This window comes from Paenibacillus sp. OK060 (assembly GCF_900101205.1).
Lineage (GTDB): Bacteria > Bacillota > Bacilli > Paenibacillales > Paenibacillaceae > Paenibacillus > Paenibacillus marchantiae.
In genome coordinates, this window is the sequence record NZ_FNFR01000002.1 from 749,728 (window position 1) to 807,398 (window position 57,671).

Sequence of the window (57,671 nt, forward strand, 5' to 3'; positions counted from 1 at the left end):
GTCACAAATTCATCTTGAAAGGCAGCAACAATGTTGTCATGCAGATTATCAAAATAAGTTACATCTTCCGCTTTCCCTAACACCTCAGCCGCCTTCCGTGTTAGAGAAACAGAATAGGCGTAGAATGCAGTTGCTACGAAATCCTTATCTGTAGCCCCAATATAGCTGTCCGGCTTGGAATCCAGCCCGAGCCAATCCCCGAAGTGGAAGCCAGTATTCCACAAGTAAGGATTCTCTCCTTGAGCATGAATGTAATTAATCCAGCGCTTCATGCTGTCATATTGCTCGGCCAACAGCCTGACATCACCGTACATCTCGTAGATCGTCCATGGACAGATCACCGCGGCATCCCCCCAGGCAGCGGAAGAATGATTCGTATCCCCCCATCCGTCTGACGTGGAACTTCTCAAATCAGGAACGTAGAAAGGAATGCCTCCATCCTCCCCCTGATCCGCCTGCAGATCCCTCAGCCATTTGGTGAAAAAAGGCGCCGTATTCATCAGGTATGAGGATGTTCGTATAAACATCTGCGCGTCTCCCGTCCAGCCCAGCCGCTCATCACGCTGCGGACAATCTGTCGGAACGTCAACGAAATTCCCTTTTTGCCCCCACAATATATTGTGATGAAGCTGATTCACGAGTGAACTGGAGCTTTTGAAATCACCGGTTCGTTCCATATTGGAATGCATAACTACACCTGTGAAATCCTCGAGCCGAATCTCGTCTGGGAATCCAATCAACTTCACATAACGGAATCCCTGAAATGTGAAACGTGGCTCGTACGTCTCCACTCCACCGCCTTTTAGGGTATAACGAATGCACTGCGTTGCCCCACGCAGGTTTTCAGTGTAGAAATTACCCTGATGATCCAATATCTCGGCATGTAGCAACTCAACCGTATGACCCGTTTCACCCTGAATTCTGAATCTCACCCAACCGACCATATTCTGTCCCATATCCAGCACACGTTCCCCCAGTGGAGTTGTAAGCAAAGCGATAGGTTTAATTTGCTCTATTGGCGTTACGGGAACGTTCTCTTGTGCAATAATAATCTCCTTCGAGTAATCCAGCACACGTACTGGCGACCATTGGACTGAGGATGAATCTTGCCATTCGGATTCCATACGTGCATCATACGTTTCCCCCATATAAATGTCCGAACTGCGAATAGCGCTGGGGGAACTCTTCCAGTTTCGATCCGAAATAATACGTTCTTCTGAACCATCGGTATAATGAATATGAAGTTCCAGCAGCAAACCTGCATTCGTTCCGTATATCTTCTGCTTTTTCTCCCATCCCAAATGTCCTTTGTACCAGCCATCTCCCAGATAAGCACCGAGTATATTCTGTCCATTCTGAAGCCGATCGGTAACATCATAAACCTGATATTGCAACCGCTTACTATAACTGGTCCAGCCCGGGGTGAAGTACGCTTCGCCCACTCGCTGATTATTCAGATGAAGTTCGTACAATCCAAGTGCAGTCACATATATTCTTGCCGAAGCTACAGGCTTTTTCAGTTCAAACAAGGTACGCAGCCGTGGGCAAGACTCATCCTGCTGAGAGGAAGGATCGACTGTGATCCACTCCGCCTGCCAGGCATCTTCACTACCCATGAATCCCGTCTCGAAATACGCTATATCCGACCAGTCCGATTCATCTCCTGCACGATCCCAGGCACGAATGCGATAATAGTAGCGGGTTCGTGCTTCAGGCACCCAGTAGTCCAGTTCAACATGAATGGATTGATCAGAGCTCTTTTTGCCGGAATCCCATTCAAACTGAGCAAAATCTTCCGTCCGTGACAACTGAATTTGATAATCTGACTGTACACAATTTCTGTGATCGGATTGCAAATGCCAGCTTAATCTGGGTGACGTGATATCTAGTCCAATCGGATTTATTCTATACTCACAACGCAGATGACTTACGGTCAACATCAGAGAAACATCCCTTTCCATCGTGGTTTCCAATTCAAGGTTACGATATAATTATATCGATTCTGTGATCGGAAATACCCGGCAATGAGGACAGTTTAACCCGGTAATCTGGTCATTCCAACTAAGGAGGCTATTCCGTGAATCCAACCGTACAACTGTTTAAGAGCGAATCCTTTTTCCAGAATAATCTGAAGCTGTTCGTGAACCGATGTTCCGAGGATTTTGTGGTTCCTTTTCACGCACACGAGTTTGTTGAGTATAGTTATGTGGCAGAAGGAAAAGGCTTTCATCACATTGGTGACGATATTATTCCGGTACACAAAGGGATGTTATTTGTCATTCCAGTCGGCGTTCCTCACGTATTCCGCCCAGCTACTGCGAATGTATCAGAGCATCCACTCATTATCTATAACTGTCTGTTCAACTCCGAACTGATCCACACCCTGTCCATTATTATTCAGGAGCAGGAGATTCGAAACCATCTGACAGACCTGGAAAAGAATCGGGTTCCTTATGTATCCATCACAGATTACAGCCAACGGATGGAAGAATTAATGGTAAAACTGTACCGCGAATCTGCCGTTCCGGGAATCGGCTCTTCCACGATCCTGTATACGCTTGTTAGCCAACTCGTCGTGACGACTTACAGACAGATCCATCAAGCTACCTGCAAAGAGAAGGAAAATGCGACTGATATGGAACATATCCTTCATTACCTGGACCAACATGTGAACGAACGAATCCGTCTAAGCGAACTGGTGAGTATTTCTGGTTGGAGCGAAAGACATATTGGGCGCATGTTCGTGACCCATACCGGGCGGACATTTGGTGCTTATCTACAACATTTGCGCATACAAAAAAGCTGTGAATTGCTGAAGAATTCACAACATAAAGTCAGTTTAATTGCTGAACTTGTAGGTTACCGGGATGTAGATTCATTTTACGCTGTCTTTAAACGAATTACGGGAGAAACCCCGCAGAGCTATCGCAGGAACTTCAGAACTGAACCATTGAATTAAGTGTTCCTGCCTTCCGTTCCTTTTCCAGGAATCATCTCTGTAGCGAATCAAGCTTGCTATCTGCATGTTCTGTTTCAAGCAGACGATCTACATAAGCCTTTGCACCTTTCCAAGAGGTCATTAACGGAAACTGATGCTGCTCCCGTTCGTTTATATTCCAAGGATGAGGGATACAGATGACTTTTTTTCCGTCATTCATCGCGGGTATCAGATTATGTGCTCCATCATCAATTAACAGATCGAAGTTAATCAAGTTTTTCCGTTTACAGGTTATAAACTGTTCTGGAGATATGTATGGCATGTGCTTCTGAAGCCAATTCCACTTCTCCACAACCGTTTTGGGCTCAGCCGCCGTTAGGATTAGCAGATCATAGGCTTGATGGAGCTTTTCCACCTCTTCTACTACATATTCATCGTAAATCTCCAGTTCCTCAAACAGCCCTGGCCGACCGTAAAATACATCATGTGTACATTCCGGATGGCGCATATGGGATGTGTCCCAATGTATCATATCCTCATATCGCAGCGGATGGGTTGGGAAGTTGATGTTGTTATGATAGATGGCTCGCTTGACCAGATGACATATGGTGTCATCCATATCTACAGCAATAATAGGTTTCTTCATCTTTATCCCCTCCAATAGGATCACAGTATATCATCATCGTTGTAACAGCGCTATCCTTTTTGAGCTCAAAATAAAAAGCGGCCCCTGCGCCGCAATAACTGCTGCGCAAGGACTGCCCCCGAAATCAACCCAAATCTTCGCCATTCGTAGCGATGACGTTCTGATACCAACCAAAGCTCTTTTTCTTATAGCGATTCAATGTGCCTTGTCCGTTGTCGTCCTGATCGACGTAGATTACGCCATAACGCTTGGACATTTCCGAAGTGGACGCACTGATGATATCAATCGCACCCCAGTTGGTATAACCCATAAGGTCTACCCCATCCATGACTGCTTCTTTCATTTGTGTAATATGTTTTCTCAGATAATCAATCCGATAATCATCATTAATGGAACCATCGGCCTCTACGGTATCCTTGGCCCCAAGTCCGTTTTCCACGACAAACAATGGCAATTGATAACGATCATACAGCTCTTTTAGCGCCACACGAAGTCCGATCGGATCAAGCTGCCAGCCCCATTCTGTACGCTCCAGGTTCGGGTTCTTAATCGTGCTGTACAGGTTGCCTCCAGTTACCCCATATTCCTCCGGATTTACTGCGGATACCAGCGATGTGTAATAGCTGAACGAGATGAAATCAACCGTATGCTCTTTCATGATCGCTTCGTCTCCTGCTTCCATCGCAATGGAAATGTCATGTTCAGCCCAATAACGAGCCATAAAGGTTGGATAACTTCCTCGCACTTGTACATCAGTATGCAGCAGGTTCAGCTGATTATCGATCTGAGCTTGCAATACATCCTCCGGCTTCGACGTTGCCGGGTAGTGAATCATGCGCGCAAGCATACAGCCAATTTGGAAATCCGGGTTAATCTGACGTGCCTTCTGCGTTACCAGACTGCTGGCAACAAACTGATGATGAAGTGCTTGATAGGAAGCTTGCATCACATTATCGACACGATCTTCAATGATGCCTCCACCCGTGAATGGCTCAATAATGGTTGTGTTGATCTCATTAAACGTCAGCCAGTATTTCACCTTGTCTTTGTAGCGATTCATTACGGTCTCGGCGTATCTTACAAAATGTCCGATAACTTCCCGACCTGCCCAGCCGTTGTACTTCAATACCAATGACATTGGCATTTCATAGTGAGAGAGCGTCACGAGAGGTTCGATATTGTGCTTCCGCAATTCGTCGAATACTTCATCATAGAAACGCAATCCTTCTTCATTCGGCTCTGCGTCGTACCCGTTCGGGAAAATACGCGGCCAGTTGATGGAAAGACGGAATGTCTTGAAGCCCAGCTCGGCGAATAACGCAATGTCCTCTTTGAAGCGGTGATAGAAATCAATACCGTAACGCTTCGGGTATCCCTTCGCACTGTGGTGAGCCATCGCTTTCTCAACCGTTGCACTGGTCACGTGCATCAGTTCTCTAAGGTTGGTGTAATCCTTTTTCTCAAAATAAGGAACCATATCCGCTGTGGACCAACCTTTGCCCCCTGCATCAAATCCACCTTCAGCCTGGTTGGCAGCAATTGCGCCGCCCCACAGAAAACCTTCTGGAAACCCTTGTCGATTGATCATGCGTATCTCTCCTCTTCTTATTGATGTCGTCTATTTCTTCTTAAGTTCGTCTTTAGACTTTAAATTTCAGCTTTCAATACTTCTTCACCGATTGTAATTGCACCCAATTTCACAGGCAGAACCTGCTTGTAATCTGCTGTATTCGTAACGACCATCGCCGTTGTAATGTCATATTCCTTGGAGATTTGATCAAGTTCAAACGTGAGTAACTTATCTCCGGCCTGTACACGTGCTCCCGTAGCGACATGGGCCTCAAAATACTGACCGCGCAGTTTCACAGTGTTGATCCCCACATGGATCAGAAGCTCCATTCCGTTATCACTGCGGACCACGATCGCATGTTTCGTTTTGAACACATTCATGATGGTACCTGTAACTGGTGACACCAGTTCGCCAACCGTTGGAACAAATGCCACACCTTTACCCATCAATTCATCGCCAAACGTTGGATCATTAACTTCTTTGAGTGCAATCGCTTTACCCGTCATCGGTGCAATGGCTACCGCATCACTTGTTGGTGTCGGAGCACCCATATCGTCCACGTTCACAGTTGCAGCATTATTGGAAGGTGCTGCCGCTGGTGTCGTAGAAGCGCCTGGTGAGAATTGAGCCAATGCCTCGGCATCGCCCTCTTCTTCCTTGATCCCGAACACAGTAGACATAATTGCACCCACGACAAAGGCAAGAATCATACCGCCAAAGGAATACCAGAAGGTTTGTCCGATCAGGGATGGCAGACCCGGAAGACCACCGTTACCTGCAAGCACATAAGCTTTGGCTCCAAAAGCAAGAGCGAATCCGCCACCCACTGCACTACCAATCATCGCAGCGGCAAACGGTTTTTTATATTTCATGTTTACGCCGTACATGGCTGGCTCGGTTACACCCATCAGAGCTGTGAAGCTGGTGGACAATGCAACGGTTTTGAGCTTTTTGTCTTTTGCACGGAAGAATACGCCCAACGTCGCTCCGGCCTGTCCCATATTGGAGATGAACGTCAGTGGCAAGAATTTATCGAAGCCTAATGTAGCAATATTGCTCAGGATGATCGGTACGAGCGCATAGTGCATACCTGTCATAATAATGAGCGCCATCGCGCCGCCCAGAACAATCCCTGCAATTAATCCGCCTTCATTCAGCAGCCAGTTAATACCACCGGACAACCCACTACCTACAAATGTACCCAATGGACCGATCGCAATCAGCGTTACCGGAACCATAACAAGCAAGGTAATCAGTGGCACAAGCAGCAACTTCAATGCTGCCGGAATTACGCGGTCAACCCATTTCTCAACATAGGACATTAACCATACAGCAAGCAAAATTGGAATAACCGATGAGGCATAGCTGACAGCCGTTACCGGAATGCCAATAAACGCAACCGATTCACCGCTGGATAGCAATGCGCCCATATCGGGATACATCAGCGCAGTACTTAGCGCAATGGCTACAAACGGATTACTGCCGAATTTACGAGCGGCACTAACTGCGATTAGCAGCGGAAGGAAGTAAAATACGCCATCCCCAATGGCGGAAAGGATACGGTACGTGTCAGTGCCTGCTGACATCCACTCCAGGGATACGAATAATGCAAGCAATCCCTTGAGCATACCCGCAGCTGTAATCGCTGGAAGCATTGGTGCAAAGACACCCGCAATCGTCTCAAAAATATTAAGAATTACATTTTTACTTTTTTCCGGTTTAGGCTGTTTATTTTCTGTACTTTGCTGTATTGCCGGATGTTCCTTCACCATAGCATCAAATACTTTGGACACGTCATTCCCGATAATCACCTGGAATTGATCTCCTGAGATATTTGTTCCCATGACTTTATCCAGTTTCTTAAGTGAATTATTATCCACTTTATCGTTATTTTTCAGATCAAATCTCAGTCGTGTGACGCAATGATACACTGAGTTGATATTGTTTGTTCCCCCAACGGCTTTGATGATTTCCTGTGCCGTTTCCTGATGTTTCATGATCATGTCCTCCTCATTTTTCCAATAAAAAATACCCGAACAAATAGCCACGTCTTCTACGTGTCATTCATTCGGGTATTGCCTGATTGAACAGTAACAAGCCCATTAGATATTTAGTTAGGTTTTGGTTCATGTGCTGATATTTCATTGGTCACGCTTCGGTTTCATTAACCGCTCCAGATGAAGGGTCAGATACAACTGTTCCGAATGCGTCATATCATACTGATAGTTCTTATGGATAAAAGTCTCAATTTTGCCGATACATTTGAAGGTTTCGGGATAGTTTTTCCGTACAACCTCGTATAAATACTCCTCCGCATCGTCATGTGACGAGTGGGTAATTACCCGTTGGCAGAAATACTTCAAATGAGTAATGAAACGGAAATAGTTGACGCTATCTTCATCCAATTCGACATTGAAGTGATATTTGATAATGTTCATGATCTCTTGAAGCAGCTGCATCAAATGAGTCACATCGTTCATGGAATCATTGACTTCCGCATTGATGAAATGCAGCGCTATGTTGCATATTTCATCCTTCGGAAACTCCACATCCAGTCTTTCCTTCAGCAGGGTGAGCGCTTCCCGGGCCACGTCGAACTCGGCCTTGTAGAAATGCTGCACTTCCCAGGAGAGCGGATTGCGTGTAATCATTCCCTTTTCCAGGCGCTGGACAGCAAAATGAATGTGATCCGACAGTGAGACATAAATCCCGTCACTGATGGTTTTGTTCAATTGCGTACGTGCCAGTGTCACAATATCATCTGTCGCCTGCAGAATTTCAATCGGCACTTCCGTGACGATGGACTTGAACTTCTCATAGATCGATGCATCCTGAAGCCGGAATACTTTCTCAATCCGTTCTTCATCAATCTCATCGCCTGCCTTGAACTTAAACCCGATACCCCGGCCGAGGATCAGCAGTTCCTGGTTTTTGTCATCCACGGTACTGACAATATTGTTATTAAATATCTGTTTAATAATCATTATGGACCCACCTGTTTTTTTTGAGGATTAAAAAAGGGCAAAACCAAAATAGAAATAATAAAATCATTTCCATAGTGGTTTTGCCCGCATTACCGGTAACAAGCCTCGGGTATAATCTATCACAACCTGAAAACGGTGTCAACCCAAAATGCTACCACTGCTATTTTACTTCGTCTTGCTTTCAAGAAATATTTCCCTACAGTTCCACGTTGGAGGGTATGCAGTCTTAATATGTACATGTTGATACAGAAACAAACTGGAGAAGTCTTCTACTTAAAATGAAAATATTTTCCTTTTGTGGTAAACTCATCTGCCTTGAGCACAAATAGGAGCCCTTCTTCCGAAGGGCTCACTGTTACTTATATCGATAATTATTATTGAAACGTCACATTAATCTGTACAATCTCCGAACGACTGCTTGTACGAATCGGAGGTCCCCAGAAGCCAAATCCAGAGGTCACGATAGAGTGCATGGACCCTTTTTGCAGATAACCCCAATCATTCTCGTAGATGGCCTTAGTAATAAACTGAGCGGGTGCGATCTGACCACGATGGGTATGACCAGACACAACCAAATCTACATGGTTTTGCTCCGCAATATCCAAATCATAAGGCTGGTGATCCATCATGAGCACAGGCTTACTCAAGTCGGTATCCTGCATCAATGTCTCTACTTCTGAACGATCCTTCTCTGTCCGGTCTTTGCGTCCAATTAGGGTGATCTTGTCATCCAATGTAATTTTATCATCATACAGAACTTGCATATTACTCTTCTCCAGAGCAGCAATCAAATCCTCGATCGGACCATTATACTTGTCGTGATTGCCCAGTGAGGCGTACACCCCGTAAGGAGCCTGAATGTCGCTAATAATATCCGCAATCCCACTCTTGAGATACATATCCAGGTTATCATCGATAATATCACCAGGATACAGCACCAAATCCGGCTTCAGTGCGTTAATTTCTTCCACCATGCGTTTAGCGTGAGCAGGGCCGGACAGCAGGCCAAAGTGCATATCCGCAGCCATCACAATGTTGAGGCTGTTGACACCTTCCACTTTTTTGTCAATCTGAATGCTGTATTGTCTTACGACTGGACTATAGGCGTTATAGATACCGTAGCCCAACGTGGACAGCAAGAGCACGAGAGTGACCACCCCTGCCCATTTATGAGCGTAATGTCTTGGAATACGGGTTAGTCTAAGCAACCATAGCGTTAGATGAACCACGGGCAGAATTAATAACAGCAGAGAAAAGATTGCAAGCCAGTATGAACCAATAACACTCAGGAAGGAAATACTTCCAAACAACCTTGCCAGTATGAAAGAAATTGAAAGGAATACGAGCGCAACGATGTAAAACCAACGAAATCTCGCAGATACAACCGGCTTCATCCAGCTCCATCCGCTCCGTCCTATGTAAAACACTAATAAACCGTACACTACCAAAAACAAGATGCCTGCAAGTACGAACATGCCTCCGTTAACCTCCACGTCAATAAGTTGATTGCTGAATTTTCTCTTAACCAAATTCCAGTCCATCTGCACAAGTATAACGTAGTTAAAGGGGTGAGGACATCTGTTTCCATTCCTCAGATGCGTACAATTTATTACAATTTGGAATACTTAAATTTCAATCATATATTAGGCGATACATCGACCCATAGCCTGTCATCTGAATAAAAAAGCATTCCTGCGTCCGCTCATGACTAACTTACATCATGAACGAGCACAGGAATGCTGAATGATCTCGAATTACATATTACTCGTTGGTGTCCATCCATTGGAAGTGGAATGAACCTTCTTTGTCCACACGTTTGAATGTGTGAGCGCCAAAGTAGTCACGTTGTGCTTGCAACAGGTTCGCAGGCAAACGTTCAGTGCGGTAGCTGTCATAGTAAGACAACGCGCTGGAGAATCCAGGAACTGGAATTCCTTGAGTTACCGCAGCTGCCACGACTTCACGCCATGCACCTTGGTAGGATTCAACAATGTTTTGGAAGTATGGGTCCAGAAGCAGGTTTTTCAATTCTGCATCCTTGTCATATGCTTCTTTGATGTTTTGCAGGAACTGTGAACGGATGATACAGCCACCGCGGAAGATCATGGCGATGTTGCCGTATTTCAGATCCCAGCCATATTCGTCTGAAGCTGCACGCATTTGAGCAAAACCTTGTGCGTAAGATACGATTTTACTTGCAAACAGCGCTTTGCGCACATTTTCGATGAACGCTTTTTTGTCGCCAGAGAATGCTTCAGTTGCTGGTCCGTTCAAAATTTTGCTTGCTGCTACGCGTTCGTCTTTCATTGCAGACAGGAAACGGGAGAATACGGATTCCGTAATCATGGACAATGGTACGCCGAGATCCAGCGCGCTTTGGCTCGTCCATTTGCCTGTTCCTTTTTGTCCAGCTGCATCCAGAATGACATCAACCATTGGTTTGCCGGTTTCCGGATCGTATTTGGAGAAGATGTCTGCCGTGATTTCAATCAGGTAGCTATCCAGCTCGCCTTGGTTCCATTCAGAGAAGATTGCATGCAATTCTTCAACGGAAACATTCAGCACGGATTTGAGCAAATGATACGCTTCTCCGATCAACTGCATATCACCGTATTCGATACCATTGTGCACCATTTTCACATAGTGTCCGGCACCATCTGGTCCGATATATGTGCTGCAAGCATCGTTGCCTACTTTAGCGGAAATGGCTGTCAGAATGGGTTCAACGAGCGCATACGCACTTTCTTGTCCGCCTGGCATGATTGCCGGGCCTTTCAGAGCGCCTTCTTCCCCACCGGATACACCTGCACCGATGAACCGGAAGCCTTTGGCTTCCAGATCTTTGCTGCGGCGTTGGGTGTCAGGGAAGTATGCGTTACCTCCATCAATGATGATGTCGCCTTCGTCCAAGTGTGGCAACAGTTGTTCAATGGTTGCGTCCGTTGCTTTACCCGCTTGAACCATGATCAGGATTTTGCGCGGAGATTCCAGGGAAGCTACGAACTCTTCAATCGTAAATGCGCCTGTCAGGTTTTTACCTTCGGCTTCTTTGAGAAGATCGTTCGTTTTCTCCGGGGAACGGTTAAATACCGATACCGAGAATCCTTTGCTTTCAATATTAAGGGCAAGGTTTTTACCCATTACTGCAAGTCCGATGACACCGATCTGTTGTTTACTCATTATGTCCTCCCAATACTCTTTATATATAGTAGGTTAAAATTCGAGATCAACAATCCGTTATTACTGAACTGTTTTTTTCCAGTCTGCTGCGAATTTCTCCATGCCTTGATCTGTCAGCGGGTGTTTGGAGATTTGTTCAATGACGGAGAATGGAACAGTAGCAATATGTGCTCCTGCCATTGCTACACGTGTAACGTGGTCCGGATGTCTTACAGAAGCCGCAATAATCTGTGCATCCAGGTTATGTGTACGGAACAGCTCAGCAACTTTGGCAACCAATTGCACACCATCTTCGGAGATGTCATCAAGACGTCCCAGGAACGGGGATACATATGTTGCACCAGCACGAGCAGCTAGCAGCGCCTGGTTCACTGTGAAGATCAACGTTACGTTGGTTTTCACACCTTTTTTAGTCAGGTATCGGCAAGCTTCCAGTCCTGCAAGTGTCATTGGCAGCTTGATTGTGATGTTTTTGTCGTTGTTATTGATTTTGATCAGTTCGTCTGCTTGAGCAATCATCTCTTCAGCTGTGATCGCATCTGGTGTTACTTCCGCAGATACGGATTCAACTTCAGGTACTTCACGCAAAATCTCTTCAATACGGTCTTCGAATTTCACGCCTTCTTTGGCTACCAGAGAAGGATTCGTTGTTACACCAGACAGGACGCCGATTTTGTATGCTTTTTTGATGTCTACCAAGTTTGCTGTATCGATGAAAAATTTCATATTCAATTACCTCCAAGGGATATGTTTTATTGTTTTTTTATGTTACAGATTTGCATTAACAGCCAAAGGAACTTCAATATCATCTTCAGCCTGCTGATCGGCAGGTTGGTCAAACCACCAGTGGTGCCCTTCCGCAGCGAGCATCTCATCCGACTCTGCTGGTCCATAACTTCCCGCAGGGTACAGATGAAGTGGGAGCAAATTCTCCTGGAATGCATCCAGAATAGGTTGTACCCAAGCCCAAGACAGTTCTACTTCATCCCAATGGGCAAAGAACGTTGGATCACCATGCAATGCGTCATGAATCAAGTTCTCATAAGCCTCGGCCAGATCCTCACGATCTGGTGACAGATCGATATGAACAGGTTTGAACTCCCCTTTGTTTTGCGGGTCGCTGGCATTCAGCTGCAGCGTCATGCTCTGGTCAGGACTCATCTCAATCACAAGCAGGTTCGGTTTGGAACCGTTAACCACGTTAGCCTGTCCAGATGGTTCTTTGAATTCGATGACAATGCGAGTTGATTTCTCCTTCATTCGTTTACCGGTACGGATATAGAAAGGTACTCCGCGCCAGAAGAAGTCATCAATCTGCAATTTTGCAGCGATAAACGTATCATTCATCGTATTCTCGGCAACACCGGGTTCAGCTGCATAACCGCTAACGGATTTACCTTGAATGTTTCCTGCAGCATACTGTCCGCGAATGACACTTGCACCCACGTTTTGCTTTTGCAGTGGCTGAATCGATTCCATAATGTGTTTTTTCTTCAAACCGACTTTTTCCGTGGTGCTGTTATATGGAAGCTGGATCGCCATCATCATAAGCAATTGCAGCATATGATTCTGGAACATGTCACGCACGGCGCCTACATGATCATAATAGGATGCCCGTTCTTCCACGCCAACAGTCTCATTAGCGGTGATCTGCACATTGGAGATATAACGGTTGTTCCACAATGCCTTCATGATCGGATTGCTTTGATGCAAGGTTTCAAGACGCTGCACCATCGGTTTTCCCAAATAGTGGTCAATCCGATAAATTTCTTCTTCTGTGAACGCCTCGCTTAATTTGCGATTGAGATCACGAGCCGATTGTAGATCATGTCCAAATGGCTTTTCGATCACAAGGCGTTTCCAGCCCTCAGTTGATCCAAGTCCACTACCCTGAATGTTCTCTGCAATGGGTTCGAAGAATTCTGGACCAACCGAAAGGTAGAACAGACGATTGGATGGAATGCCAAGTTCAGCCTCTCTTTGTTCCACTAAATTTAACAGCTCTATATAATCTTCCTTATGGCTTATATTCAATACACTATAACGGAAAGCCTGCACAAATGATTTCACAACTTCAGGATCAGCAGGGCGTCTGGAAAATTCATTTAATGATTTTTCCACTTGTGCCTGAAAGAATTCATCAGACCATTCTCTGCGTCCTAAGCCAATCAGCGAGAAGGATTCCGGAAGTTTCTGCTCAATGTATAAATTATATAAGGCTGGATATATTTTTCTTTTGGCTAAATCGCCAGTCGCACCAAATAAAATAATGCTCGTTGGTTCCATCTCACTATTCTCCTTCCAAGTAACTCTGGTTTCTTTGCTGTAGTTACACTATAATACGTTTCATAGCCATACAAGTAATTAATATATTTCACAGGAGCTATAGACGATATCTATGACAACAAATTATGAATTATATAAGGTATTTTATTGGGCTGCCAAAACAGGAAGTTTGACCCAAGCCGCCAAAGCGCTATATATTACTCAACCAAGTGTCAGCCACGCCATCAAACAGTTGGAAGAAAGCTTTGGTCTCACGTTGTTTTACCGGAATTCCAAGGGAGTTGCGTTAACACAGGAAGGTGTGAGTTTGTATTCCTATATTGAGCAATCTCAGATTCTGATCTCGCTGGCCGAGGAGAAAATGGCTGCATTGAAGAGTTTAGACAACGGAGAGCTAAGGATTGGTGGCAGTGATTCGCTGTTCAAGCATTACATGCTTTCCTATCTGGAAGAATTCCATGTGCTCTACCCTAACATCAAGCTGCATCTAAGTCATGGGACAACGCCTGAAGTCATCACGTTTTTGAAAGAAGGCAAAATTGATTTGGGTGTTGTGCGGATGCCCATCGTTGATCCGCAGCTTGAGGTCAGGGAAAGTATCCAGCTCAAAGACTGCTTTGTCGCGGGCGAACGTTATGCTCAACTGAAGGATAAAGTTATGACATTGGAAATGCTGCTGGAGCATCAACTCATTCTTTTCTCCAGAAACAGCCGGGTTCGGATGGCAATTACGGAGCTGTTCAACAGTTATGGCTACACACTCAAACCTGAGATTGAGGTCGGCAGTGTGGATTTGTTAATCGAATTTGCACGGAGGGGATTGGGCATATCGTATGTCACCCGTGAATTTATTTCCAAAGAACTGGAAGAAGGATCTCTCTTCGAAATTCAGCTTGATGTTGCCCTGCCCCCTTCACATGTAGGCATCATGACAAAGCGTAATATGCCAATTTCACTGGCAGCCAACCGGTTTATGGATCTGATTTTCAAGGCGGATTAAGATTCGTCGGTCTACTGGTCTACAAAAAAAGTGCCTCGTCATCCCCAAAGGATGATGAAGCACTTTTTGTTATATCCATTTTTCTAAGTAAACAACCTACCAATTCTCATCTTAATTCAAGTTCTCTCAATCTGCTCTCAATTCTCTCAGGAATCATAGCAAACAGTTGCTGCCAGGGCATGAACAGACTGGGCTCAAGTACAAACTCCTTAAACTCCATAGAGGGTACAAACGCCTTGGTCTGCAGAAAACTTCGCACGCTGGCGTCAATTTCTTCATTGGTCTGGAAATAACCTTTGAACATCTCGTTTACGAGCAGACCATCACAACCCGCATTGGCGCCTGCTGCACTATACAAATCCGGCAACAGTTCAAACACCACAGGGATCGGAGAAAAGGCATGTTTGCCAGGTTGCGAGTAAAGACACACGTGGCGTCCAACCACATTAACTCGATTTTTCAGCAATCCCCGAAGTACTCTCCCATGGAAGCTGGCTTCACAGTCCACGACTTCACCGTCATGGCCCACATATATCCACACATGCTCCATTTCGTACAAATGCCCAATTTCATAATCCCACCAAATCGAAAATTCAATCACATATTGGACCGCCTCAACCGGAAAATGAATCTCCCGTTGAAATGACGGTGAAGGTCCTGATTGATCCAGAATGGAAACGCCTACAAAATCCGGGTAAAAGGGTTCATTTCGATCAAACATCAATACAGGTGCATAGCTCATCGCGGTTTCCAGCATTTCCTGCTCAGTCATGGTCATGGATCGTCCCTCCACATTCTTTGAGTGCTACTACTGTAACAAGCCAATGTTATGCCTATCTTAACAGAGAATCCGGAATGTGTTAATTGGAACAAAATTTAAGCCCGTAACTGGAAAATTTTCCGGTCACGGGCCTAAAATCGGTCATTTGATAGGAGAACGAGATAACGTTATCCCTTTGAGTTTTTGGATGATTTAGAAGCTTTGATCGCCTGATCGGAAACAGAATCCACACATCCAATCGGCGGTCCCAAAATCGCGTCATTTTTGATGGATGCCACCGCCGTCCTGTACGCCTCCTCATCAATACAGTATGCACGATGGGCTACTTCAGGCGGTGTTGCAGCCAGGAAGTCAGCCCCCAGCACAATGTCCGGTGTAGGTTGATCAAAAATCGTCAACAAGTGTACATCATCGGTCTCCGCCACAAACCAGTGAAACCATCCTTGAGGGAATATCGAAACCTGGCCTGGCTTCAAGTGATAACTTATCCGCTCCCGCTTGAACGGATCGTAAACAGAAGTGGTAATTTCCCCGTTGATCAGAACGACCATCTCGGTGACATTTGTATGCCAATGTGGCTGCACAATAATACCTTTGCTCATGTGTACATTGAAGAATCCATTTTTGATCGTAGGCAGCTGCAGTCCAAATAACTGGGTAATATAATTGCGCGAATCACGCTGATAATTCAACACCGCTGTCGAATCGGCCGCCAACTGAACATTCGGGGCTTGTAGAATCGGATTAGTCATACCGCTGTTTCCTCCTTGTAGGCGTACATCTCATTGTTGTACTGTATGCGCTAATTAGCGGAGATAATACCGAGGATACGGTTCCAATGCAATTTTTATCCGACCGTGTAACTTCATTTGTCGATTAGGTGAAGATCATCCACTCGTAAGTAGAACACAAAAACACCCTTTTCCTGTTAAAACAGGTCTGGGGCGTTAAGTGTTTTATTTTATCTATAGGCTTGGCTTAAATTAAGCAAGACCTGGGTATCTTCCCCCTGCGGCAAATCCTTTGGGAGATATCCGTTCAATCTCAGCCCATTCATCATTGGTGAAAGAAACGTGCAAGGCACCAAGATTCTCATGAACTCTCTCCAAACTGCGAGTACCAGGAATCGGAACGATATGTTCTCCCTTTTCGAGTAACCAGGCGAGTGCAAGCTGAGAAGCAGTGCATTCTTTTTGCATAGCCAGTTCTTGGATCAGGCGCACCACCTCCAGATTTTTCTCGAAATTCTCACCCTGGAAACGTGGATAATGACGACGATAATCGTCCTCTGGCAGATCGTCTATCGATCGGATCTGACCAGTTAAGAAGCCGCGCCCTAATGGACTGTAGGGTACGAGCCCAATGTTCAACTCGCCGAGCAATGGCAATATCTCATCTTCGAGCTCACGACTCCACAATGAATACTCCGTTTGGAGTGCTGTGATGGGGTGAACGGCATTCGCACGACGAATAGTCTCTGCAGACGCTTCAGACAGACCTATATAACGGATCTTTCCCTGCTGTACCAGATCGGCAAGTGTTCCCACCGTTTCCTCAATGGGAGTATTGGGGTCAGGACGATGTTGATAATAGAGATCTATATAATCCATCCCCAGGTTGTACAGACTGGCATCTACTGATTTTTTGATATACGCCGGATCTCCCTTGGGGCCCTGAGTATGTGTTATACCGAACTTGGTCGCTACAATAGCATCGGCTCTTCGCCCTTTGAGCGCGCGCCCAAGCAATTGTTCGTTGCCTCCAAATTGCTGCTTTTCATATTCACCGTACAGATCAGCTGTATCGAACATCGTTACTCCCGCATCCAGCGCACCCTGGATTGTATGAACGGATTCTTGGTTGTCTGGCATCATCATTACGCCCAGCCCAAGCCCGGATACCTGCAATTTATCGCTTCCCAACGTTCTTGTCTTGATCATGTGGTTCCCTCTTTTCGTTAATAAATAGAAAGATATTGAACTTGTATTCATTCTATTTCACGAACAGAGACCCAACCACAGTCTGTTTATGCTAGTACTAGAATTACCACCCTGATCGTTATTGTCACTCCACAACGGGGATGTACACACAACAATGAATACCTGACTGTTCGTTAAGATTGCTCATGGAAAAGATATCATAGGCATGGGCAATACCATCCGTCCGATCTGTTGTCTCGAGAAAGATCCGGTTGACTTTTTTCTGTTTAATCTGGTGCAGGCTCCAAATGTTTTGAAAATCCGTGCTTTCTTCGGTCAATTGTTGAACTATCTTGTAAAACTCAGGTTCACTCGGGTACTTGTCATAGTACGTACGAAACACCGCTACCGAATGCCGTGCAAATTCATCCCAATTATGCATACGTTCCCGGAGCGTTGCATCTAGAAATAACATTCGCATCATGACACGGTCGTTCACGTTCATCGAGGAAAAGTCAAAAAGCTTCTCATTCGCTGCCTCATTCCATGCAAGTACTTCAGACCTTTCATTCGTAATAAATGAAGGGTATGCAAGTTGACTAATGATACTCTGCCATCCCCCTTCGAGATGTGAATAGGAGGCAGGGAATTCATGCTCTGCATTGGGGTCCCATAAACGAAATAGGTGTCCCTTCTCTTCCTCACTTAACTGGAGTGCACCCGCTATACTTTCCATAACCTCTCTAGACGAGTTAACCTCTCTCCCCTGCTCAAGCCACGTATAATAAGTTGCACTGACACCCGCAAGCACGGCAACTTCCTCACGTCTTAATCCCGGCGTTCTGCGTTGTCCATACGATCCGGTGATCCCTGCTTGCTCTGGCTGAATCCGGCTCCTCCGAGATTTCAAAAATTCACCTAGTGTTTTACTTCGGCTAATACCAGTAGTCATGAATAACCTCCCTTAGATATTCAGATTTCTATGAATTCAAATACGGCTCTATCCAAAATGGATGTGATTGAACGCCTTTGATATAATTCTTTTATCATCATTTTGCAAAATCCTTAGTTTACAAGAAGCTTAGCATTGATTTATGCAGAACGAAAGGAGCACAACATGGTCCCAACGATCGGAGACATTTACTGTGTATACGTCGAAAGTTTACAACATTATGCTGCCTGCCAGGTAACTGATCTGAAAGAAACCGGGAGTAAGGGGTCCCGCCAGCTTGCCGCAATCCTGCAATTGGACTGGACAGGAGATCAGCCGCCCGATGAAACGGAACTTCTGGATATGAAACCGTTGAGCTGCAATTACTATTTTTGGAAAGCCAATTGGGATCACAGCTTCGTGAATGCTGAGGTTCCAACGCATTATGTTCTTGCAGGTAATCGGGCTCCACTCATAACGGAAGAAACCCGAAGTTATAGCGCAGGATGGCAGATCGGAGAGAGTCTGTATCGGCAACATCAATGGGATGCCATCGATGAATCACGAAGGGAACACTTCAAACAAGCTGCCGAAGACTATAGTGAAATTCCACTAGGTGATGCAATGGTGAGAAAAAATACCAGTATCCTGCGCAACTTCAGACCAACTTCTGCCGAGGATGTCGTCGCACTAGTCCAGTTTCCTTGTCTTACACATATCGAAATGTGTGGATATACGGAAGACATTATTCCTTTTTTGGAGCAGAATCCCTTAATATATGAACTTCATATTCATGAACATGGACAAACCGCGCTGGATTTAAGCAAAACACATCTAACCAAACTTGTGCTGGATATGAACCGTGTGAACAGCTTGACTCTTCATTCCAGGATCGAGTTTTTAAGCTTTATGGGAGACGTGTCCCCTGACTTGCATGTGAATGCTTATGAAGAAGGCCACCAAATGACGTTGAATGTAGCAGCGACCGTACCTCAGATTACAGCGTTATCTCGGCTTGGAGGTTTGTATGTTCGAGATATTACGGAGCTTGATTTGCAGCCTGTTGTACATACTTATCCTGAGCTTTCAGAATTAAGATTGTGGGGAAAACCCGGCAACGTAAGCAATATACAGTCAATTCAGCAATTGACCTCTTTGCAGACCTTATCCATGAACGATCTTTTTGGATTTAAAGGAGAAGATTTCCCTGGCCCCGAGCAGCTTCCCGAACTAAGTACACTCAGGCTGACCAGCCTTCCCTCAGACGCCGCCAAAACCATTAAGGCAAACTATAAAAAGGCAGCTCAAACCCGAATCGATCTGGAGATTGGCAAACCACGCAAACCGGAATGGCTCGCAGAGAATCTAACGAACCCTTTTCGAGACTGGGACGTACGGGATCATATAAAGTCTGCTCATGCCAAGAAGGCAGCGCAACTGTACAAACAATGTCTCAAGGAAATTCGCCAGCTGGCTCAAAGTCAGATAAGCAACGAATTTATCCAGAAGCAGCTATCTTCTATGGTTGAAACCTACACGCAAACCTTCAACAAAATGGATTCCAAAACTGGCTTTATTGAAACGATTGAACGTGAGGAAATCTATGTTGTGCTTGCGAGCTTGCTTGATCAATTGGAACAGGAACTTGGCAATGAGCGTACTATTAAAGTTAACCGTGAGGCGTTATATGAGGTGTTTGATCAGTTGAGGGATTTCTAATTTGTATTGCAAATTCTAATCAATCGAACAAGAAATACAAGAAAAAAACCAGGTTCATTAGAATCTGGCTCTTTCTTGTTAATTTACATATACATCAATGATTGAATATTTAATAATTGCATTATCCAAACTTAGTTACATTTGATCGAAGAATTCTGTGATCCGCTTACCCGGGTCAGCTAGAAACTCAGGGAACGTGCATATATTTCCATGCTCCTGATGTTCAATATCAGCGTAACCAATCATTTTTTTGCTGGGATTCCAGACGATCAGAATATGGGAGTACTGCTCCACGTCAGAGGATATGCGCAGCAGTTTCTGTCTGCCCAGCTTCATTTCTACGGTATCGATCAGATGGAAGAATTCGATGTATCCCACGCCGGACGGATTGTCCGGCAAGTCGATTCTGCGGGGACCTTCCGTTAGAAAACGGATTAATGCATCAGGCAGTTTGTACGATTTGAGCACATGCAATTTATTGCTCAAATTGTGAAATTCTTGCGGTTCATGAGATTTCAAATACTCTGCCATTTCTGCGTTCTTCTGACTAATCGCAATCGTGTATGCTCGTTCCCCGTCCTTCTCCTGAATGGTTACATCCGCCCCATGTTCCACTAGGAATTTAACCATCTTCATATTATTGTTGCGAGCCGCTACCGTAAGCGGTGTGGCCTTATAGGGATACACCATATCAGGTTCATTATAGTTAATATCTACACCCTCATCCAGCAAGTACTGAATGGTTTGCAGATCGTGGTCTGACACTGCTCTTCGCAGTGTTTTTCCTCCGTATTTTCGAATATCCAATCCTAGTTCTTTCACAACGGCTATATTCTTTTTGTTACCGTAATAGGCTTCATCATATGCATTCGACTTCACCTTGCTCAAACCGTTCAATTTGGCACCCTTCTGATGCAGATATCGGATGATTTCTTCCCCGCCATATCTGACCGCCTTAAGGATCGCTGGATTATCCTTTACATTCAAGTTTGCTCCGTGCTCCACCAAAAGCTTGACCACTGGAAGTTGATTGGTAATAAGGGCAATATCCAATGGCGTAAATGCTATGTATTTGCTGAGCGTAATCTCTTTTTCGAGATCCATGCCCTGTTTAATGAATTCTTCTACAGCGATAACGTCTCCCTTGTAAATCGCCATGGCGTGATCAGGCAACGTTTCAAACGTACCTTGGTTTCCGATTTTGAACAAAAGGCGTAACCTCCATCTGGTTAATATCTACACGACTAAAAGCTTCTGATGCTCATTATAATTAGTATACCTGCTATCCTTTTTATTTGTACAAACCTCTACCAAAATCATGATTCCAGTCCTAAAGCCTTTCAAACAAACCAGCCCCGAAACATAAAATTCCGGGGCAAGCATCCTCCTTTAAACTACACCAACTCAATCAATCATGCGCTAAATTCGTTGGGTCTGATGGCACAATATCAATCCCCTTCTCTAACCCCTTAATGGATTTAAGTTGAGAAGTGATGACTGCAATAACGATAACAAACACCCCTGCAATAATAAACAACAACGCAATGCCTCTTCCAGGACCAACGCCGATATATGATCCTACGGTCGAAGCTAGTGCTCCACCTTCCACCAAAAGCGGGTTGAAGACACGGTCTGCCAAAAAACCTGCGAGACTATAGGATACAATAAAACCCAATTGCGATAATATGCCGATGATTCCCCACACCCTACCTTGCTTCTCGTTGGATATGTTATTGCGCACCAATACATCTGCACTCATGTTGACAAAAGGCAGGGAGGCCAAAAACAGGAAACCTGCAAAGATAATGATAAAAATATTGGTGGAAAATCCCAAGAGGGAGAATGATATTCCGGACATAACCAGACCCAGAACAAGTATTTTTGAATATTTTTTACTCATGGTGAACATGCCAATGCACAGGCTGCTAATCAGCATACCGATCGCGCTCACAGATAGAAACGTGCCAAGCATCCTTGAATCCGAAAATGATAAGATCATAGGACCAATGAGTGTCTCAAGAAATCCAAGATAAAACGTGATGATTGAAATAATAATGACGAGCAGAAGCACGCCTTTATTCGTCGTGACTTCAATCCAGCCATCGTTTAGCTCAACAAGCCAAGGCTTCCTCTCATCATCGCTTCGCGCTGCTTTAATGCTTTTCCGGATAACAAGCACCGCTAGAATGGCAACCATATACGTCAACATATTAATGACCAGAATGACTTCAATGGTTGTTATACTGAGCAGAATTCCCGCTAGAATGGGCGAAAATAGAAACTTGGATGATTCGGCGAGCTGCATCAGCCCGCTGCCCTTTGAATATTGATCTTTATCGAGTAAATCGGTGGCTGAAGCCTTATAGGCTGGACTTTGAATAGCCGAGAACACGGAACTGAAAGTGACCCCAACATAGAGATACCATAGTTCAATATTTCCGATCAGGATCATGATCCAGATAAAAACGAGACCACCGGCAGAACCAAGATCACCTATGACCATCAGCATGCGCCGGTCAAAACGATCTGCAAGGACTCCACCTATAGGACGCAACAAGATATTAGGCAAAAAGGTAAACAGTGTAATCAGCGCCACAGCTGTCGCCATATGGGTTTTCTCAAATGCGTACACTCCAAGGGAGAATGCCGTCATTCCGATCCCCATTGTAGATATGAGCTGTCCGAACCATACCATCAGAAATTTGCCAAATGACTTGTTCTCCATCTGTTTCATTGGATAAACCCCTCTCCAATTAACCGTGTTAGAACCCTTGATCCGTTAGCCATTTACCTAAGCTGCTCTCTCTCGTTTTAAGGTCATGCTGTTTGTTAAACTTGCCCATGTTACGATCTGCCACCAGTTTGCCGTCCATCATGAATAAAACCCGTTCAGATCGAGCTGCGACTTTGACATCATGGGTAACGATTAATATCGTTGTTCCAGAAGCATTAATGTCTCCAAGAATATCCATGATTTCATTGGTTGAACGTGAATTCAGTGCTCCCGTGGGTTCGTCGCCAAACAGAATATCAGGCTGATTGATCAGTGCCCTGCAGATGGCGATCCGTTGCAATTGCCCACCCGATGCCTGAGTGATATTGTGGTTGGCCAGTTCATTAATCCCCATTTTTTTCATCAAATTGAGTGCTCGTGTATTAATGGAATCTCTACTGCTTTTTTTGGCCAGATAAGCAGACAGAATGATATTGTCGAGTAGATTCAGATTTTTCAACAGATGTATGTTCTGAAATATAAATCCCATCTTGTTCAAGCGAAGCTGTGCCAATTCTTTCTCCGAGAAATCCGAAATTATCTTGCCAGCAAAATAAACACTCCCGCTACTTACCTGATCCATGCCGCTGACATTGTATAACAAGGTTGATTTTCCTGATCCCGACGGGCCCATAATCGAGACAAATTCGCCCTTCTTCAATTGAAAATTAATATCCTTCAAAATAGGATGCTTCTCACGCTCACCAGTACTGTACGATTTGTTCACGTTTTTGGCTTCCAGGATTATAGTCATGGTTGTCCCCCTATTCGATAATCATTTTGGAAATGCTGGATTCTTTGATTGATTGAATACTGATTAGAGCGGTACAGATAATCGTTGCTGCCAGCAGCAGCGGACAAAGTACGTACGCCTGTAGCGGGTCAATGACAAAAAACATATGAGACGCTCCGAAAGAAGCCATTATTGCACTGATCAACCACTCGCCTGCAGTATTCGATAGCACGGTTCCTACAAAGACGCCAACACCCAAAACAATAAGGGACATTGATACATATTTGAATTTAATTGTGGAGATGGAAAATCCCAGACTTCTGAAAATCGCGATATCACCGCTGTCCTTTGCGACAAGCATTTTCAGGAATAATGATGTAATCAAGATCGTAACCAATACTGCTACAACAAGCGCCAACACCGTAACCAGCTTAAGCTGATGAATCGTTCCTCCAAGTGTTTGATATAAGTAGCCTTGCAAATCGGTCACCTTTGCAGGTGAGAACGCTTGCTCATATTCCGCAATTTTATCTGAAGTCTTACTGCCGTCATCTTTCAAATCCAAACTTACGACATACCAGAGCACACGATCCTTGTTATAGGGCAGCCGTGCTTTGGCAGTCTTTCCACCGTTGGTCACATCCTGATATACACCACTGACGGTCATTGTTTTTTCCTGTCCATTTACGACCAGTACCAAGGAATCTCCCGTCTTCTTCTCCATATCACTACTGTTCGCATCAGACAAAGCAATTTCATTTTCATTTTTCGGTGCCGCACCGTTTACATAAGACAAAGGAAAAACATCAAAATCACCTGTCTCTACGCTTAAATGATCATAGCTACCTTCACTGTTCAACACTTTGAATTGGCTTGTGACAAGGGGTGAGTATCGAAGTACGTTCTTATCCTTTTGAACATAATCAATTAATTCAGCGTAACGCTGTTCGATATCTTCAGAGTGCCTCAGATCAATACGCATATCGCTTTGACCTACACCCATGTAAGAAATGAAGCTAGGAGCTTGTAACGTATGGAGGAAATTTATAGGTACGATCATAATAAATGAACTTATAATAAACACAAACAACAGCAAACGGAACATTTTAATTCGTTGGATGACTTCTTTTAAGCTCAGAAAAACCGGAACTGATAACCACCGATTTTGGGACAAATTTAGTCTGTTTTGACTTATTCTCGTCTCACCCATACTGCCCGAACGTAATGCCTCAACAGCTGAAATGTGATTAAAACGCCGAAGCACACGGTTGCAGAAAAATACAACGATGGCAAATATGAAGACAGCCGCAAACAATGTTATGCCGTAGTGCAACCATGTCTTGGGAGCTGCCCCCATGTAGAGCAACATATTGGACATGAACAAACGGTTAACCCATAGTGATGCTAGAAATCCTACGATAGAGCCCAATCCTGCCATAACAACATATTTGCTCAAGTAGAGTTTCTTAATATTACGCTCGGATATGCCGATAGCTTTCATGACGCTAATCTCTCGATAATCTTCTTCAATAGTTGCGAGCATAGTGAAACGAATGCAGAGTAAAGCGATCACAATCAAGATCAAACTGACCAGAATGACTATAGCTGCGACTACCCCATCCGTCAACGCATTCAACAACTGAAACAGATTGTAGTTCACAATAGGACCAGCGTTCGGCAAACTCGTATTTTGATAGGCTTGGGTAAAGTCGCTAATCATCTTGGAATCTCTAAGTCGAAATTCAATCAGATACTCCGACTCTCCCGTATTTTGTTTCAAGGTTTGGAATTCACTCTGACTGATGACAAAACGTTTGGAGTGAATGATCGATGGATTCATTTGAGCATCACGTACAAATTCCACAATCTTGTATGTTCTGCTGAAAGAACCGTCTTTAATATGAATACGGTCACCAATGCTCAATTTCTTCTGCTGCAAGTAGTAAACGGGAACCGCGATTTCTCCATCATTCACCTGCACAATCTCACTATCCAGATTCAGCAGAAAATCAAAATCCTGATTTTGTACAACAAAATCAAGATCCATGATACTGTTTTTCTGGGCCTCCGCTCCAAAAAACAAATGAGAACCGTCAATGTTAATCATTTCTACGATCTGGTGTTTATCTACCATTTCATTTGTCTGTGCCCATGTATTCACCTTCATTATATCCAGTTTACCTGCATGCATTTGCACAACATGAGGCGTCTTGGATTCTGTAAATAAATAGTGAATTGAATTGGTTAACTCCATAATCATTCGTGTACCTGAAGAAACAAGTAAAGCCGCTAGTAAAATAAAAACAAATAGAGCGATGTTGATTCCTTTTTTCCTAAAAAGATCATTTCTCAACATACGTAATAGCATGAATAACACTAGCTCCTTTGTATGGAACACTACTTTGGAATAATCAGGTACACTTTATGTAATTAATTTTTGCCGATATGTCCAACCCTACAGACCAAAGCTCATGTTCCTCTTTTTCTGTAAAATAACCCCATTTATTATGTGACCCGATTGTATCAATAAATATGAACAACTGAATCAGTCTGCGGTCCAGTTCTTACTAATCCCTGAGTCTGAGTGAGGTGGATGAATTGAGAACTTATTTATTCCTATGCTATGATAATGATTCAAACCTTTTTCTAATGAATACTCAATTTATGGGTAAGTCCCAAATAAGAAAGGACACTATGAATCCTTCATCCATACCATCCATGTTGCATCAAATGATCCCACCGCTGGATCTGCGCAGTTGCTTAGTCAGCGTACGTGGTGAAATCATTTACGAACACTACCGTAATCAAGAAGCAGCTACCCATATTGCAAAAATCAATTCCTGCACCAAAAGTGTATTGTCCGCGCTCATCTGTATTGCTATGGATCAAGGGGTGCTGCCTGAGGCTGACACGCCGATCTCCACCTTTTTCCCACAGCTGGTATCAGACTCTGACCCCCGCAAACCTGAAATAACGTTAGAGCAGTTATTAACCATGACAGCCGGATTCAACTGGGACGAATTCGGAGGACAGAATTCATTTCCGCGTATGACGCGTACGGATTACTGGGTGAAGTTTGCGTTGGAGCAACACTTAAGTCATGTGCCAGGTACATATATGGAATACAATTCAGGGGTATCGCAGATATTGTCTGCCATCCTCATGCAAAGTACAGGTATGTCCGTAGCTGGGTTCGCGGAACGTTACTTATTTGGCCCGTTGGGGATTCAACAGTATGAATGGGAAAGTGACCCACAAGGTGTACATACCGGGGGGTTCGGTTTAAAAATGTTGCCGCAAGATTTACTAAAATTCGGACAACTGTTTTTGCAGCAGGGCATGTGGAACGGGCAGTCGCTGATTTCGAGTGATCTTGTTAGCCGCTCTACAAAACCTGCCATTTCGGTTACTCCACCCAATCATGGTAGTTACGCTTGGCATTGGTGGGTGGATGCTTATACCAACGAAACTTCAGAAGCTAAAGTTGCGGAACAGCCCACTTCCATACTCCACTATTATTACGCCCGTGGATTTGGTGGTCAATTTGTATATATCGTCCCGGCTCTGGAACTCGTTGCTGTGCTCACCAATGACAAACGAAAGAAGGAAAAACCTCCACTGGATGTGTTCCCCAAGCGGATTGCTCCTGAACTGTTAAAATGCTTGTAGCTTTCTTCGTTTTCATTTAATGGGTAATAAATAACCCCCAACCGTTAGGGAGTTTTCCCGAATAGTTGAGGGTTATTTGATTCGGCTTTATTAGAACTAGACATGCCAGGCTCTCGATTATCGCAAGCCTTGCAGTTCAGCCTCTGAACTTCCTACCTCCGTCTTTCTATCACGGTAAGATCTGGTATTAATTAGATAGTATAACGTTGCGTAGATCGTAAGAATAAACGTGCCAAAGAACATACAGAAAGCCAGCGATGGACGACTTACACTCTCATGCATAAGTTCAACCAGCGTCTCTCGATTGGTTAACGCATCCCAGCTGTTCAAGCGATAAACACGTCCCAGCAGAACACCGTAACTCCCCAGTGCACAACCCGCTAGCACAAATATCCATGAAAACCATCGTCCCAGTTTGTGATGGATCACTTCCTGAAGCTGATACATCGAAAGAAATCCGAGCAATAAACCCGTCCAAACGAACATCAAAACCACAATTAAGTCATACCAGTACTTGTAGTCCAATCCATTGCCTCCGCCATAATAGCGGGAACTGCGTGCCGTCAGGTGGACAAGATCCGTTACAATGTAGGAAGAGTTCGGGAAGAACAATAGCCAGAGCAGTCCGCTTGCAACGGCAAACCATGTTGCCCCTTTCCACTTAACATGGCTAAAGCCATAGGCCACATAGGAAAATACAAAAGGAATCCAGCCCAAAAACAGATTCCAGATAAGGAAGCGAAAATAGCGCTGATTCAGCCAATCCGCAGCCGCGTAATACAAACCTAGAGTCACCACTGTGACCACACTAAGGAAAATAAATACTTTGATATAATTCAGTTTTCTCAATGATATTTACCTCACTTGATCCAATGAAATACATTCAGTTCCGAAAATAACGGATAATCTCTTCCTTGTTCTTTTCCACACGCAGATTCAGTCCACGTTTATCCTTCAACCCATATTGCTGTAGTTCATGTCCCGGATCAAGCACCAACGGTTTTGTTACTACATCCTCCAACAAGTTCATTGTCAGTTGATAGGCTTCACGCAGCTTATCCACCGAAATAATCGATTCATATCGCTTGATCAACTCAATCAGACGTTCCGCATAAACTAGACGCACCATACTGTCCGCACTCGTCAGTTGTCTTGATGCGAATGCTGTGACTGCGGCAATAATCAGCGGATTTGCATGATATCTGGCAATCGACGTAAGCTCATCAACCGCGTCCCAGTTCATGATGGATAATTCAGAGGTTAACTGACCTATTCTTTCTTCCATCCATGTCTGCTCCAGCTCTTGCGGCACATCCCATTGTTTATATTCTGCATAAACACCACCACGATGCATCTGAACAGCGCTCCCATAATGTTTAACGAATAACGCTTTGGGAACACTCCAATCGATTTCCATCCAACCACCACCATACCTGTCTCTATTTTCGCTTATAACCAGCACACATTACATAAATTTACTGTTGAAGACCATACTAGGATCATACCATTTCCCAAAGGAGAATCAAATTCACAATGAATCCAAATTCAATGCAGCCTCCAGACCGAATACAACCAGCTAACAACACAAATTCAGACTTCACACCCCACTTGAACCATGGCGGGCATGAAATGTTTGATATGCATGAAATTCTGTCAGGAGCCATCAACGTATTGGATCAATACATGATCTTCAGGACGTTTGTACAAGATACTGAACTTCTTCATATTCTTGATCGTCAATACAACTTCATGTTATCCCAATATAATCTGACTGCAGAATGTTTCTCAACCGGGCACAAGCCTCATCACGAGACTGCAACCTACATGATTCCGAACATCGTGCAACCTGTGTATGGCCTCAAGCCGTCCGCTCCGAAAAAGCCAAATCAATCCCTTTCGGATGTCAAAGATGCAGGCATCAGCGGTCATATGCTGGGATTAATCAAGTCTCACGCCTCTTTGCTGGCTATGTCTGCACCTGAAATTACGAATGGCGCCGTACGCCGGGTCATCGCTTCGCAGGTTCAACAGTTTATCGAGATGGCTTACGAAATTTTCACGTATCAAAATCAACATGCCTACTATCAAGTGCCTCAACTCAGTACAAATGATACCACACAGATGCTTCAGGCCTACGTTCCAGCAAACGGCACACCTCAGATGCCAATCAACAATAAACCACCTCTCCATTAATTTAAAATAAGCTTAATCAACAAAGAACAGTATCTTCAACCCACTCAAGGTTGAAAGATGCTGTTCTTTGTTATTTCCAGAATCAACTAATGTTTACAGCATGTCTTGAATAACACATTTTATTTTAAAAGAATTCTCCCTTGATTCGATTACCAGAAACTGGTTTAATCAGAATGTGGTCACAATTACTCATTATGTAACATGGGAGGTTTTTGAATGCGATTGAATCCATCGATTAAACTTGGTTTTCTAGCCATTACATTAAGCTTTACGGCCATCAGTGCAACTCTGATAACATCCCAAACTACATTGGCTGCACCTGTCCCAGCTTCCAAAGCGGTATATCATCAATTTCAAATGTATTCAAAAAATGCAGTGAAATCCACGCCCAGCCTGGTTCAGGCACGTAAATATCTATTGAATCATATCGATGAAGTCGGACCTTGGCAGGCCACTTTGATGACCCTTCAACTGGAGAATTTGCAAAAGATCAGACTGGCTGACTTGGATCAAAAAATGTATACGGAACTGTTTCAAAGCGTTCTCTATGAAGCCCATTCCAACATAGGTTATGAACAAAAGCTTACATATAGCAATCTGCTCAAAGTGATTAAAGATCCGACGGTTCGCAAGCTCTTGCAGGAAGCCTCCGATCTGGGATTCAAACTGGAAACTAGTGAAGGTCTATACTATCCCATCATCAATTATGAGATGTACAAAAAGTTTCAGCCCTACGTGAAACCTGACATTGTTGCTTACATTGATATTATGGCTGCGGAATCCAACCAGCCCACAACTTCCGATGCGGCCTTTATCATAACCTGGGATGAACTCATCCGGCGTACTCTAGAGAAGGAAGCTTTCCTGAACAACTTCCCAAGCTCTAATCGTACGTCAGCAGTTAAGAATTCACTGTACGTTGGTTACCTGTTTTATGGAAGTGATAACTCTCCCGCCTATGACTGGTACACGGAAGAAGAAATTCGTACTATCGATCCAGAAGTGAAAAAAGCATATGAAAAGGCTGTGGCAAATAGGGAGACTAACACGAAGAGTGTACTTCTGGATACAGTGGAGAAGATTTTGCATCTTCTCGATAAGAGTAACGACGAACTTACCCCAGAAATCAGAGAGATTACTGACCATGTTGAAAGCCTGTTTGCCAATAATTAATAAATAATAACCGGTCCAAAATGGATGTTGTTAGTTCACAATAAAATTAGCTACAATCTCAAAGCTAAAAAGAAGCGGCACTCCTCTTTACAGGATGTGCCGCTTTAACATGCCTTGAGCCCTTCTTATTCCATTCCAGAAAAGTATTATCTCGATACCGATGTAAGTTTGTCTGGATTCACAACGAGATAGAACCCCTCAATTCGCTCTCCAAGAGAGTCCAGTTCCAAACACAGAACTTCGGACAACTGTCCGTTTTCCAGTAACACAAGGTGCTGCTCTCCGTTGATAAATGTAGGCACCCACTCTCGTTTTCGCAATCGGGTAAGCACCCGGCGAGAGGTCAACAAGGCGAGTACACCCTTACGAACCCTCATCGTTCTCATGACCGTATGCACACGTCCACCGCCATCTGCCGTAAATACCGGTTGTTCAGCAAGCAGCTCCAGCATCTCGGAGACATCATAATTCAGAAAAGCCGTTGTAAAACGAGCCAGCAATTGCTCTTTTGCAGCATAATCTGCAGAACTCTGTTCCATCGGCGGAAGTCTATCGGGAAGCTTGCGTCTCGCCCGGCTAAAGATCTGACGGCAGTTGCTCTCTGATTTGCCCAGCCAATCCGCTATTTCCGTATATTCATACTGGAATGCCTCACGAAGTACAAAAACGGCGCGCTCCATTGGGGAAAGCTGTTCCAGCATAACCAGATAAGCGTAAGAGATCATCTCCTTCTGCTGCACGGTTTCTTCCGGGATGTTACCCATTTTACCGTCACTCATCGGCTCGGGAAGCCATTCTCCAACATAACTTTCCCTTTGATTGCGGGCAGAGTTTAGCAGATTCAGACTTCGGTTTACGATTAGTTTAGCAATATAGGACTTGGCATTACGGATATCATCAAGAGACTTGCTCTGAAGCTCTGCAAAACAATCCTGCACAATATCTTCAGCCTCCACAACACTGCCAAGCATGCGGTAAGCAATGGAAAAGGCATAGGCTTTGTAACGAATATACAATTCACCAACTTCCAGAGAAGGCACTTCTGGCTCATTGGTGAGGGAATTGAATTTCATGAGAATGGCCTCCTCTGGCAGATGGTAGAATGTTTACTTAATTAAAGCAGCCTGGATACATCCCTGTTGTAATGGCAATCCGGTTCCAGCTATTAATCGTGTTGATCGCCATGATCAGATCCACCAGTTCGGCCTCACTGAAATGTTCTCTAACTTTTTCATACAATTCAAGTGGTACGCCTTGTTCCGAAATTAGTGTTACGGCTTCAGCCAGCTCCAGCATAACACGTTCTTTTTCTGTAAACAAAGGCACCTCGCGCCACACGCTCAGCAACAAAATGTGATCGGCATAATCTCCAAGCTTCAACAGATCTTTAGCATGCATATCAAGACAGAACGCACAACTATTGATTTGGGATACACGGATTTTCAGTAGCTCATATAACGGTTTGTCTTCAAACTGACCTGAAATGTGCTGCTCCAATGCCATCATTGCTTTGAAAGCACCCGGGTTAGCCACTCTATAATTCACTCTTAAACTCATTGCATTCGCCTCCGTATTTTGGTCTACAATCTTAAGACAAACCAAGGCTCACATTTGTGACATTTTTCTATAAAAAATTTCTTCAGCATACTCAGGCACAGAATATAGCTCGATTAACAATTAAGTAATTAATCTGCGTGGAGCATAACCGACATGAATATAGTTCACGTAAAGCGTTATGTATAAACAGGAGTTTCCGTATTTATGTTAGCTGTTTGATGTTTTGTTTGTGATTTTGAACAAATAATCATTATACATATTGATACACGAAACAAAAGAGTAGTAACATACGGCTACAAAGTAAACTTTCCTGACATGAAAAAGAACGATTCATTATCCTAGCAAGGAGTGATTTCCATGATAACTTCCAATTCCAATCCTCAACTTACATCTGAACTGCCTCGCGGTTGCACGTTCTCCGCAGAAGACTGGCATGTATTATCTCAATATTGGTATCCCATTGCCCAGGCAAGCGAAGTGACAGATAAACCACTTGCCGCTCAATTGCTTGATGTCCGTTTGGTCCTGTATCGCAGCAACGACAAAGTTGTAGTTGCCAAGGATCTTTGTTTTCACCGTGGTGCTCCGCTCAGTAAAGGCTGGGTAGAAAATGGGGAAATTGTCTGCCCATATCATGGTTTCCGTTACAACTGTGAGGGTAAATGTACCGCTGTACCTGCACACCCCAGCTCCAAAATTTCTCCCAAATTGAAGCTTATCGTATATCCTGCAGTCGAACGTTATGGCCTGATTTGGACTTCACTCGCCGGTACCGACGAGCAGATTCCCGCATTCCCGGGATGGGATGATCCAGATTATATCAACATCTTGCCCCCGAACTTTGATATCGCAGGTTCTGCTGGACGTCAAATGGAAGGGTTTCTGGATGTATCCCATTTTGCCTACGTGCATACCGAAACGTTCGGCGACCGGAACAACACCGAAGTGCCCCAATACAAAGTAAAACGCGAAGGCAATGAACTGCTTGCCGAATACTGGAGTTCTGTCAGCAACTATGGCAAAGGTCAGGATAATGTCGCACCCGAAGGTTTTCAGTGGCTGCGTGAATTCCGGGTATTTCCGCCATTTGCCGCATCACTTACGGTTCACTTCCCGGAGAACGACAAACTTAACATTCTTAACTGTGCCTCTCCCATCTCAGCACGTTTTACGCGGTTGTTCTGTCCGATTACCCGTAACTTTGACAAGGATGCTCCGATTGAAGATACAATTAAGTTTAACTTGCAAGTATTTGAGGAAGATCGGGAAATGGTGGAATCACAGAAGCCAGAGGATTTGCCACTGGATCTGCATGCAGAAGCGCATATTCCCGCAGACCGTACCTCTATCGCTTATCGTCAGTTATTGACAGAGCTTGGTTTGGGACGAAATTACACATCATAAATTGAAAACAAATGGACAAAAAAAGAAGCGTTTCTACGAACGCTTCTTTTTTGTATAATTGCTACACTTTCACTCGTGATAATGTACTGGGTTTTCCCCCATTTAAATGCCTTATATCGTTCACTTACCCTTGATTATTCGTGTTCACAGGAGGTTCTGTATAATACGGACAGCCTGGTTCGTGAATAATGCGGGGATCAACCCATGTTCCCCAATATGGAAGGCGATTCACATAAGGCTGCACGTTGGGATGGCTATTCGAGTTAGGCATGTTGGTGCTCGGGGAAACTTGAGTAACACAGTCCACTGGCGGACCAACAATTACCGTTTTTTGAATTGGAGCAAGCGTTTCCTTCACCTTGTTCTCATCCAAACAATACGTATGAGCCAGAACACTCGCAGGTGTCAGCCGTAAAATATCCGAGCCAAATATGGCTTCAGGAACCGGGGCATCGAAGATAGCCAGCAGATGAGTCTGATCTACCGTTGCAATTTCATAGTGCCACCAGCCTTGCGGAACATTCGCTACTTGACCCGGTGTGATCGTAAAATTCAACAACTCTTTGGTAAACGGGTTAATAAGGGAAACGACCGCTGAACCACTGATACAATACACCAGCTCGGATGCATTCTGATGAATATGAGGATCAACCACATTGCCCGTGCTAAGAAAAATGTCCAGCAAGGATACGTTACCCAATGTGTTTAATTGCTGAATGGAGAGAACATTAATATAGTTATTTCCGTCTTTTTGGAAGAAAGAATTCTGGTTCACGTCAGCTGTAAATTGGGTGGTAGGTGAGGTGAAGTCCATATAAGAGGTTGCCAAAATAAAACGCCTGCCCTTCGCTCTCGGTTTAGGTGATAACCTATAACGCCAGCTTATGCTCTGGGCTTCTATGCGTGAGCCCATTTATGCTGCAGGGTTACGACACAGCTACCAAATCATATCCCCCTTCACTCATACCACGTTCTATTAACCCCTCTGTGTCACTCCATTGCATCGCAGCATAGGCTAATATCATCAATCAAACACTGGAGGCATGCATCATGGCATACGGACCTGGTTCAGTTCCTATCCCGCCAACTGCGGGTTATCCTTACCCTTATTATCCACCGCCACCCTATCCATACCCCTACCCTTATCCATATCCCTATCCACCCATCGTACCGTTTCCGCTGCCCTTTCCCATCGGACATATCGGAGGCCCAGGATGGCATGGCGGTTACCCGGGAGGTCCGCACGGTCCATTCCCTGGAGGCGGCTATCCGGGCGGACCACATGGCGGAGGACCCGGGGGCCCTGGTGGACCTGGCGGAGGTTTCCACGGCCATCGTTTCTAATGGTAAAATAGCAATGCAGGAGCTGCTGTCGGCAGCTCCTGTCTTTGTTCAACTTTCTTTAAAATATCCAATGCCCTTCTGTTGAACAGATTCTACCTGCTCAATACTCAATCTCATCCATAATCTTCAGATTACGGTTGGACACTTCCAGCAAGTCTGTAAATGTCTCAGACACATAATAAACAAAGTCCGGATCATGCACATACATAATCACTTGCCCATAGGTTCCTTTCTCTGTCGGATCAAAATCAAGCATCAAATACAGCGAGCCTCCCGCCATCGTTGCAAAAGGAATCCACTCTTTATGGAATAAGTAGGGCTTAATCTCCGGGTCTAGTTTGCTGATCTCTTCGTCAGAATAGTACTCGTCCAATTTCTCATCTACTTCACAGAAATATTGTTTGGTTTCCCGAATTTCCTTCAATGACATCAGATAAAACGGATTACATTCCTCTGCTTCCGCATCACCCGGATACAAGATATGAAATGCATAACCACTGCCGTCTTTACTCTTATAGAAGGAACGGAAATCCTCCGGCAGCCGGACGCCATACTCTGTTTCAAATGCATTTAGACTTTGCTCAGAGGCACCCTCCCGATGCTGGTATTCGTCGTATAACTGCCGATTTTCATCATCATGGATTTTTTCGTTCAGGAGCTCATTCAACGCATCAAACAAATCATTCCATTTTGCATTAGCCTCAGGTGTCATACACACCCCTCCCTTTTCAACTCTTTTCAACCCGTTCCCGCACATATTCCTGATATCCCCAGAACGCCTCTTCTTCCCCTCCCTCCGTCTTCGATCAGAACCATAACAGCGTAGGAAAACAGATCCAGCCACCGTTCCATCAATGCAATCTGTTCATTTGAGATCAATTGATTACTCTGCAACATTCCTTCAGGTTCGACGGCCCATGCACGTCCAAGGTGGGTAATTCCCCATAGTGAAGCCATAATTTCACGATCCAGCGTAGGTTGTTTTAGTTCAGGAGCCAAAACATGCAAGATTTCCATGAGTTCAAGAAAATTTTCCTCATTCAGGTTACCGCGAAAGGGGCGCAAGCTACCAAGAAAACCGGTTTCCATTGTCGAATGATTCAGATCATCGCAGGCAAAGGCATGACATTTCAACAAAATCACTGCTTCTTCACGCTTCATTTAAACCTCCACTTTACCCAACCTTACTTTATCCAGTCTTGATCTTCAATCATTGGTGTTCACCAATGTAAAGGTTCTTCTCCACGCCATAACACGTAGCGCTCAATTTCACGGAGGGTGCCTGTGCCTATACCATACTCATCCATCTGATCAGAGTTAAGATCAAGAATATGCAGCATGCCCCCGAACGTCCCCACTGCAAGCTTGGACTGGTCAGGCGAGATCGCCAAGGAATAGATGGTGCTGCCTACAAAATGTCTCCACACTTCCTGCCCATCACCATTCACACAATATAAATATCCGTATGCGTCACCAAGCACCATACCTGCATCCAATTCTACTGCAGCGTAAACACGGGCATTCTCATCCATTACAGGCCAATCTTCCTTACTCTCATTACCATCGATCGTTTCCAGCTGAACTTGTATTGTAGCACCGTTATAAAAGTGACATGCATTAAACCACACCTTCAAGCTGTCTGCGGTGAAAACCGCATAATGAGGATAGCTGGATTCAGGATAAAGCGAATATGTCTTATTCTGTTCGCGATCCAGAACCATATGGTTACTAACCTGGCTACCGTAGGCAATCCAGCGACCGTCACGTGAGACTGCGGCATGACCCATATCAATCTGTGTATCTTCCAACTCATATTCTTCGATTTCTGCAGGATCCGGGTGCAGCAGGGATACCTGGTCTTGCTCTACCAGGTAGATTCCATAATTGGAGAAAATAAGAACGGATTTCCCATCATTGAATGGAATGAGTCCTTCAAGTGTGCGTTCCGGATGCTCACAGTCAGCAAGGGATTCGATGCGTGGCAAAGACTTCTGGATACTGGATTGGATATCTTCCCAGCGATACACCGCAAGCTCTTGTCCTTCCAGATGGCGATCTGGTTGTCTGATGATACGAATACCTTCTGATCCGGCCAGCGCATAGTCTCCACCGTCTGGCGAACAACCTGCGAAGGTATACTGAGAGAATAGCAACCATCCATGTTGATCAGCCGTATATACACAGCCATTCTCCGTGAAGGTGCTGGTTGTGAATACTATTGTTTCTGTGTTCAGATAACCTACTACCCGAACGGCCTGCATGAAAGATTGAAAATGTTCATTCAATGGCCATGTTGCAGCAGGCAGTTCAAGCCGAAGCCGTTTCAAATCCCCTTGAAGATTGGCTTGCTTCACCATCTCCCACACTCCAGTACTAATAGAAGCTCTGGCATCCTCCGCGAGCTCCGATTCATCCAGTTGCTCTCCTGCCATGCCTCTGCGTACAAATGCATTGACATCTTTTGCGTATCGTTTACCTTCACTTCGCCACGTTTCTGCAATATTTTCTCTCAACCAATTCAATTGTTATTCCTCCACTCCGCCTCTATTGATGACTGTACAATGATTTGCCAGCAAAAATTGATCCAGATCGTGATCCCTTGCACCTTCCGTCCCGTGCATCTCTTCATAGAAAAGCGCAATTTCCCTGCCGTTCGCATAATTAAAACGTAAATATCCACCCATGGAGACCATAAAAAGCTTACATGTGTACTCATTTTCCATCACTGCATCCCACTTGAATTTACTCTTACACAAATCGGCCAGTTCTTTCATGGAGCCTTCACGTTCAACGTTAACCAAATGGTAGAACGTGTGGTTTCGCAGCTCGTTCCACGGTTCAAAATACGCCGGGGTCAGCGGTTTATCCTGATGGTAATATCCGCAATAGATCCGGTCCAATGTCTCTCCAAAGTCAGCTTCTGAGCAAGTCCACAAGATAATATGCTCATCATGACGCGGGAGCCATAACAATCCCTTCACCTCTGGATGAATCGCCAGGAAATCACCATCCACCGAACTGCCGATACTGATGCACTCCTGAAGCTGATCCTGGGTAACCGGTGTATCCTCCGTGTGCATCCAAAAATCATATTCAGCAAAAGGTTTCAATACCTCCTGGTCCGGCCGCTGCACATTCATCCAGCCCGTATACGTGCCTTCCCCGTATTGTTCCAGCCATTGGCGATATGACGCAGGTAACGAGGTAGAATGCTGTTCTTCAAAATGATCCAGTTCCTTAGCCGGTATGGGCTTCAACGCACGAGTTACTATATACATTCACGACATCTCCCTACGATCGTTTCGTTCAATTCACCAGTCATTCAACCGGTCAGCAAATTCAACTAGCCTAAGCCAGTTCTTCCTGCACAATTTCGGTTATTACGCCTTTGCGGTTTACAATGCGTATGGCAAATGCATCATAGCCGTCACGTTTCACCTGCTCAAAATCCATGCGCTCTCCCGTAATTAATTCGTAGGTTCCGTCTTCATCTACATCTTCCACGAACTCATCATCCCACGGCACGTTGTAAAAGGCAGATAGTTGTACTTCAAATATATCTTCCCCTTCGACGTCCAGGTAGGGCCTTAGAGGCCTGTAATTCAGGTCTTCCTCCGGATATGTCTCACACAGCATCGCATCATAACCGTATTTGGCTGAATCGATGAGTAAGTAACGTTCCCCTGTTACGGTATGCTCTGCATATACAATGAGCGGTGTCGAATCATGCCAGGTTATCAGATCATCTTCGGTTAAGTCACCATAATAAAAAATATGGAACTTGTCATGTCCGTCGCTCGTCTGCAACTTGCCTTTCCATTCGACTTCATGAGTCTGAACATCCGAAATCTCCCGAACCAAACCTTCCAAATATGTAGGTCCTTTATGTACACCAAATAAATTCATCATCTCGCCTCCGCTTTATTCATTCGAATGGTTACGACTTTATGTTCTTCATCCACATCCAGCTTCACATCGATGTCCAACTTATCATAGAACAAAGCCGTAACGTTGATATAAGGATCACGAGCAGCTTCGCTGCCTCCATTGCTAGAACGACTCATCCCCTGATGAATAATGGATTGTACCAGCTGTCCATCCTCTTTTCCAGTATTTTGATAAGTATAAATCACCTCTTTGTCCTTATTATAAAAATTCAACAACGTTGTAAAATCTTTAGCATTAATATATTGCTTTTCGGATTTTACATATTCATTCTCTGTGGATTGATATCTCACTGTACCCGCCAGATAGGGATTATCTTCACTGGATCGAACATCAAACTCCTGATAAGCGATGTGAAAAAGGTATTGAATATGATTCACATTTTTGACTCGCGTTCTGCTGGTTTATCCAGTCTTATGCTGAAGTTTGGTCAATGTGCGGACAACCAGCTCCCTGTTCTTGGCGTTCTTAATATATGCGGGGATGGAATGTGAAGCCGTCTTCAAAGGTACATTTCCAGGTTTCACGCGCAAATCAGCCGAAATATATGAAATCAGATAGTTTAAATGCTCCCGATTAACAGCCCATAACACCTTACCTCTGATATAGTCCAAAAAGTACAATTCCATATCAAACACAGGATCTCGCCCCTCTCGAATATCGGGATAATACCCTCGGTATGCTAGCTTTTTATGTAATTCGACATCATTAACGGTCCCGCAGTGCGGGCATTCAATATGTGATGCTTTGTGAGTTATCTTTTTCTCATCCGTCACTTCAATATTGAACCAGCGCTCACATCGGATGCAATTGTTCTTGGCATTGTACTGATATTCTGTCTCTTGAATTCCATGAACGTAACATTGCGAACAGTTCCATGCTAGATGATCTTCTTCTATGACAATAAAGGCGTGCCCGCCGCATGGTTTACATTTCACATCGACCTGCTCTCCCCGGCGAAGAACAGCGTAGAAGCTGTATTTATAAGCCCCTTCATCCTCGAAACGTTTCATTTTCAATCCTGCCTTCCCCCTACATGATGACAATCGCTAAAAGCAAACACTCAGCATTTCCCAGTTGTTCTACCTAAAATTATATGTAACTCCAGTGCTTAGCACAAGAAAACACAACGTAAAAAAGAGTACCTTACTCCAGATCATCATCTGAAAGGTACTCTTCTCCCCCATTTAACTCAAGGAATCAAAGGTCAAGTAAAAGCGATACAAGCAATCCCATCGAAGCGATAAAACCTACTACCGGCCCACCTTCTTCGAATGCTTCCGGCATCATGGTCGAGCAGATCATCGCAATAATGCCTCCTCCGGCAAATGCCCCAATAGCCGCGGCCATCTCATCAGGAAGCTGCTCCAGAAATAAATATCCTCCCAATGCTGCAAGTGCAGAGATGATCAGTACACCCAGCCACAAGAGAATAATCTTGGAGCGGGAGTATTTATTGCGTTGAAGTCCAACCGTACTGGACAGACCCTCCGGAATATTACTCACAAAGATAGAAACAACCAACACAACACTGACACCGTTCCCGGCGAGTAGACTGGCCCCCAGCATGATCGATTCGGGAATGGCATCCATGACCGTACCTGCAAAAATACCAAGTCCGCTCTGGCTGGAATCTCCGTTCCCGGTGTTTTCCGAACGCTTGCGCCCTGCTCCCCCTTTACTGGAAATGAGCAAATCGAATAGCGTGTACACTACGGCCCCTGAGGTAAATCCAATCGCCGTCGGCACAATTCCACCATCATTGAGCGCATCCCCAATTAATTCAAATGCAGCTGCACCAATCAGGGTACCTGTACCAAAAGCCATGATCCAGCCAATAACTCGTTTCGGAATTTTCAGAAACAGCGCAGCAAGTGCTCCTATGACAACAGCCGAGGCGGAGATGCCGCCCCACATGAATGCAGTCCACATCCGGGATGACCCCTCTCATGTTCATATATGATCTATCACTCCATTAACCGGAGCATAGAGAACAAAAACAGGGGAGATGACCAGATTAATATAAAACCGCTAACTTTAAACCATCATTTTGCGTAGTGAAGATATATATCTTGAACGAATGACGAAGAAATAGAAGGTCTGTGCCAGCAGAAATGCACCAAATACGGTTAATACCGGAACAGTATAATTCGTAATACCGAATTCAGTCAGAAACGGCTTAACAACAACGAGCGTTTCAACAATTGAGATCAGGATTGGGAAGAAAAAGAGAACCGCGATCTGAATTGTGGATGATCGTTTCATCTCCTGAAAACTGAGACCCATTTTAGACAAGGAATGCACCATTTTCCCATCTGCCTCCAGATCCGTGTGCAGCCTGAAATAGAGAAAGCTCGCTGAGGAGATCGAGAAGATCAGTCCAATGAATATCCCCAAAAAGGTGAAGAGTGCCGTTGTCTGTCTGAATTCTTCGAAGTCAGCATATCGCGTCGTGAAAAAGCCCGAAAAATCTTTATCATTAGAGTTATTCCTCATGATTTCATCCATGCCCGCCAGCCGATCGCTTACCATCACTTCAGATGATTGCCTATCGGGCACCGATCCCCCCCATGAAGGGATATGATAAAGATATTTACCGGAAACAGCATCTTTGTCCAATGGTCCGGCAAGAGCCTTAAACTCTTCATCACTTACAATAACTAGGGCTGATGTATACAGAAGCCCGTTGAATTCCGGTTCATTTTCAGTATATTTAATATCGAATGTAACAGGCCCTGAATTCATATCCAGCGTTAACTGATCGCCCTTGGCATAGGAACGAAATCTTTCTTCATGTCGAGGCTTCTCCACATTGCGTGAATCAATGAATATACTGGAATGAGCTGAGAGCTTATAGGTCGGTTTGTTCTGGATTGTGTTGAACTGGTTGAAATCACTTAGAGACATCACACTGATGCCGCTATCATCCGTACTTGTCCAAAAATATTCCAGATAAGCGTTCTGATATTGAAGACCCGCAGCGTCAAGAACCTCATTGACGGGTGCCATGTTAGGTTCTTCCGATGCACTGTACACGTTATAACGAATCGGAAAATGTTTGTCTCTAAATACTTGTCGATTCTGTTGATCCAGCGACAAAATGACCACTGCACTCATGGAAGCAATCGCAATAACCACCGTCACCATAAACAGCATGCGTGCATTATCTTTTATTTTGTAACTCATCTCGGAAATCCATAGCAAGCGTGTACCATGCCACACCCGTTTGCGGTTACGTTTCAACAGACGAATGGCCAGCACGGAAAGCTGCGAGTAGAAAAAATACGTACCTGCAATGCCTGTCACAGCAGCGATCAGAATACTCTCACTCGACAAACTGCCGTATAGCGCAATGAATCCCGTAGCGAGAAACGCAAGCCCAAGAATAGAGAATACCCATGATGCTTTAGGTTCCTTTTTGGGTTTGCTCGTGCCCGTTAGCAGCTCCAATGCGCGCTTATTTCCGATAAAGATCAGTGTGAACAGGGAAATGCAAAAGAACAGTACTAAAAAAGCAATCACTGTAATCAACATGGCCTTTACCGGGAAATAAAAAGGCAGGTCTTCCATACCGATAAATCGGGTGGTTAACATCAGGAACAGCTTGGATAATAACATGCCTCCACCTATTCCAGCCACAATGGACAGACATCCGATAAACATATTTTCCAGAATGACCAGTCTTCGAATCTGTCCTGGTTCCGCGCCCAAGATGGTTAAAATACCGAATTCCTTGTTCCGTGATTTCAGAAATGCACTAATGGAATACATAACAAAGAAGATCGCGAAAACGTATACGATGACGGAGGCAACCTGCATTCCCGCTGCCGTAGTCTTGCCAATCGGCAATTTCTCAACAAACGGATGATAGATAAACATCGCATACGCGAAGAATATCATGACCATGAATGCACTACTTAGGAAAAAGGCGATGTACGCTCGCCCGTTTCGGCGAATGTTGTTAAAGGCGTACTGAGGAAAGCTCATGCGAATTCCCTCCCCAGAAGGATAATGTATCAATAATCCGTTGAAAGAACGTCTGTCGGTTATCGCCACGATGCACTTCGGCTGCGAGCTTGCCATCCTTGATAAATACAATCCGATGGCAGTAACTTGCGGCAAGTGGATCATGCGTGACCAGCATAATGGTTGTTTTCTCTTGCTGGTTGATCTGTTCAAGCGATTCCATTACCGCTTGAGATGAGGTGGAATCCAGCGCACCTGTCGGTTCATCGGCCAGTACAATGGATGGCATATTAATCATGGCCCTGGCAATGGCTGTACGCTGCCGCTGTCCGCCCGAGATTTCATAGACGCGTTTATCCAGAATGTGATTAATTCCAAGCTGAGTGGTAATCCGATCGAGTCTGCTCTCCATCTCCTTCAGCTTGACCTTGTCCAGCGTCAACGGAAGTACTATATTTTCAGCAACGGTCAAGGTATCGAGCAGATTAAAATCCTGAAATACAAACCCGAGTTCCCTGCGTCGGAACATGGCAAGTTCTTTCTTTTTCATATCAAACGGATTCATGCCATTAATCAGCACCTTGCCTGAACTTGGCTCATCAATGGTCGAGACCATATTGAGCAACGTCGTTTTCCCACTGCCCGATGGCCCCATAATCCCTACAAATTCACCCTGCTTGATGGTCAGATGAATATCACTAAGGGCTTTAGTCTGCACTTTGCCCTGATACACTTTGTTTAGTGCCGAAACTTGCAACATTTCCATGGTGTTTCCCCTCCAACTAAACTATGCTTTCTTTTCATATCCTTATCCTAAACGACCTCCTACAACCCTGCTATCGATTTACCTTAAACTTTCCTTACACAGCGTTTAAGGTTATGTTCCCCCTTCTTCCTATTCCATAAAAAAAAGCACCTCGCCCATAGGCAAAGCACCTCTATTTTCGATTCATCCAGCTGAATCGGACCAATGTTCCTTCATCGGGTTTGGAGAACAATTCTATCTGGTTACCCAAACGTGTACTGATCTCACGGACCAGATATAGTCCCATACCTGTAGATTCATGATACTGTCTTCCCCGCTCTCCGGTGAAGTAAGGATTAAACACACGTTGAATATCTTCAGCCGATATGCCGATACCCTGGTCCTGAATATCTAATACGATTCGTTCTTCCTCAATATAGGCGGTAATCATGACATTTTTACCAGCTTTGCTATCTGAGTAATTAACGGCATTGGTCAAAATCTGGGTAAACATGAACCGCAGCCATTTGGAGTCACTGTAAACTCGAAGGTCGTTGTCCATTCGAATATACGGTGTAATTCCTCTGCGAATAAACAAACGTCGATTCTCAGCTACGCTGCTTCGAACCACCTCGGGTAGAGACAGAAGCTCTACGCGAAAATCCCCTTCGAACTGTTCCAGGCGTGAAGAATGAAGTACCATTTCCAACCCTTTGCGCATTTTATCCAGCTCATCCTGTATGCTGCCTGCAGTTTTATCATCATCCACATCTTCCAGGGTCAACTGAATGATGGACAGTGGTGTCTTCATCTGATGGACCCAGCGATTCATGAACACAACCTGCTGCTCACTATGAATTCGCAATTGACCCATCTCATTCTGACGGTTACGCTCCAGTTCATGCATCAATTCCTGTAAAGAATTAGCCACAGGGGCATTACCAAGTGATTGGAAAGGTTCCTGTACCAGCCGTTGTGGCTGCTGGAGCACACGGTAATATGGATGGAGCTGGAAATAACGTACGATCAGATACACGAGCAATACAACTGTACTGAGAAACATGCCATAAAGAACAATCCTCATGGGGCGATCCTCACCAGAAAGCCAATATACACTTGGGACAAGCAGCATTTGCAGCAAATAAAATCCGATGAGGGGTAGCTGATCTCTTAAGAACAGTTTCATTGTCGGTCCTCTTGGACAGGTGACTCCAAATCAAGCAATCGGTAGCCCGCTCCGCGAACGGTTTCCAAAACCTCTTCTGCCCCCAGATCCTTCAGCTTGCGGCGAACACGTGTAATGTACACATTCAACGTATTATCATCAATAAAATGCTGATCTTCCCACATCAGTTCGAGCAAACGTTCCCGGCCCACCACCCGACCGGCCTTGGCCATCAGCGCTTCGACCAATATGGATTCCTTCTGAGTCAGCTCTACGGAAAGACCATCGAACTCCAGTACATATCTTTCGGGGTACAGTAGCATAGAGCCATTTTTCACTTTCATTTCTGGTTGAACAGCTGCATACATCCCATATGCTCTACGCAGGTGACTACGAACTTTAGCAAGTACGACCTCGTATTGAAAAGGCTTCGTAATATAATCATCCGCCCCATGTTCCAGCGCCATAACCTGATCCATGCCACTGTCACGAGCCGAAATAAATAGAATGGGACATATGGAATGCGAACGGATCTGTCTACACCAGTAGTAGCCATCAAATTGAGGCAGATTTACATCCATTAATACCAAATCCGGACCGATCTGCATGAATTCATCCAGAACATGACGGAAATCTGCCACAATCTGCACTTGAAAACCATTTCGGATCAGATATTCACCCAGCAATCCTGCGAGCTTGGCATCATCTTCAACCAGCAATATCGATTGCATCGTCAACCTTCTTTCCGTTCCCTGACATATCTTCTACATCTAGTTTACCATTCTAGTCAAAAACGGATTGGAAATAAAGGATTAGACCACCAAACGTCCACGTTTCTCTGCCAAGCCAATAGTCGCTTCCACTCCGGAATTAAATTCAAGAAAGTCCTGTTCTACCCCGTCACTGAAAATAACGCCGTCCTCCGGCATCTGGGAGACAATCTGCAAAGGCTGTTTCGGATGAATCTGTCCAAACACCAGATTGGCTGCAGTCGTCCGGCTGGGGAAGGGTTCACGTACTGTAAAATACAGATAAGGCGCATCCCAGCCAAAGTGATTCATGTCGCTCATGCTCCCCTGTGCAGAAGCAGTCGCAGCGATATGTGCTTCTGAATAATCTTTCCCTCTAGGGTTCGAGTTTGAATGAGAGCTTCTGCTGTCTCTATCGGGAATGAACGCTTCACCCGATTGGATGTGCTGCCACGCTTCCGAGCCCACGACTCCAGCAGCACCTGCCAGCACACTTTTGAACCAGCCCGTCGATCCCATTCCCGTGGATACAATCACTCCGCTGGAGGATTGTTGTTCTACCGATGAACCCATGCGAACTTCATAACGAGCAGATACATGCGTCTTTCGGCCAATGAACAGATCGTTGACGCCATAGAGATATTGCCCATCATTCAGCTCCACTTTGGCCAGAGTCACTTCTTTCAGAGAGCGACGTTTACGAATAACATCGGGAATAATGAAGCTCAGATCCTCTACCGTAAATGGCAGCAATACCCCATCCCAACGCATGGGGTCAGGATTAACACCAATGAGCGGCTGCTCGGTTACATACTTGAGCGTATTGGCAACAAGACCGTCCTGTCCAATCACTACCACAATGTCCTGTGCTCCAAAAATAAAGTTGGGCACATGTTCCCGATCAATGGTCTGAACCCGGCCCAGTTGGCTGAGCTGCTGCTGGGCTTGCTGCACGGAATGATGATAACGTCTGTCCTCCTCCAGGTAATCACTGAAGTCTGCTCCCAAGCGTTCGATATAGAACTGCGCTTGTTGGACCGTATTATAGCGGACCACCAATTCTTCCAGCCTCGTTCTGCGTTTGACCAGAATCAACTTGTATTCGGTCATCGGTTCTCCTCCAGTAATGTGTGCGGCTACAGTCTGGCTTGCCTTCCCAAGTCTCATCGTGCCCGACCTCCCTGCTGCTCTCTTGTCGGTGGATTCATCAATCCTTGCAGCAGATCCGGCGAAATGTTAAGCTGTCCAATTTTCCCGGCATTCTCAGCCAGCTCCTGGAATGCAAGGGCAATCAGTTTATCCGAGTTCATACCCATGTTAGCCATCACCTGTAGCACGCTAGGCTCCACCTGTTGTAACGAGTTCATCACGGCAGCAATTTCATAGGCTTTGGCATCAGCTTCGGCATTCTGATTGGCAATCGTCAATTCAATAAGCTGTTGTTTCCGTTCCTCCATCGCCGTATTGAATTGGAGCTGTTCCTGTTCCATCTCATTTTGTTTCTGTTTCACCGAACGCTCTGCATGTAATTGTGTTTCTCGAATCTGCTGTTTCTTCGTCTCAACGGCAATTTCCGTGTTTAGTTCGTTCTCCTTCACTTTCCGCTCCTGTTCAATGGATGCGTTGCGACGTACATACAGCGCTTCGTCGGCCTGGCGTAAAATCTCTTCCCGCGCTTGTGCTTCCAGTGCACGCATCGTCTCTTTATTGGGCAAAATGGCCAGAATGGACAGACTCATCAGCTCTACGCCCAATTTCTCCAGTTCCTGACTCTGCACCACTTCCCGTTTCATGCTGCTGGCCAGCCGTTCGCTCGATTGAATGGCTTCCTTCAGGGGCATTTGCTCCAGATGTTTTTTGGTCAGCACTTTGGCGGTCGTAATCACACGTTGATCCAACTTGCCAGGATCGTCGGAAATATATCTGTTTTTGCGCAAATTGTACGTGTAGTTTAAGCTTTGGGTGATTTTCATATAATCAACGATACGATAGCTCAGTTGACCCTGAACCGTAACGGTTTGATAATCAGCTGTTATTTCTTCGAACATAAAGGGCACATCCACCGAAGATACAGGCAGAACCACCACCGACGTCGTCGGCTCATAATAGTAGAAGGACAAACCCACTCCTTGAAGCTGAACCTGCCCGTTCTTCACTTTCATTACGTACTCACTGGGTTGAAACTTCACGAATCGGAATCCAAACATCGCTCATTCCCCATTTCTTAATATTGTCATTTTGATATTATCGAAATGATAACAAATGAATTCGATATTGTCAATATGACATTAACAACTTTTTTTTGCTTTTATATAAAAAAACCTACCTTAGGCAGAAGCCTTAAAGCAGGTCGATTTTCTATAATTATAGTCAGTAATGACAACTCATTGTGGGTTAAGTTATGCGAGGCGCTAGCCTAACATTAGAAGTCATCAAGCTGTTAATCATTTATTTGTTTTGTTCAGCGCTCTTCAAGATCAGATCAACAAACAAATCGATCTGGGCAGTAATGGCGATTGGATCATATCGATAGAATGTATCAAAATCATTCTCGAAGAACCGGTGATTCTTCACCGCATCCAGACCGTTCCATACTTTGGACTGTTTGAATTCCTTCAGTGCTTCGCCTTTTTTCTCAGGATCGTACACCGTCATGAACATGTAATCCGTAGCATATTCAGGCAGTACTTCGAGCGATAGCTGCACGGTCTGATTGTCTTTGCTCACCTTGCTCGGCATTTTCAGCTTCAAAGCATTGTATACAACTTGCCCGCCCCGGCCTGCGTTGTCGCCAAAGATCCACAGATCCCCTTTGTCCGTCAACTCGTATAATCCAACGGTTGTATTTTCGTCCACGATACCTTTCAGCTTCTCGCGTCCCTCTTCCGCCTTTTTCTCATAATCGGCAATGAACGCCTTCGCCTGATCAGGTTGACCCATTAAATCACCAAACAGCTCAACTGTCTTGTAGATATCTGTGGCTGTACCATATGGGATATGCACAGTTGGTGCAATTTTGGACAGTTCCTCGTAGTTATCATCATACATCACAACGATCAAGTCAGGCTGTAATTCCAGCGTCTTCTCCACGTTCACCGGATAACCCACGTCTGTGGTGTCTTTCAGCTTGTCCTTAATGAACGGATTATCAAAGGCACTTGGCTCCACACCAATCAGATTACCGCCTACAGACAGAATTTCGCCCCCGTAGTAATCGGTCACGATGCGTTTCGGATGTGCAGGAATGGTAACCGTCCCTTTATCCGTCTCATATTCACGTGTTTCACTTTCCGCTGATTCATTCTGAGCTGTATCGGTTCCAGTGGATTCCTGATTCTCACTCGTCTGTCCTGAGCCGCTCCCCGTTTCATCCGTTGTCTTTCCTGCATTTCCGCAGCCCGCAAGAACTAGCGTAAACACAATGAATAACGTGCAGATGGAAAGAATCGATTTGGATTTAAACATAAACATGATGCCCCCTATAATTCATTGCTTTTTGTGATAATGGTAATCATTATCATTGGAATCATAGCAGAATTGATTACTAACTGTCTACCATTTTAATTGAAATCCATAAACATAGGGATCGAGCCAGAAAGACCCGATCCCTATATCATATATACACTTAGAATTTATAAATCTGCTCCATCATTCTGGCTACAGCGACTGCCCCCTGTGCACGGTTGGCATGCTTTTTTGGCGCAAACGTGCCATCCCCCATTCCTCTAAGTAGACCTTGCTCCTGCATGGATGCAACAGCTTGTTTTGCATATTCAGCGATATCTGTGTTGTCATTAAATGTGGTGCTGTTGATTGTTGAATCAACGGCTGTACTGGTGTTCTGCTTCATGATCTGTATTGCACGGTTTAACATCACCGCCATGTCCTCGCGGGTAATACGTTCATTGGCTGCGAATGATCCGTCTGCTCTACCTTGCACGATTCCCATCTCCAGACCAAGGCGTACGGAATCTGTATACCACTGATCATTCTTCACATCCGTTAGAGCTGAAGTGGATGTATCCGGCAAACGTGATTCGCCAATCCCCTTCATGATCATTTGCAGAAATTGCGCTCGTGTCAGCTCTGCTTGCGGACTGAATCGGGTGTCTGTCATGCCTGAAATGATTCCTTTGCCATACAAATTCTGAACCTCTTTAATGGCCCAGGAGTAGGATTGTAAGTCATTCAACGGCACCTGCACTTCAGTAATCACGAAACGGCCTGATTGAAGCGGCTTGAAAGCCAGACTTTGGGTCATTTCATCATATTGAGTAAAGGTTACTGGTTTCATTTCACCATTTGCCAAAAGGGATTGGATAACCAGTACAACGTCTTCTGCATTTGAATTTTGAACATTCGACATCGCAATTTCAATGGATCTATCAGTCCACTGTAACGGCTGCCCATTCAACAATAGATCCACACTGACCACGTTGCGGTTACCGATGGCTTTCTTTTGCGCTTCAGACAGATTGGCTGTGGAGTCTTCGACCAGAATGACATCCATTGTAACTCCATCTTCATTACGAGCATCCTTCAATAGACTTAATGGGATGCGGACAGATGTCTGCTTCATGATCAGCTCCAGCGACTGTAATGCCTGAGTACGTGCCCATTCGTGAAGTTGATTTGCATTGAGCCGGAAGGTCGCAGCCTTTGTATCCTTAGGAACATCTGCAATCAAGGTGAGCTGTTTGCTGCCTGCTCCCATTCCGTCAATCGTTTGAGACAACTGCTTCATATCAGGTTGAATCACATAGGAGCCCGCTCCGGTACTTGTACCTTTGAATGTAATGGAACCACTTTCTCCTGGACTACCGGATTCAACAGGTGGCGTTACAGAAGGATTGCCGGGATTCTGCGATGATCCAGGCGTGGAAGGCTGTGCAGGTTGACCGGGCTGTGACGGCTGACCCGGAGTCGACTCTTGCCGTACAAGCTGACTAAGCGCCTCTTTCAACGCGTTATCCGCAGCACTGATTTCCTGTGCACTGGCTTCTGCATCATCCATAAGCACACGAGCATACGACAATGCCTGTGCAAACCTATTCCAGCTTACGGCCGTGTAATCATTTTGATGCAGCTTCGCAACGGAATTCACTGTAGTTCCCAAGGCAGATTTGTCCGCCAGGAACATACCGTAAGCTTCAAAATCCATAAAGCCTACCCACTGAGAACCAGCGGTAATGGTCAGTTTAATATAACGCGCCTCCGTGCCTGCGGGCAGGATATGCCTTGGACTGGTGGATACAACCACATCACTTGTTGTATCCACGACTTTGACAAAGTTCTTGTTATCGTTGGATACTTCGATCTTGTATTTAATGCCTCCACTCCACATGGACATTTCCAGCTTACGGATCACAGCGGTCGCCCCCAGATCCACTTGCCACCAACTATCCACACTTTGGTCTGTTCCCCATGAAGTAGTGGGGTCACTGTCAATCGCTCCCCCAGGTGAGTTGTCTTTTCCACCACCAGTACCGGCACTGCTTGATGCAGTAGCTGTTTTACCTGTTGTTAATGCCTCCAGCAAAACAAGGTTGTTATGGGCTTTCTGAAGTATTGTCAGAGCCTCCTGCACTTCCGATTGTATGGCATCCTGCTTGTCTCTGACCGTGATTGCCGATAACAATGCCGCTTTCAGGTTTGCCCAGCTTCGCTGTGTATATGAAGATTCGGTCAGCTGCTGGGTTTCACCGATGAACTGTGTCAGCTCAGTTTTGTCTACATTGGACAACCCATGAATTGCTGCTTCCACTTGTTTTACTGCTGTATTCACCTCGGTCTGAGTGGCTCTTAGATCTGCCATGATCTGTTCTGCACGAGTAAGAGACTTAGTCAGAACAGCCCAGGTTGCAGCAGACCAATCTGCTTGCTTATATGTTTTGGCTTCGGTAATAATCTCCTCGAGAGCGTTCCGATTCGCCGCTATAACATCAAGCTGCTGCATAACCTCATGAAGAGTGGCAGTCGCAGCGTCCGTATCCTGTTGTGTCACACCAGATGTATACGCCAATTTGTACGTATGCTCGGCTGCCGCAATGGCCGGAGCGAGTGTGGTCCAGCTTTCAGGTGTAAAATCACTGGATACCAGCGCCTTTGCACGCGTAATGGCTGCCGACAAATCTTTCCGATCTGCGGGCAGAATGTCTAAACCACGTTTGTACACATCCAGCGATGGCAGGGCACGCCCTTCATACGAGTAACCGCCATTCGCCGGATATTCGTCATAATCAAACATGGCGTGATTCTCCCATGCGTCTCCCTCGGAAGCAATCCAGCCTACATTGGCCGCAATCCATGCAGGCTCCCAATAGAAGAAACCCGCTCCCTTCTGATCCGGAACTTGTGAGATCATGTCCATGATGCCTGCAATCGCATCGTATTGTCCCTGCACGGTTGCCGGGAAGGTAGCACCTCCCACATTCAGCGTTTCCGGGTTGCCAATAATATTGCCGTGAGCGTCCCCGTTTTTATACGAGAATGGATAGGACGTCTCAGCAATAATGACTTCTTTTCCATATTTCGCAGATACTTCATTCATCGTTTTGCGCACATCTGCGAATGTTCCGTGCCAGAATGGATAATAGGACAGCCCGATGATATCGTATTTCAAATCCCGTTTCTCCAATTCGCCGAAATACCAATCAAATGTATCCGCTTTGCCTCCTTCAGCCAAATGGATCATAATTTGAACCTGATCTCCACCAGGCACTGCGCGAACACCATCCACTCCACGCTGAAGTAATGCAACGTTTTCATCAAAGTTGACGTTGCTCTTCAGCCCGTTTAACACACCACTGTTGATTTCATTACCGATCTGAACCATGTCGGGCATCGCGCCCGCATCCTTCATCTCGCCTACCACTTCACGTGTGTAATCATACACCGCCGTCTTCAGGTCTTCGAACGAGAGATTTTCCCAGACCTTGGGACGAAGCTGTTGACCCGGATGCGCCCATTCATCAGAATAATGGAAGTCGAGCAGGACCTTCATGCCCTTGACCTTTACCCGCTGGGCCAGACGAATCACATCTTCCTTGTCGTTATATCCATTGGATTTCTGTGGATCATTCCACAGACGAAGCCGCACATAGTTCACGCCACGGTCTTTGAGAATATCGAGCAGATCGCGCTCAGCTCCATTGCTGTCCAGATAATAACCTCCATTATCCTCAATGGCTGTTAACGTGGAAATATCCACCCCTCTGACAAAATCACTACGATATCCTTCTACCGTAACGGTAGCTACAGGTTGAATGGGAGCTCCATATACATCACCTGTAACGGTAAAGCTGCCTGCTGATGCATATTTTGAAGGATTAATTTCCTCCCATTCAACCGGGACAAGGCCCGATTTCTCGTTCTGGTAATGTGCCATGACTTCATTAGGCAGAACTGGGGCACTCCGGCTTACGGTTGTTACGTTGACTGTATCATACTTCTCGATGTCTGCCGGGTTCCGCACCTCTTCCTCCCCCCAGATTTGGAATTCAGAAATGCCAGGCCACCAGTCGGTACCCGCATAATAAGGAATCGTGACCTTCACATATTGAACCGCATCTGCCTGAAAATCCAGATTGACCTGTGATTCCGCTTTATCGTTGGCAGAGTGATCTGCCACAGGTGTCCAGGTATTTCCGTCCTCAGAAACTTCAACCAAAAACTTCACAACCTCGTTTGCATCCTTCCACGTTAGTTCCGCACCGGAAAGGTTGTATGAAGCTCCCAAGTTTACCGTCAGCCAATGCGGTTGATCTGCTGAAGTAGGACTATTCGCACTCCATTTAGTATCTCCTTTGCCATCCACCGCTTTTTCTTTATTGCCCCCCCATTGTAGATCCTCCGAGCTGACCGTAACCGCCTTATTCAGCGCAACGTTTACTTTCGCCGCTGCCGCTGCGGGCCGAACTACCAGCCCCAAATCACAGAACAACAACAGTAATACGAGACAGCCACTTATGTATCTTTTGTGCACGCTTGATCTCCCCCTAATCGTATTTGGTTCAACTTGAACAATGAATGTTGTAAATCATTATTATTGTAAGCGCTTTACAATAATCGAGGACACGGTATTATGCCAAGGAAACAGCAGTAATTTTAACACATCGAATGGTAATTCCTTGCTCACTGTGGATCGATTCCCATTCCTAACAAAAAAAATCTGTCCCTCTGCCTGATTAGGCAGATTGGAACAGATTTTAGCCTTACTATATGCTTACTTGCTGAGCTTCAGCTCCAGTTGAACCTGAATGTCATTTTCAGTAGAAAGGACCACCGAATGTGGATTCTCCATACTAAAATCTTCAAAGGTAACCATCGTTGTGGCGGACAACAACACCTGGTCATTTTCATAAGCGGCTTTTACGTCAAACGTTACCTCTTTCTCAATCCCTTTTACCGTTAGGGTTCCGTTCATTTTAAAATCTACGGTCTGCCCTGCCGGCCATTCCGTGGGTACACCTTCAAATGAGGTAGCCTTAAATGTAGCTTGTGGATAAGTACTTGCATCGAAGAAATCAGCCCCCTTCACATGTCCATCCCGCTGGCTATTGCCTGAATCAATGTCACTCATCTCAATCTGTCCATCCGCCTTCATCTGGGACGCATCGTCTACATTAAGGGTCAGGTTACCACTCACCTGCTCGTCGGCAAAATTGACGGTTTCCTGTGATGTCGTTACCGAGAAATATACTTTTGAACCTTCGCTGATGCTCCAGTCTCCATTCAGTTGCTCTGCTCGCGCTGCATCGTTGGATACGCTTGTACCACTGTCCGATCCAGCTTCCGTTGCGGACGCGGCGGTGCTGACAGGAAGTACCTGTTCAATCTCAACGTTGTTGCCCAGGTAACTGTTCGCGAAATAGTACCCTCCGCCTCCAAGAATAACAATTGCTGCCGCGCCTGAGATCATCCATGTTTTTGTCTTTTTATTCATCTCTATTTTCCTCCAATGGGTAACTGTATAAGTTGGTTATTTATCAGCATCTTAACAGCCCAATGTGTCAGGATGACGTCAAGAAATGACATACAACGCATTTTTTTCTGAAAATAATTGCCTCATTGGCATTGTGCTTCCGCTCATGTAAAATCAGTACACAAGCTTCTGAAGTGAAAGGAGACACCTTCTTGAAATCCATACTCATCGTCGAAGATGAACAAGCTATCGCCCGTGTGCTGGCTGCCTATCTTCGAAAAGCGGGATTCGATGTTCGTCATGTAGCGGATGGACCCACTGCTTTAACTCAATTTGATGCGGATGTTCCTTCCTTGGTTTTGCTGGATGTGATGCTGCCCGGAATGGACGGTTGGGATCTGCTGCGAATCATCCGCGAAAAAAGTGCTTGTCCCGTCATCATGCTAACCGCACTGGATGATATTCAGGACCGACTGAATGGGCTGAATGCCGGTGCGGACGATTATATGAGCAAACCCTTTGTGCCCGAGGAAGTGGTCGCCAGAGTCAATGCTGTGCTTCGCCGCAACCCACACTGGACAGCCGAAGGTGAGGGCAAACGTTACTTTGGCAATCTGGTCATTGACCTGGCTGCCAAACAGGTACTTTTGAACGGCGCCGAGGTTGCACTGACACCACGTGATTTGTCCCTGCTCCTGTTTCTATCGGAATACCCCAACCGCACATTTACCCGAGACCATCTGATCGAACAGGTATGGGGCATGGACTATGACGGAAGTGATCGGGCTGTGGACCTGTCGATCAAACGGCTGCGTCAGGCGTTATCTCACTGGCTACCGGAAACGGGAGAAATCCGGACTTTACGGGGAATGGGGTATCAATTTTGGATCGCCAACTAAAACGAAATACACCGAAACGTAAAACATCCATTCTGTCTTACTGGACGCTTCGTTATTTTCTAATCCTCTGCATCGGCTTTACCATTATTGTTGCAGGGGCACTTTACTGGATCAGAACCACTTCCATTGAGAAAGGTCTCAAAACGGCCCAACTATTAGGTCTGGAAATCGCCGAGAAGGTAACTGGCACAGAAAACAAACTGTATATTCCCCCGGATCTTGACAGACTGGTGGACAAACGTACCAAGCTTTTCAATACAGATAATTACTTTTGTATTATGGTGCTCGACAACAATAATCAATTGATTTATTCCAAACCAAAAATGACGCAGCAGGATGTGTATTATCGGCTGTCTGACGACCTGCGCGAACCAAGAAACAATAAATTCGCCGGGGTTACGGTTAACGTCACAGATGACGATCAGACGCTCGGTAAAGTGTGGGTCATGCAATCCAAAAAGTCCATTGCATACAATCCGGAAACGATGCTGGTGGTGTGCATCCTTTTCGTTGCTTTAATCCTGTGTGGTTGGTTTACAATCTACCTCCTGTCCCGCAAGCTCTCCAAGCCTATTCGCCAGGTCGCCCACGCCGCGGAGCAGATTCGAAACGGAAACTATGAAGTCAATTTGGATCTGAATACACGGGAACGGGAGATGAATGAACTCGTTGAATCTTTTCGCGAGATGTCCATTCGTTTGCAGCAATTGGAGGAATGGCGTGCCCTGTCACTTGCTGGGGTAACCCATGAATTGAAAACGCCGGTAACGTCCATTAAAGGGCTCGTGATGGCTGTCCGGGATGATATCGTTAGTCCGGAGGAAGCAAAGGAATTTCTGGACATCGCACTCAAAGAATCCGAACGTATGGAACGTATGGTCGCTGACCTGCTGGATTACAATGCGATGAGCGCTGGAAGTGTTGCTGTTCGTCGGGAACGCATAGATCTGAATTTGCTGGTGGGTGAGATTATCTATCAGTGGAAAATCGCTTATGAGGACAAGTCTCCCGAAATTGAATTGCATACACCTTCGGGTACGCTCTATACCATCGGTGATACCCTTCGGATTCAGCAGATCATTGTCAACCTGCTCAATAACGGACTGCAAGCAGCCGCTTCCGACCATGCTGCCGTCTTTCATATCCGTTTGCGTGCGGAGGAGGACAACCTGTTTGTTAATGTGCAGGATAACGGTACGGGTATCACCAAAGTCGATCAACCCAAGATCTTCGAACGTTTCTACCGTGGCGAGATCAAAAAACGCCGTACCCGTGGACTAGGTCTGGGACTGACCTATAGCCGCTTGCTTGCTCGAGCCCAGGGAGGGGAGCTGTCCCTGACCTCCAGCAGTCCTGAAGGCAGCCTTTTCACCTTAACTTTGCCACGATGGTCTGGTCCTGAAAAAACAGAGATAGAACCATCTTATCGCGCAACGGCTAACGCTTAGCAGGACACGATGTCTGCATGTCATATCTAGCTTTCTTCATTTGCCGCCAAATAACCAAGAACAAACGGCCATTCAACTTGCTGAAATATCGAATAGCCCGACATTCCTTCATAGGAACCGGGCTATTCATTATGTGAGAGTGTTTGCTGATATTCATATATAAGCTATGTGGCCAGTACCCGCGGCTTATATTCTGCATACGCATCATTAATGAATTGCTCATGTAATGGGATGTTGGCAATAATAGCTTTCCGTTTAGCTTTTAAGACAATCTGCTCTACATCGGCATAACTGCATCCTGTGAGGCGTTCACACGTGAATTCTTCCAGTCGGCTCTCCTGCTCAAACTGCCCCATCAACTTGCTAATATATAATCTACGGCTCGATTCATCCGGCATCCCATAAGTCATTTTGGTATCAAATCGCCGCCATATCGCATGATCCAGCTGGTTCTCCAGATTCGTAGCAGCAACCAGAATGCTGTCTCCTTCGAATTCGTCCAGGCATTGCAACAATGTATTGACGACACGAGCCATCTCTTTAACCTCATCATTACTTTCACGCGTACGACCTACGGCATCAAATTCATCTAGAAATAGCACACAGGGGTTAGCCCGTGCATATTCGAATAGTTTACGGACATTGCTTCCCGTCTCCCCAAGGTGGCTGTGTATAATGGCATCGAGTCTTACAAGAACCAGGGGAAGCTGAAGTCGGTGTGCAAGATGAAAAGCGGTTAATGTTTTGCCTGTACCCGGAGGACCAAACATCACCATTTTGTTCGGCATTGGCACATCATGTTCTGCAAACTGATCTTTCATACCGAGAATCGTAATAAACTCCTCCACAACCCGTTCATTGTCTGCGGAGAATACAATATGCTTTGCCTTGCGTCCACACTCTTTCGGTGAATAAAAAGCGGCCATATCGATGCCTTTCGCTCGGGGTATCCGGTTTACATGGTTGGTTTTGCTCATCGTTGATCGTTCTCCTTCTTCTATGTCTCAGGGGATCATCCAAGTTAAATGCTA

Annotated in this window: 50 protein-coding genes (1 of these 50 running past the window's edge); 10 read left to right on the top strand and 40 right to left on the bottom strand. The window is 45.2% G+C overall.

All coding sequences use genetic code 11. The features are described 5' to 3' along the window. Positions 1-1,940: the 5' portion of an alpha-L-rhamnosidase gene (locus BLS14_RS09615; protein ID WP_090951304.1), read on the bottom strand. The gene continues 772 nt to the left of window position 1, outside the view; only the first 1,940 of its 2,712 coding nucleotides appear in the window; the start codon lies at positions 1,938-1,940; its stop codon lies off the left edge, out of view. A gap of 137 nt (positions 1,941-2,077) precedes the next feature. Here BLS14_RS09615 and BLS14_RS09620 point away from each other — a divergent pair, with 137 nt between their 5' ends. Further along, positions 2,078-2,959 carry a helix-turn-helix domain-containing protein gene (locus BLS14_RS09620; RefSeq protein ID WP_090951306.1) on the top strand — a complete coding sequence of 294 codons (882 nt, stop codon included), beginning with the start codon at positions 2,078-2,080 and terminating at the stop codon, positions 2,957-2,959. A 31-nt stretch (positions 2,960-2,990) separates the two neighbouring features. Here the strand turns inward: BLS14_RS09620 and BLS14_RS09625 are convergent, their stop codons facing one another. The 8 genes from BLS14_RS09625 to zwf all read right to left on the bottom strand — a co-directional run bounded on the left by BLS14_RS09625 (position 2,991) and on the right by zwf (position 13,604). After that, on the bottom strand, positions 2,991-3,584 hold the full coding sequence (locus BLS14_RS09625) for a 5' nucleotidase, NT5C type (RefSeq protein WP_063563119.1): 594 nt from the start codon (positions 3,582-3,584) through the stop codon (positions 2,991-2,993). A 124-nt stretch (positions 3,585-3,708) separates the two neighbouring features. After that, complete coding sequence (locus BLS14_RS09630) at positions 3,709-5,172, bottom strand: glycoside hydrolase family 1 protein (protein ID WP_063563120.1); 1,464 nt, start codon at positions 5,170-5,172, stop codon at positions 3,709-3,711. Between the two features lie 59 nt (positions 5,173-5,231). Beyond that, on the bottom strand, positions 5,232-7,151 hold the full coding sequence (locus BLS14_RS09635) for a beta-glucoside-specific PTS transporter subunit IIABC (RefSeq protein ID WP_072733348.1): 1,920 nt from the start codon (positions 7,149-7,151) through the stop codon (positions 5,232-5,234). A gap of 144 nt (positions 7,152-7,295) precedes the next feature. Continuing rightward, positions 7,296-8,138, bottom strand: coding sequence for a BglG family transcription antiterminator LicT (gene licT, locus BLS14_RS09640; protein ID WP_062328359.1), 843 nt, complete (start codon positions 8,136-8,138; stop codon positions 7,296-7,298). Positions 8,139-8,512: 374 nt separating this feature from the next. Next, on the bottom strand, positions 8,513-9,613 hold the full coding sequence (locus BLS14_RS09645) for a metallophosphoesterase (protein ID WP_090951308.1): 1,101 nt from the start codon (positions 9,611-9,613) through the stop codon (positions 8,513-8,515). 286 nt (positions 9,614-9,899) lie between these two features. Beyond that, on the bottom strand, positions 9,900-11,318 hold the full coding sequence (gndA, locus tag BLS14_RS09650) for an NADP-dependent phosphogluconate dehydrogenase (RefSeq protein WP_090951311.1): 1,419 nt from the start codon (positions 11,316-11,318) through the stop codon (positions 9,900-9,902). Between the two features lie 60 nt (positions 11,319-11,378). Further along, positions 11,379-12,044 (bottom strand): fructose-6-phosphate aldolase, encoded by a 666-nt coding sequence (gene fsa, locus BLS14_RS09655; protein ID WP_063563123.1) that lies wholly within the window; start codon positions 12,042-12,044, stop codon positions 11,379-11,381. Positions 12,045-12,086: 42 nt separating this feature from the next. Continuing rightward, on the bottom strand, positions 12,087-13,604 hold the full coding sequence (gene zwf, locus BLS14_RS09660; protein WP_063563124.1) for a glucose-6-phosphate dehydrogenase: 1,518 nt from the start codon (positions 13,602-13,604) through the stop codon (positions 12,087-12,089). A gap of 112 nt (positions 13,605-13,716) precedes the next feature. Between zwf and BLS14_RS09665 the strand changes: the two genes are divergently transcribed. Beyond that, positions 13,717-14,604 carry a LysR family transcriptional regulator gene (locus BLS14_RS09665; protein ID WP_063563125.1) on the top strand — a complete coding sequence of 296 codons (888 nt, stop codon included), beginning with the start codon at positions 13,717-13,719 and terminating at the stop codon, positions 14,602-14,604. 106 nt (positions 14,605-14,710) lie between these two features. On the opposite strand, the gene BLS14_RS09670 is transcribed toward BLS14_RS09665, so the two are convergent. The 4 genes from BLS14_RS09670 to BLS14_RS09685 form a co-directional block, all read right to left on the bottom strand. Beyond that, positions 14,711-15,382 carry a hypothetical protein gene (locus tag BLS14_RS09670; RefSeq protein WP_090951314.1) on the bottom strand — a complete coding sequence of 224 codons (672 nt, stop codon included), beginning with the start codon at positions 15,380-15,382 and terminating at the stop codon, positions 14,711-14,713. Positions 15,383-15,552: 170 nt separating this feature from the next. Next, entirely contained in the window at positions 15,553-16,137 is a 585-nt protein-coding gene (locus BLS14_RS09675; RefSeq protein WP_090951317.1) for a cupin domain-containing protein, read from the bottom strand. A gap of 231 nt (positions 16,138-16,368) precedes the next feature. Next, positions 16,369-17,322: an aldo/keto reductase gene (locus tag BLS14_RS09680; RefSeq protein ID WP_090951761.1), complete on the bottom strand. Its 954-nt coding sequence runs from the start codon at positions 17,320-17,322 to the stop codon at positions 16,369-16,371. Between the two features lie 127 nt (positions 17,323-17,449). Next, entirely contained in the window at positions 17,450-18,256 is an 807-nt protein-coding gene (locus BLS14_RS09685; protein WP_090951320.1) for a helix-turn-helix transcriptional regulator, read from the bottom strand. Positions 18,257-18,421: 165 nt separating this feature from the next. Here BLS14_RS09685 and BLS14_RS09690 point away from each other — a divergent pair, with 165 nt between their 5' ends. Continuing rightward, positions 18,422-19,954 carry a hypothetical protein gene (locus BLS14_RS09690; RefSeq protein ID WP_090951322.1) on the top strand — a complete coding sequence of 511 codons (1,533 nt, stop codon included), beginning with the start codon at positions 18,422-18,424 and terminating at the stop codon, positions 19,952-19,954. 135 nt (positions 19,955-20,089) lie between these two features. Here the strand turns inward: BLS14_RS09690 and BLS14_RS09695 are convergent, their stop codons facing one another. The 4 genes from BLS14_RS09695 to BLS14_RS09710 form a co-directional block, all read right to left on the bottom strand. Further along, on the bottom strand, positions 20,090-21,163 hold the full coding sequence (locus BLS14_RS09695; protein ID WP_090951325.1) for an ankyrin repeat domain-containing protein: 1,074 nt from the start codon (positions 21,161-21,163) through the stop codon (positions 20,090-20,092). Positions 21,164-21,362: 199 nt separating this feature from the next. After that, positions 21,363-22,688 (bottom strand): MFS transporter, encoded by a 1,326-nt coding sequence (locus BLS14_RS09700; protein ID WP_256336323.1) that lies wholly within the window; start codon positions 22,686-22,688, stop codon positions 21,363-21,365. A gap of 28 nt (positions 22,689-22,716) precedes the next feature. Next, positions 22,717-23,481: an ABC transporter ATP-binding protein gene (locus BLS14_RS09705; protein ID WP_090951328.1), complete on the bottom strand. Its 765-nt coding sequence runs from the start codon at positions 23,479-23,481 to the stop codon at positions 22,717-22,719. Positions 23,482-23,491: 10 nt separating this feature from the next. Next, the gene (locus BLS14_RS09710) at positions 23,492-25,828 is read right to left on the bottom strand and encodes an ABC transporter permease (RefSeq protein ID WP_090951331.1); all 2,337 of its coding nucleotides are present in this window, start codon (positions 25,826-25,828) and stop codon (positions 23,492-23,494) included. A 350-nt stretch (positions 25,829-26,178) separates the two neighbouring features. Between BLS14_RS09710 and BLS14_RS09715 the strand changes: the two genes are divergently transcribed. Then, a complete protein-coding gene (locus BLS14_RS09715) occupies positions 26,179-27,129 on the top strand; it encodes a serine hydrolase domain-containing protein (RefSeq protein WP_256336324.1) in 951 nt (316 codons plus the stop codon). A gap of 117 nt (positions 27,130-27,246) precedes the next feature. Here BLS14_RS09715 and BLS14_RS09720 read toward each other — a convergent pair whose 3' ends face one another. Together BLS14_RS09720 and BLS14_RS09725 are read right to left on the bottom strand one after the other, a co-directional pair. Then, positions 27,247-27,978 (bottom strand): DUF1361 domain-containing protein, encoded by a 732-nt coding sequence (locus BLS14_RS09720; RefSeq protein ID WP_090951337.1) that lies wholly within the window; start codon positions 27,976-27,978, stop codon positions 27,247-27,249. Positions 27,979-28,012: 34 nt separating this feature from the next. After that, on the bottom strand, positions 28,013-28,546 hold the full coding sequence (locus tag BLS14_RS09725) for a hypothetical protein (protein WP_090951341.1): 534 nt from the start codon (positions 28,544-28,546) through the stop codon (positions 28,013-28,015). Between the two features lie 131 nt (positions 28,547-28,677). Between BLS14_RS09725 and BLS14_RS09730 the strand changes: the two genes are divergently transcribed. Continuing rightward, positions 28,678-29,322, top strand: a complete 645-nt coding sequence (locus BLS14_RS09730; RefSeq protein WP_063563222.1) for a spore coat protein — start codon at positions 28,678-28,680, stop codon at positions 29,320-29,322. A 216-nt stretch (positions 29,323-29,538) separates the two neighbouring features. Beyond that, positions 29,539-30,495, top strand: a complete 957-nt coding sequence (locus BLS14_RS09735; protein WP_090951345.1) for a hypothetical protein — start codon at positions 29,539-29,541, stop codon at positions 30,493-30,495. A gap of 146 nt (positions 30,496-30,641) precedes the next feature. Here BLS14_RS09735 and BLS14_RS09740 read toward each other — a convergent pair whose 3' ends face one another. Then, complete coding sequence (locus BLS14_RS09740) at positions 30,642-31,568, bottom strand: sigma-70 family RNA polymerase sigma factor (RefSeq protein ID WP_090951347.1); 927 nt, start codon at positions 31,566-31,568, stop codon at positions 30,642-30,644. A 37-nt stretch (positions 31,569-31,605) separates the two neighbouring features. Further along, a complete protein-coding gene (locus BLS14_RS09745; RefSeq protein WP_072733365.1) occupies positions 31,606-32,052 on the bottom strand; it encodes a carboxymuconolactone decarboxylase family protein in 447 nt (148 codons plus the stop codon). A 357-nt stretch (positions 32,053-32,409) separates the two neighbouring features. Here BLS14_RS09745 and BLS14_RS09750 point away from each other — a divergent pair, with 357 nt between their 5' ends. Further along, positions 32,410-33,456 carry an aromatic ring-hydroxylating oxygenase subunit alpha gene (locus BLS14_RS09750; RefSeq protein WP_090951350.1) on the top strand — a complete coding sequence of 349 codons (1,047 nt, stop codon included), beginning with the start codon at positions 32,410-32,412 and terminating at the stop codon, positions 33,454-33,456. Between the two features lie 124 nt (positions 33,457-33,580). Here the strand turns inward: BLS14_RS09750 and BLS14_RS09755 are convergent, their stop codons facing one another. Then, on the bottom strand, positions 33,581-34,285 hold the full coding sequence (locus tag BLS14_RS09755; RefSeq protein ID WP_063563142.1) for a cupin domain-containing protein: 705 nt from the start codon (positions 34,283-34,285) through the stop codon (positions 33,581-33,583). A gap of 221 nt (positions 34,286-34,506) precedes the next feature. Between BLS14_RS09755 and BLS14_RS32295 the strand changes: the two genes are divergently transcribed. Next, entirely contained in the window at positions 34,507-34,800 is a 294-nt protein-coding gene (locus BLS14_RS32295) for a hypothetical protein (protein ID WP_143021529.1), read from the top strand. A gap of 100 nt (positions 34,801-34,900) precedes the next feature. Here the strand turns inward: BLS14_RS32295 and BLS14_RS09765 are convergent, their stop codons facing one another. The 17 genes from BLS14_RS09765 to BLS14_RS09845 form a co-directional block, all read right to left on the bottom strand. Continuing rightward, on the bottom strand, positions 34,901-35,512 hold the full coding sequence (locus BLS14_RS09765) for an SMI1/KNR4 family protein (RefSeq protein WP_090807313.1): 612 nt from the start codon (positions 35,510-35,512) through the stop codon (positions 34,901-34,903). A 26-nt stretch (positions 35,513-35,538) separates the two neighbouring features. Next, complete coding sequence (locus BLS14_RS09770) at positions 35,539-35,961, bottom strand: hypothetical protein (RefSeq protein ID WP_256336325.1); 423 nt, start codon at positions 35,959-35,961, stop codon at positions 35,539-35,541. 59 nt (positions 35,962-36,020) lie between these two features. Beyond that, positions 36,021-37,322 carry a hypothetical protein gene (locus BLS14_RS09775; RefSeq protein ID WP_090951355.1) on the bottom strand — a complete coding sequence of 434 codons (1,302 nt, stop codon included), beginning with the start codon at positions 37,320-37,322 and terminating at the stop codon, positions 36,021-36,023. 3 nt (positions 37,323-37,325) lie between these two features. Next, the gene (locus tag BLS14_RS09780) at positions 37,326-38,078 is read right to left on the bottom strand and encodes an SMI1/KNR4 family protein (protein ID WP_072733369.1); all 753 of its coding nucleotides are present in this window, start codon (positions 38,076-38,078) and stop codon (positions 37,326-37,328) included. 70 nt (positions 38,079-38,148) lie between these two features. Then, complete coding sequence (locus BLS14_RS09785; RefSeq protein WP_090951358.1) at positions 38,149-38,706, bottom strand: hypothetical protein; 558 nt, start codon at positions 38,704-38,706, stop codon at positions 38,149-38,151. After that, positions 38,706-39,125 (bottom strand): hypothetical protein, encoded by a 420-nt coding sequence (locus BLS14_RS09790; protein WP_063563149.1) that lies wholly within the window; start codon positions 39,123-39,125, stop codon positions 38,706-38,708. Before BLS14_RS09790 ends, BLS14_RS09785 begins: the two co-directional genes overlap by 1 nt. Positions 39,126-39,149: 24 nt before the next feature. After that, positions 39,150-39,758: a hypothetical protein gene (locus BLS14_RS09795; protein ID WP_090807576.1), complete on the bottom strand. Its 609-nt coding sequence runs from the start codon at positions 39,756-39,758 to the stop codon at positions 39,150-39,152. Positions 39,759-39,945: 187 nt separating this feature from the next. Beyond that, entirely contained in the window at positions 39,946-40,677 is a 732-nt protein-coding gene (locus BLS14_RS09800; RefSeq protein WP_090807319.1) for a ZIP family metal transporter, read from the bottom strand. 105 nt (positions 40,678-40,782) lie between these two features. Next, on the bottom strand, positions 40,783-42,732 hold the full coding sequence (locus tag BLS14_RS09805; protein ID WP_090951360.1) for an FtsX-like permease family protein: 1,950 nt from the start codon (positions 42,730-42,732) through the stop codon (positions 40,783-40,785). After that, complete coding sequence (locus BLS14_RS09810) at positions 42,707-43,477, bottom strand: ABC transporter ATP-binding protein (protein WP_090807324.1); 771 nt, start codon at positions 43,475-43,477, stop codon at positions 42,707-42,709. Before BLS14_RS09810 ends, BLS14_RS09805 begins: the two co-directional genes overlap by 26 nt. Before the next feature lie 172 nt (positions 43,478-43,649). Beyond that, positions 43,650-44,642 (bottom strand): sensor histidine kinase, encoded by a 993-nt coding sequence (locus tag BLS14_RS09815; RefSeq protein ID WP_090807326.1) that lies wholly within the window; start codon positions 44,640-44,642, stop codon positions 43,650-43,652. Then, positions 44,639-45,352, bottom strand: coding sequence for a response regulator transcription factor (locus BLS14_RS09820; protein ID WP_063563154.1), 714 nt, complete (start codon positions 45,350-45,352; stop codon positions 44,639-44,641). The genes BLS14_RS09815 and BLS14_RS09820 overlap by 4 nt, the downstream gene beginning before the upstream one ends. Before the next feature lie 81 nt (positions 45,353-45,433). Next, positions 45,434-46,537 (bottom strand): diacylglycerol kinase catalytic domain-containing protein, encoded by a 1,104-nt coding sequence (locus tag BLS14_RS09825; RefSeq protein ID WP_256336326.1) that lies wholly within the window; start codon positions 46,535-46,537, stop codon positions 45,434-45,436. After that, positions 46,534-47,577: an SPFH domain-containing protein gene (locus BLS14_RS09830; protein ID WP_090951362.1), complete on the bottom strand. Its 1,044-nt coding sequence runs from the start codon at positions 47,575-47,577 to the stop codon at positions 46,534-46,536. Before BLS14_RS09830 ends, BLS14_RS09825 begins: the two co-directional genes overlap by 4 nt. A 241-nt stretch (positions 47,578-47,818) precedes the next feature. Continuing rightward, positions 47,819-48,835: an iron-hydroxamate ABC transporter substrate-binding protein gene (locus BLS14_RS09835; protein ID WP_063563156.1), complete on the bottom strand. Its 1,017-nt coding sequence runs from the start codon at positions 48,833-48,835 to the stop codon at positions 47,819-47,821. A 160-nt stretch (positions 48,836-48,995) separates the two neighbouring features. After that, entirely contained in the window at positions 48,996-53,354 is a 4,359-nt protein-coding gene (locus BLS14_RS09840) for a glycosyl hydrolase 53 family protein (protein WP_090951365.1), read from the bottom strand. A gap of 240 nt (positions 53,355-53,594) precedes the next feature. After that, positions 53,595-54,314: a YceI family protein gene (locus tag BLS14_RS09845; RefSeq protein WP_090807330.1), complete on the bottom strand. Its 720-nt coding sequence runs from the start codon at positions 54,312-54,314 to the stop codon at positions 53,595-53,597. Positions 54,315-54,505: 191 nt separating this feature from the next. Between BLS14_RS09845 and BLS14_RS09850 the strand changes: the two genes are divergently transcribed. Continuing rightward, positions 54,506-55,192, top strand: a complete 687-nt coding sequence (locus BLS14_RS09850; RefSeq protein ID WP_063563160.1) for a response regulator transcription factor — start codon at positions 54,506-54,508, stop codon at positions 55,190-55,192. Then, on the top strand, positions 55,177-56,640 hold the full coding sequence (locus BLS14_RS09855; RefSeq protein ID WP_090951368.1) for a HAMP domain-containing sensor histidine kinase: 1,464 nt from the start codon (positions 55,177-55,179) through the stop codon (positions 56,638-56,640). Before BLS14_RS09850 ends, BLS14_RS09855 begins: the two co-directional genes overlap by 16 nt. Positions 56,641-56,804: 164 nt before the next feature. Here the strand turns inward: BLS14_RS09855 and BLS14_RS09860 are convergent, their stop codons facing one another. Further along, a complete protein-coding gene (locus tag BLS14_RS09860) occupies positions 56,805-57,617 on the bottom strand; it encodes an AAA family ATPase (protein ID WP_090951371.1) in 813 nt (270 codons plus the stop codon). Positions 57,618-57,671: the final 54 nt, after the last annotated feature.

Coding starts and splice junctions, on each gene's coding strand:
- BLS14_RS09635 (WP_072733348.1), bottom strand. CDS start 7,151: ATGAAACATCAGGAAACGGCACAGGAAATCATCAAAGCCGTTGGGGGA.
- BLS14_RS09805 (WP_090951360.1), bottom strand. CDS start 42,732: ATGAGCTTTCCTCAGTACGCCTTTAACAACATTCGCCGAAACGGGCGA.
- zwf (WP_063563124.1), bottom strand. CDS start 13,604: ATGGAACCAACGAGCATTATTTTATTTGGTGCGACTGGCGATTTAGCC.
- BLS14_RS09830 (WP_090951362.1), bottom strand. CDS start 47,577: ATGTTTGGATTCCGATTCGTGAAGTTTCAACCCAGTGAGTACGTAATG.
- BLS14_RS09735 (WP_090951345.1), top strand. CDS start 29,539: ATGCGATTGAATCCATCGATTAAACTTGGTTTTCTAGCCATTACATTA.
- BLS14_RS09675 (WP_090951317.1), bottom strand. CDS start 16,137: ATGACTAATCCGATTCTACAAGCCCCGAATGTTCAGTTGGCGGCCGAT.
- BLS14_RS32295 (WP_143021529.1), top strand. CDS start 34,507: ATGGCATACGGACCTGGTTCAGTTCCTATCCCGCCAACTGCGGGTTAT.
- BLS14_RS09835 (WP_063563156.1), bottom strand. CDS start 48,835: ATGTTTAAATCCAAATCGATTCTTTCCATCTGCACGTTATTCATTGTG.
- BLS14_RS09780 (WP_072733369.1), bottom strand. CDS start 38,078: ATGTATATAGTAACTCGTGCGTTGAAGCCCATACCGGCTAAGGAACTG.
- BLS14_RS09820 (WP_063563154.1), bottom strand. CDS start 45,352: ATGCAATCGATATTGCTGGTTGAAGATGATGCCAAGCTCGCAGGATTG.
- BLS14_RS09795 (WP_090807576.1), bottom strand. CDS start 39,758: ATGAAACGTTTCGAGGATGAAGGGGCTTATAAATACAGCTTCTACGCT.
- BLS14_RS09685 (WP_090951320.1), bottom strand. CDS start 18,256: ATGACTACTGGTATTAGCCGAAGTAAAACACTAGGTGAATTTTTGAAA.
- BLS14_RS09730 (WP_063563222.1), top strand. CDS start 28,678: ATGCAGCCTCCAGACCGAATACAACCAGCTAACAACACAAATTCAGAC.
- BLS14_RS09860 (WP_090951371.1), bottom strand. CDS start 57,617: ATGAGCAAAACCAACCATGTAAACCGGATACCCCGAGCGAAAGGCATC.
- BLS14_RS09715 (WP_256336324.1), top strand. CDS start 26,179: ATGTTGCATCAAATGATCCCACCGCTGGATCTGCGCAGTTGCTTAGTC.
- BLS14_RS09670 (WP_090951314.1), bottom strand. CDS start 15,382: ATGACCATGACTGAGCAGGAAATGCTGGAAACCGCGATGAGCTATGCA.
- BLS14_RS09815 (WP_090807326.1), bottom strand. CDS start 44,642: ATGAAACTGTTCTTAAGAGATCAGCTACCCCTCATCGGATTTTATTTG.
- BLS14_RS09740 (WP_090951347.1), bottom strand. CDS start 31,568: ATGAAATTCAATTCCCTCACCAATGAGCCAGAAGTGCCTTCTCTGGAA.
- BLS14_RS09625 (WP_063563119.1), bottom strand. CDS start 3,584: ATGAAGAAACCTATTATTGCTGTAGATATGGATGACACCATATGTCAT.
- BLS14_RS09765 (WP_090807313.1), bottom strand. CDS start 35,512: ATGACACCTGAGGCTAATGCAAAATGGAATGATTTGTTTGATGCGTTG.
- BLS14_RS09845 (WP_090807330.1), bottom strand. CDS start 54,314: ATGAATAAAAAGACAAAAACATGGATGATCTCAGGCGCGGCAGCAATT.
- BLS14_RS09825 (WP_256336326.1), bottom strand. CDS start 46,537: ATGAGACTTGGGAAGGCAAGCCAGACTGTAGCCGCACACATTACTGGA.
- BLS14_RS09710 (WP_090951331.1), bottom strand. CDS start 25,828: ATGCTATTACGTATGTTGAGAAATGATCTTTTTAGGAAAAAAGGAATC.
- licT (WP_062328359.1), bottom strand. CDS start 8,138: ATGATTATTAAACAGATATTTAATAACAATATTGTCAGTACCGTGGAT.
- BLS14_RS09800 (WP_090807319.1), bottom strand. CDS start 40,677: ATGTGGACTGCATTCATGTGGGGCGGCATCTCCGCCTCGGCTGTTGTC.
- BLS14_RS09725 (WP_090951341.1), bottom strand. CDS start 28,546: ATGGAAATCGATTGGAGTGTTCCCAAAGCGTTATTCGTTAAACATTAT.
- BLS14_RS09705 (WP_090951328.1), bottom strand. CDS start 23,481: ATGACTATAATCCTGGAAGCCAAAAACGTGAACAAATCGTACAGTACT.
- BLS14_RS09700 (WP_256336323.1), bottom strand. CDS start 22,688: ATGAAACAGATGGAGAACAAGTCATTTGGCAAATTTCTGATGGTATGG.
- BLS14_RS09645 (WP_090951308.1), bottom strand. CDS start 9,613: ATGTTCGTACTTGCAGGCATCTTGTTTTTGGTAGTGTACGGTTTATTA.
- gndA (WP_090951311.1), bottom strand. CDS start 11,318: ATGAGTAAACAACAGATCGGTGTCATCGGACTTGCAGTAATGGGTAAA.
- BLS14_RS09770 (WP_256336325.1), bottom strand. CDS start 35,961: ATGAAGCGTGAAGAAGCAGTGATTTTGTTGAAATGTCATGCCTTTGCC.
- BLS14_RS09690 (WP_090951322.1), top strand. CDS start 18,422: ATGGTCCCAACGATCGGAGACATTTACTGTGTATACGTCGAAAGTTTA.
- BLS14_RS09810 (WP_090807324.1), bottom strand. CDS start 43,477: ATGGAAATGTTGCAAGTTTCGGCACTAAACAAAGTGTATCAGGGCAAA.
- BLS14_RS09630 (WP_063563120.1), bottom strand. CDS start 5,172: ATGATCAATCGACAAGGGTTTCCAGAAGGTTTTCTGTGGGGCGGCGCA.
- BLS14_RS09665 (WP_063563125.1), top strand. CDS start 13,717: ATGACAACAAATTATGAATTATATAAGGTATTTTATTGGGCTGCCAAA.
- BLS14_RS09750 (WP_090951350.1), top strand. CDS start 32,410: ATGATAACTTCCAATTCCAATCCTCAACTTACATCTGAACTGCCTCGC.
- BLS14_RS09745 (WP_072733365.1), bottom strand. CDS start 32,052: ATGAGTTTAAGAGTGAATTATAGAGTGGCTAACCCGGGTGCTTTCAAA.
- fsa (WP_063563123.1), bottom strand. CDS start 12,044: ATGAAATTTTTCATCGATACAGCAAACTTGGTAGACATCAAAAAAGCA.
- BLS14_RS09785 (WP_090951358.1), bottom strand. CDS start 38,706: ATGAATTTATTTGGTGTACATAAAGGACCTACATATTTGGAAGGTTTG.